Annotated in this window: 51 protein-coding genes, 2 tRNA genes and 1 other RNA gene (2 of these 54 cut by a window edge); 30 read left to right on the top strand and 24 right to left on the bottom strand. The window is 71.9% G+C overall.

Features of this window, described 5'->3' with window-relative positions:
* A protein-coding gene (locus tag FHX73_RS14710; protein WP_145905436.1) for a GNAT family N-acetyltransferase crosses the window boundary here: on the bottom strand, positions 1-66 show its 5' portion. Its footprint begins 1,146 nt before the window's first position; only the first 66 of its 1,212 coding nucleotides appear in the window; its start codon is at positions 64-66; its stop codon lies beyond the left edge, outside the window.
* Positions 67-212: 146 nt separating this feature from the next.
* Here FHX73_RS14710 and FHX73_RS14705 point away from each other — a divergent pair, with 146 nt between their 5' ends.
* The 3 genes from FHX73_RS14705 to FHX73_RS14695 all read left to right on the top strand — a co-directional run bounded on the left by FHX73_RS14705 (position 213) and on the right by FHX73_RS14695 (position 3,309).
* The gene (locus FHX73_RS14705; protein WP_145905435.1) at positions 213-1,157 is read left to right on the top strand and encodes a metallophosphoesterase; all 945 of its coding nucleotides are present in this window, start codon (positions 213-215) and stop codon (positions 1,155-1,157) included.
* Between the two features lie 75 nt (positions 1,158-1,232).
* A tRNA-Pro gene (locus tag FHX73_RS14700) sits at positions 1,233-1,306 on the top strand.
* A gap of 344 nt (positions 1,307-1,650) precedes the next feature.
* Positions 1,651-3,309, top strand: coding sequence for an alkaline phosphatase family protein (locus FHX73_RS14695; RefSeq protein ID WP_170304921.1), 1,659 nt, complete (start codon positions 1,651-1,653; stop codon positions 3,307-3,309).
* Between the two features lie 13 nt (positions 3,310-3,322).
* Here the strand turns inward: FHX73_RS14695 and FHX73_RS47175 are convergent, their stop codons facing one another.
* Positions 3,323-6,085: a helix-turn-helix transcriptional regulator gene (locus tag FHX73_RS47175; RefSeq protein WP_145905434.1), complete on the bottom strand. Its 2,763-nt coding sequence runs from the start codon at positions 6,083-6,085 to the stop codon at positions 3,323-3,325.
* Between the two features lie 100 nt (positions 6,086-6,185).
* Here FHX73_RS47175 and FHX73_RS14685 point away from each other — a divergent pair, with 100 nt between their 5' ends.
* From FHX73_RS14685 to FHX73_RS14675, 3 genes are all read left to right on the top strand, one after another.
* Positions 6,186-6,554 (top strand): nuclear transport factor 2 family protein, encoded by a 369-nt coding sequence (locus FHX73_RS14685; RefSeq protein ID WP_211786198.1) that lies wholly within the window; start codon positions 6,186-6,188, stop codon positions 6,552-6,554.
* A gap of 98 nt (positions 6,555-6,652) precedes the next feature.
* Positions 6,653-8,074 carry an MFS transporter gene (locus FHX73_RS14680; protein ID WP_246213534.1) on the top strand — a complete coding sequence of 474 codons (1,422 nt, stop codon included), beginning with the start codon at positions 6,653-6,655 and terminating at the stop codon, positions 8,072-8,074.
* Between the two features lie 45 nt (positions 8,075-8,119).
* Positions 8,120-9,931: a S9 family peptidase gene (locus tag FHX73_RS14675; RefSeq protein ID WP_145905433.1), complete on the top strand. Its 1,812-nt coding sequence runs from the start codon at positions 8,120-8,122 to the stop codon at positions 9,929-9,931.
* On the opposite strand, the gene FHX73_RS14670 is transcribed toward FHX73_RS14675, so the two are convergent.
* From FHX73_RS14670 to ffs, 10 genes are all read right to left on the bottom strand, one after another.
* The gene (locus FHX73_RS14670; protein ID WP_145905432.1) at positions 9,921-10,724 is read right to left on the bottom strand and encodes an SURF1 family protein; all 804 of its coding nucleotides are present in this window, start codon (positions 10,722-10,724) and stop codon (positions 9,921-9,923) included. The two genes, FHX73_RS14675 and FHX73_RS14670, sit on opposite strands and share 11 nt — an antisense overlap.
* Positions 10,725-10,855: 131 nt before the next feature.
* Positions 10,856-12,100, bottom strand: a complete 1,245-nt coding sequence (locus FHX73_RS14665) for a hypothetical protein (protein ID WP_145905431.1) — start codon at positions 12,098-12,100, stop codon at positions 10,856-10,858.
* Positions 12,093-12,644: a SigE family RNA polymerase sigma factor gene (locus FHX73_RS14660; protein ID WP_145905430.1), complete on the bottom strand. Its 552-nt coding sequence runs from the start codon at positions 12,642-12,644 to the stop codon at positions 12,093-12,095. Before FHX73_RS14660 ends, FHX73_RS14665 begins: the two co-directional genes overlap by 8 nt.
* 183 nt (positions 12,645-12,827) lie before the next feature.
* A complete protein-coding gene (locus FHX73_RS14655) occupies positions 12,828-13,898 on the bottom strand; it encodes an aspartate-semialdehyde dehydrogenase (RefSeq protein ID WP_145905429.1) in 1,071 nt (356 codons plus the stop codon).
* Positions 13,895-15,175 (bottom strand): aspartate kinase, encoded by a 1,281-nt coding sequence (locus tag FHX73_RS14650; RefSeq protein WP_145905428.1) that lies wholly within the window; start codon positions 15,173-15,175, stop codon positions 13,895-13,897. The genes FHX73_RS14655 and FHX73_RS14650 overlap by 4 nt, the downstream gene beginning before the upstream one ends.
* A 365-nt stretch (positions 15,176-15,540) precedes the next feature.
* Positions 15,541-16,200, bottom strand: coding sequence for a DUF5063 domain-containing protein (locus tag FHX73_RS14645; protein WP_145908282.1), 660 nt, complete (start codon positions 16,198-16,200; stop codon positions 15,541-15,543).
* Position 16,201: 1 nt separating this feature from the next.
* The gene (gene recR, locus FHX73_RS14640; protein ID WP_145905427.1) at positions 16,202-16,801 is read right to left on the bottom strand and encodes a recombination mediator RecR; all 600 of its coding nucleotides are present in this window, start codon (positions 16,799-16,801) and stop codon (positions 16,202-16,204) included.
* Between the two features lie 162 nt (positions 16,802-16,963).
* On the bottom strand, positions 16,964-17,305 hold the full coding sequence (locus tag FHX73_RS14635) for a YbaB/EbfC family nucleoid-associated protein (protein WP_145905426.1): 342 nt from the start codon (positions 17,303-17,305) through the stop codon (positions 16,964-16,966).
* 74 nt (positions 17,306-17,379) lie between these two features.
* Positions 17,380-19,641 (bottom strand): DNA polymerase III subunit gamma and tau, encoded by a 2,262-nt coding sequence (locus FHX73_RS14630; protein WP_145905425.1) that lies wholly within the window; start codon positions 19,639-19,641, stop codon positions 17,380-17,382.
* 47 nt (positions 19,642-19,688) lie between these two features.
* An RNA gene (gene ffs / locus FHX73_RS14625) (signal recognition particle sRNA small type) lies at positions 19,689-19,787 on the bottom strand.
* Positions 19,788-19,917: 130 nt separating this feature from the next.
* On the opposite strand from ffs, the gene FHX73_RS14620 reads away from it, so the two are divergent.
* Positions 19,918-20,005: transfer RNA gene (locus tag FHX73_RS14620), tRNA-Ser, on the top strand.
* A 330-nt stretch (positions 20,006-20,335) separates the two neighbouring features.
* On the top strand, positions 20,336-21,613 hold the full coding sequence (locus FHX73_RS14615) for an MBT domain-containing protein (protein ID WP_246213532.1): 1,278 nt from the start codon (positions 20,336-20,338) through the stop codon (positions 21,611-21,613).
* Positions 21,614-21,703: 90 nt separating this feature from the next.
* Here FHX73_RS14615 and FHX73_RS14610 read toward each other — a convergent pair whose 3' ends face one another.
* The 3 genes from FHX73_RS14610 to FHX73_RS14600 all read right to left on the bottom strand — a co-directional run bounded on the left by FHX73_RS14610 (position 21,704) and on the right by FHX73_RS14600 (position 24,207).
* Positions 21,704-22,948, bottom strand: a complete 1,245-nt coding sequence (locus FHX73_RS14610) for a tyrosine-type recombinase/integrase (protein WP_145905424.1) — start codon at positions 22,946-22,948, stop codon at positions 21,704-21,706.
* 10 nt (positions 22,949-22,958) lie between these two features.
* Positions 22,959-23,261 carry a helix-turn-helix domain-containing protein gene (locus tag FHX73_RS14605; RefSeq protein ID WP_145905423.1) on the bottom strand — a complete coding sequence of 101 codons (303 nt, stop codon included), beginning with the start codon at positions 23,259-23,261 and terminating at the stop codon, positions 22,959-22,961.
* Between the two features lie 241 nt (positions 23,262-23,502).
* Complete coding sequence (locus FHX73_RS14600) at positions 23,503-24,207, bottom strand: helix-turn-helix domain-containing protein (protein WP_170304920.1); 705 nt, start codon at positions 24,205-24,207, stop codon at positions 23,503-23,505.
* Positions 24,208-24,487: 280 nt separating this feature from the next.
* Between FHX73_RS14600 and FHX73_RS14595 the strand changes: the two genes are divergently transcribed.
* The 12 genes from FHX73_RS14595 to FHX73_RS14540 all read left to right on the top strand — a co-directional run bounded on the left by FHX73_RS14595 (position 24,488) and on the right by FHX73_RS14540 (position 37,113).
* Positions 24,488-26,281: a DnaB-like helicase N-terminal domain-containing protein gene (locus FHX73_RS14595; RefSeq protein WP_145905421.1), complete on the top strand. Its 1,794-nt coding sequence runs from the start codon at positions 24,488-24,490 to the stop codon at positions 26,279-26,281.
* Between the two features lie 228 nt (positions 26,282-26,509).
* The gene (locus tag FHX73_RS46200; RefSeq protein WP_246213531.1) at positions 26,510-27,298 is read left to right on the top strand and encodes a DUF2637 domain-containing protein; all 789 of its coding nucleotides are present in this window, start codon (positions 26,510-26,512) and stop codon (positions 27,296-27,298) included.
* Between the two features lie 349 nt (positions 27,299-27,647).
* Complete coding sequence (gene mobC, locus FHX73_RS14585) at positions 27,648-28,292, top strand: plasmid mobilization relaxosome protein MobC (protein ID WP_145905420.1); 645 nt, start codon at positions 27,648-27,650, stop codon at positions 28,290-28,292.
* A gap of 4 nt (positions 28,293-28,296) precedes the next feature.
* The gene (locus tag FHX73_RS14580; RefSeq protein WP_145905419.1) at positions 28,297-30,039 is read left to right on the top strand and encodes a relaxase/mobilization nuclease domain-containing protein; all 1,743 of its coding nucleotides are present in this window, start codon (positions 28,297-28,299) and stop codon (positions 30,037-30,039) included.
* Between the two features lie 103 nt (positions 30,040-30,142).
* Positions 30,143-30,481 carry a hypothetical protein gene (locus FHX73_RS14575; RefSeq protein ID WP_145905418.1) on the top strand — a complete coding sequence of 113 codons (339 nt, stop codon included), beginning with the start codon at positions 30,143-30,145 and terminating at the stop codon, positions 30,479-30,481.
* A gap of 166 nt (positions 30,482-30,647) precedes the next feature.
* Positions 30,648-31,964: a helix-turn-helix domain-containing protein gene (locus FHX73_RS14570; protein WP_246213530.1), complete on the top strand. Its 1,317-nt coding sequence runs from the start codon at positions 30,648-30,650 to the stop codon at positions 31,962-31,964.
* Positions 31,965-32,068: 104 nt separating this feature from the next.
* Positions 32,069-32,272, top strand: coding sequence for a hypothetical protein (locus tag FHX73_RS14565; protein WP_145905417.1), 204 nt, complete (start codon positions 32,069-32,071; stop codon positions 32,270-32,272).
* 58 nt (positions 32,273-32,330) lie between these two features.
* On the top strand, positions 32,331-33,071 hold the full coding sequence (locus tag FHX73_RS14560) for an LbetaH domain-containing protein (RefSeq protein ID WP_170304919.1): 741 nt from the start codon (positions 32,331-32,333) through the stop codon (positions 33,069-33,071).
* Between the two features lie 2 nt (positions 33,072-33,073).
* The gene (locus tag FHX73_RS14555; protein ID WP_145905415.1) at positions 33,074-34,381 is read left to right on the top strand and encodes a UDP-N-acetylglucosamine 1-carboxyvinyltransferase; all 1,308 of its coding nucleotides are present in this window, start codon (positions 33,074-33,076) and stop codon (positions 34,379-34,381) included.
* Positions 34,378-35,424: a serine hydrolase domain-containing protein gene (locus FHX73_RS14550; protein WP_246213529.1), complete on the top strand. Its 1,047-nt coding sequence runs from the start codon at positions 34,378-34,380 to the stop codon at positions 35,422-35,424. The genes FHX73_RS14555 and FHX73_RS14550 overlap by 4 nt, the downstream gene beginning before the upstream one ends.
* An 11-nt stretch (positions 35,425-35,435) precedes the next feature.
* Positions 35,436-36,470 (top strand): UDP-N-acetylmuramate dehydrogenase, encoded by a 1,035-nt coding sequence (locus tag FHX73_RS14545; RefSeq protein ID WP_170304918.1) that lies wholly within the window; start codon positions 35,436-35,438, stop codon positions 36,468-36,470.
* Positions 36,471-36,549: 79 nt separating this feature from the next.
* Positions 36,550-37,113: a peptide deformylase gene (locus FHX73_RS14540; protein ID WP_145905413.1), complete on the top strand. Its 564-nt coding sequence runs from the start codon at positions 36,550-36,552 to the stop codon at positions 37,111-37,113.
* Between the two features lie 154 nt (positions 37,114-37,267).
* Here FHX73_RS14540 and FHX73_RS14535 read toward each other — a convergent pair whose 3' ends face one another.
* From FHX73_RS14535 to FHX73_RS14525, 3 genes are all read right to left on the bottom strand, one after another.
* Positions 37,268-37,771 (bottom strand): hypothetical protein, encoded by a 504-nt coding sequence (locus tag FHX73_RS14535; protein ID WP_145905412.1) that lies wholly within the window; start codon positions 37,769-37,771, stop codon positions 37,268-37,270.
* Positions 37,772-37,773: 2 nt separating this feature from the next.
* Positions 37,774-38,697, bottom strand: coding sequence for a DUF6192 family protein (locus FHX73_RS14530; protein WP_246213834.1), 924 nt, complete (start codon positions 38,695-38,697; stop codon positions 37,774-37,776).
* Positions 38,698-40,100: 1,403 nt separating this feature from the next.
* Positions 40,101-41,261, bottom strand: a complete 1,161-nt coding sequence (locus FHX73_RS14525) for a serine hydrolase domain-containing protein (protein ID WP_145905410.1) — start codon at positions 41,259-41,261, stop codon at positions 40,101-40,103.
* A 298-nt stretch (positions 41,262-41,559) separates the two neighbouring features.
* On the opposite strand from FHX73_RS14525, the gene FHX73_RS14520 reads away from it, so the two are divergent.
* Positions 41,560-42,366: an SURF1 family cytochrome oxidase biogenesis protein gene (locus FHX73_RS14520; RefSeq protein WP_145905409.1), complete on the top strand. Its 807-nt coding sequence runs from the start codon at positions 41,560-41,562 to the stop codon at positions 42,364-42,366.
* 89 nt (positions 42,367-42,455) lie between these two features.
* Here FHX73_RS14520 and FHX73_RS14515 read toward each other — a convergent pair whose 3' ends face one another.
* Together FHX73_RS14515 and FHX73_RS14510 are read right to left on the bottom strand one after the other, a co-directional pair.
* Positions 42,456-43,319, bottom strand: a complete 864-nt coding sequence (locus tag FHX73_RS14515) for a haloalkane dehalogenase (protein WP_145905408.1) — start codon at positions 43,317-43,319, stop codon at positions 42,456-42,458.
* 28 nt (positions 43,320-43,347) lie between these two features.
* Positions 43,348-44,163: an SDR family oxidoreductase gene (locus tag FHX73_RS14510; RefSeq protein WP_145905407.1), complete on the bottom strand. Its 816-nt coding sequence runs from the start codon at positions 44,161-44,163 to the stop codon at positions 43,348-43,350.
* A gap of 81 nt (positions 44,164-44,244) precedes the next feature.
* Between FHX73_RS14510 and FHX73_RS14505 the strand changes: the two genes are divergently transcribed.
* From FHX73_RS14505 to FHX73_RS14490, 4 genes are all read left to right on the top strand, one after another.
* Positions 44,245-44,823, top strand: coding sequence for a TetR/AcrR family transcriptional regulator (locus tag FHX73_RS14505; protein WP_145905406.1), 579 nt, complete (start codon positions 44,245-44,247; stop codon positions 44,821-44,823).
* 109 nt (positions 44,824-44,932) lie between these two features.
* Complete coding sequence (locus tag FHX73_RS14500) at positions 44,933-45,460, top strand: EF-hand domain-containing protein (RefSeq protein ID WP_281292680.1); 528 nt, start codon at positions 44,933-44,935, stop codon at positions 45,458-45,460.
* A gap of 288 nt (positions 45,461-45,748) precedes the next feature.
* A complete protein-coding gene (locus FHX73_RS14495) occupies positions 45,749-46,855 on the top strand; it encodes a winged helix DNA-binding domain-containing protein (RefSeq protein WP_145905405.1) in 1,107 nt (368 codons plus the stop codon).
* Between the two features lie 134 nt (positions 46,856-46,989).
* Positions 46,990-48,531 carry an FAD-dependent monooxygenase gene (locus FHX73_RS14490; protein ID WP_145905404.1) on the top strand — a complete coding sequence of 514 codons (1,542 nt, stop codon included), beginning with the start codon at positions 46,990-46,992 and terminating at the stop codon, positions 48,529-48,531.
* A 41-nt stretch (positions 48,532-48,572) separates the two neighbouring features.
* Here FHX73_RS14490 and FHX73_RS14485 read toward each other — a convergent pair whose 3' ends face one another.
* From FHX73_RS14485 to FHX73_RS14475, 3 genes are all read right to left on the bottom strand, one after another.
* Positions 48,573-49,826 (bottom strand): serine hydrolase domain-containing protein, encoded by a 1,254-nt coding sequence (locus FHX73_RS14485; protein WP_145905403.1) that lies wholly within the window; start codon positions 49,824-49,826, stop codon positions 48,573-48,575.
* Positions 49,827-49,996: 170 nt separating this feature from the next.
* Positions 49,997-51,103, bottom strand: a complete 1,107-nt coding sequence (locus FHX73_RS14480; RefSeq protein ID WP_145905402.1) for a sensor histidine kinase — start codon at positions 51,101-51,103, stop codon at positions 49,997-49,999.
* Positions 51,096-51,827, bottom strand: coding sequence for a response regulator transcription factor (locus tag FHX73_RS14475; RefSeq protein WP_145905401.1), 732 nt, complete (start codon positions 51,825-51,827; stop codon positions 51,096-51,098). Before FHX73_RS14475 ends, FHX73_RS14480 begins: the two co-directional genes overlap by 8 nt.
* 209 nt (positions 51,828-52,036) lie before the next feature.
* Here FHX73_RS14475 and FHX73_RS14470 point away from each other — a divergent pair, with 209 nt between their 5' ends.
* From FHX73_RS14470 to FHX73_RS14460, 3 genes are all read left to right on the top strand, one after another.
* Complete coding sequence (locus tag FHX73_RS14470; protein ID WP_145905400.1) at positions 52,037-53,305, top strand: ATP-binding protein; 1,269 nt, start codon at positions 52,037-52,039, stop codon at positions 53,303-53,305.
* A 92-nt stretch (positions 53,306-53,397) separates the two neighbouring features.
* Positions 53,398-53,970, top strand: coding sequence for an SMI1/KNR4 family protein (locus FHX73_RS14465; RefSeq protein ID WP_145905399.1), 573 nt, complete (start codon positions 53,398-53,400; stop codon positions 53,968-53,970).
* A gap of 249 nt (positions 53,971-54,219) precedes the next feature.
* Positions 54,220-55,353 (top strand): metallophosphoesterase, encoded by a 1,134-nt coding sequence (locus tag FHX73_RS14460; protein ID WP_246213528.1) that lies wholly within the window; start codon positions 54,220-54,222, stop codon positions 55,351-55,353.
* A gap of 167 nt (positions 55,354-55,520) precedes the next feature.
* Here the strand turns inward: FHX73_RS14460 and FHX73_RS14455 are convergent, their stop codons facing one another.
* Positions 55,521-56,378: an SDR family oxidoreductase gene (locus FHX73_RS14455; RefSeq protein ID WP_145905398.1), complete on the bottom strand. Its 858-nt coding sequence runs from the start codon at positions 56,376-56,378 to the stop codon at positions 55,521-55,523.
* Positions 56,379-56,469: 91 nt separating this feature from the next.
* Here FHX73_RS14455 and FHX73_RS14450 point away from each other — a divergent pair, with 91 nt between their 5' ends.
* Together FHX73_RS14450 and FHX73_RS14445 are read left to right on the top strand one after the other, a co-directional pair.
* Complete coding sequence (locus FHX73_RS14450) at positions 56,470-56,952, top strand: MarR family winged helix-turn-helix transcriptional regulator (protein ID WP_145905397.1); 483 nt, start codon at positions 56,470-56,472, stop codon at positions 56,950-56,952.
* Between the two features lie 75 nt (positions 56,953-57,027).
* A protein-coding gene (locus FHX73_RS14445) for a histidine kinase (RefSeq protein WP_145905396.1) crosses the window boundary here: on the top strand, positions 57,028-57,112 show its 5' portion. The gene runs 2,048 nt beyond the window's last position; the window shows 85 of its 2,133 coding nt (coding positions 1-85); its start codon is at positions 57,028-57,030; its stop codon lies beyond the right edge, outside the window.

The following is a 57,112-nucleotide window of genomic DNA, read 5'->3' as shown; positions in this document are numbered from 1 at the left end:
GAACGCGTCGCACAGGGTGCTCAGGAAGGTGTCGAGGTCGGCCTCGGTGGTGGAGCGGATCTGCATCGACGCCTCGCGGGGTGGTGTCCTGACGGTCCGTGAGAACGTATTCCCGTCGGCTCAGGTGCGTCAACGAACGAGTCCGGTTCGTCCGGTGGTCCGCCGTCCGGGCCCGGTTCACCCGGAGCGGACCGGTCTGCGACCATGGACCGATGCGAAAGCTGTACTCCGTTCCGCTCGCCGTCGCCGCCACCGGCGCCGCCACGCTCGCCTACTCCGCCGGGTACGAGGTCCGCGCATTCCGGCTCCGCCGGGTGGACGTCCCCGTGCTGCCACAGGGCGCCCGACCGCTACGGGTACTGCAGGTCTCCGACATCCACATGGTGACCGGCCAGCACAAGAAGCAGCGCTGGCTGCGCAGCCTCGCCGGGCTGCGCCCGGACCTGGTGGTCAACACCGGCGACAACCTCTCCGACCCGCTCGGCGTGCCCGCCACCCTGGACGCGCTCGGCCCGCTGATGGAGTTCCCCGGCGTCTACGTCTTCGGGTCCAACGACTACTACGGCCCCGCCCGGAAGAGCCCCACCCGCTACCTGAAGGCCCTGGCCTCCGGGAACCACGGCCTGAACAACGCCGACGGCACCGGCCGGGCCGGCATCACCGGCGCCGTCCACAACCCGTGGGAGAAGCTGCGCGACGGCTTCGACGCCGCCGGCTGGCTGGACCTGACCAACACCCGCGGCCGGCTCACCCTGGACGGCCTGGACATCGAGTTCACCGGACTGGACGACCCGCACATCCGCCGCGACCGCTACGCCGCGGTGGCCGGCGGCCCGTCCGCCGACGCCGACCTGTCGATCGGCGTGGTGCACGCGCCCTACCTGCGCAGCCTGGACGCCTTCACCGCCGACGGCTACCCGCTGATCCTGGCCGGCCACACCCACGGCGGCCAGCTCTGCGTCCCCTTCTACGGCGCCCTGGTCACCAACTGCGACCTGGACGCCAAGCGGGTCAAGGGCCTGTCCACCCACCGCGCCGGCGGCAACCTGTCCCACCTGCACGTCTCCGCCGGCTGCGGCACCAACCGCTACACCCCGATCCGCTTCGCCTGCCCCCCCGAGGCCACCCTGATGACCCTGACACCCCGCCCCCGATAACCGGATTTCGTCTCCCGAGCAGCATGGGATAGAGTTCTACTCGTCGCCAGGGAGACCGAGCGACAAACGCAGGACCGGGGTATAGCGCAGCTTGGTAGCGCGCTTCGTTCGGGACGAAGAGGCCGTGGGTTCAAATCCCGCTACCCCGACCCAGTAAGACCAGCTCAGAGCCGGTCTCCCGCAAGGGAGACCGGCTCTGACTGGTTTTCAGGCATGTCCGGGGGAAGTCTGGGAGAAGCCCCGGGGCGCGGGCGGGCAGCGGGCCGTGCGGACGGGCCGGCCGCGTGCCGGGCCGGCAGCGGTTCGGGCTGGTCAGGGCGCCGCCGCGGCAGATCTGACGGGCCGGCCCCTGAGCGGCCGTCAAGGTACCCGCCCGTAGCGCGGCGACGGTTCGTGGCACGTTCACGGCGGGGACGCCCCTCGTACATCGCCGGCCACTACTCATGACCCGAGCCGATCGCCGCTCGCACACCGTGAGTTCAGGAGTCTCCCCGTGAACCGACGCTCCGTCCGTGTTGCCGCCGTGCTCAGCGCCTCAGTCGCGCTGGCCGCCGGATCGCTCAGCCAGGCCTACGCCGCCGGCAACGACCTCGCCGCCCGCCAGCACGGCGCTGCCAAGCACGTGCTGCTGATCTCGGTGGACGGCCTCCACCAGTCGGACCTGAGCTGGTACGTCGCCCAGCACCCGCAGTCCGCGCTGGCCAAGCTGGTGAACGGCGGGGTCCAGTACACCGACGCCCGGACCACCACCCCCTCGGACTCCTTCCCCGGCATGGTCGCGCAGGCCACCGGCGGCGGCCCGGGCACCACCGGCGTCTACTACGACGACACGTACAACGCCGCGCTGCTGCCCGCCGGCACCACCGACTGCAAGGGCGCCAAGCCCGGCGTCGAGGTGGACCTGACCGAGGACCTGGACAAGAACAAGGCCTCGATCGACGCCGGCCAGGGCCTGGCCGGGCTGCCCGGCTCGATCCTGCAGATGACCGGCAAGCCGCAGACCCTGCTCAACCCGAGCGCCCTGCCGGTGGACCCGACCACCTGCAAGCCGGTCTACCCGCACTCCTACCTGCAGGTGAACACCATCTTCGAGGTGGCCAAGCAGGCCGGCCTGCACACCGCCTGGTCGGACAAGCACGCCGCCTACGACATCCTGAACGGCCCCTCCGGCACCGGCATCGACGACCTGTTCACCCCGGAGATCAACTCCGACGCGAACGGCTACCCGGCCGGCAACGACTGGACCACCGACAACAAGGCCACCCAGCAGTACGACGGCTACAAGGTGCAGGCGGTCCTCAACGAGATCGACGGCTACGACCACGGCCGCGCCCACAAGACCGGCACCCCGGCGATCTTCGGCCTGAACTTCCAGAGCGTCTCCACCGCCCAGAAGCTGCCGAACTCCGACGGCCTGCCCGGCGGCTACACCAGCAAGAACGTGCCCAGCCCGCTGCTCGGCAAGGCGCTGGACTACGTCAACGCCCAGGTCGGCGCGCTCACCGCCGAGCTGCGCAAGGAGCACCTGGACAAGAGCACCACGGTGATCCTCTCCGCCAAGCACGGCCAGTCGCCGACCGACCCGCAGGCGCTCACCCGGATCGACGACGGCCCGCTGCTGGACGGCCTGAACGCCGCCTGGAAGCAGGCCCACCCGGGCGCCGGCGACCTGGTCGCCCACTCGGTGGACGACGACGGCGTGCTGCTCTGGCTGAACGACCGCTCGGCCGCCGCCACCGCCTTCGCCAAGAACTACCTGCTGGCCCAGAACGGCACCGGCAACGACGTCAACGGCGCCCCCAAGGCCTTCACCGCCTCCGGCCTGACCAAGGTCTACGCGGGCGAGCAGGCGGCCGACTACTTCGGCGTGAAGCCGGGCGACCCGCGGGTGCCGGACGTCTTCGGCATCTCGCAGTACGGCGTGGTGTACACCGGCGGCAAGGGCAAGGTCGCCGAGCACGGCGGCGCGCACGCCGACGACCTGGACGTGCCGCTGGTGGTCGCCGGCGCCGGCACCCCGGACCACGTGCGCGACTCGGCCCCGGTGCAGACCAAGCAGATCGCGCCGACCATCCTGAAGCTGCTCGGCCTGAACCCGCAGGACCTGCAGGCGGTGCGCACCGAGCACACCAAGGTGCTGCCGGTCCGCTGAACCTGACGCTCGATCAGTCGGCGATCAGCGCACCGAGTTCGCCGCGCGAGGCGATGCCCAGCTTCGGGTAGGCCTTGTAGAGGTGGTGGCCGACGGTGCGGGGGCTGAGGAAGAGCTGGGCGGCGATCTCCCGGTTCGACAGCCCCCGCGCCGCCAGCCGGACGATCTGCTCCTCCTGCGGGGTCAGCCCGGCCAGCGGGCCGGCCGGCGCCGCCTGCGGGGCGGCCGAACCGGCCGCGCCCAGCTCGGTGCGGGCCCGCTCGGCCCAGGGCGCGGCGCCGAGCCGCTCGAACACCTCCAGCGCGGTGCGCAGTCGGGCCCGGGCCTCGGTCTTGCGCTTGCCGCGCCGCAGCCACTCGCCGAACAGCAGGCTGGTGCGGGCGAGTTCGAACGGCCGGTCGGCCGTCTCGTGCAGCTCCAGTGCCGCCAGGTAGCCGGACTCGGCCAACTCGGCGGGGCCGAGCAGGGCCTGGCAGCGCAGCACCAGCGCCCTGGCCCACCCGGGATCGCCGATCCGGGCCGACCAGGCCGCGAACTCCTCGAAGGCCGGCTCGGCCCGCTCCGGGGCGCCCAGCCGCACGGCCGCCTCGACCAGGTCGGGCACGGTGCGCACCGCCGAGACGTGGTGCCGGTACGGGCCCGTCGCGTGCCCGGCCAGCCGCTCCACCACCTCCGCCGCCCGGCCCTGCCCCAAGTCGTGCACGGCCAGCGCCCACTGGGTCCAGGAGGTGCCGGCGGCCGGGGCGCCCCAGGCGGTGGCCGCGTCCCCGAGCGCCTCGGCGGTGCGGCTCGCGACCGTCTCGCCGTCACCCCGGATGGCCGCCAAGTAGGCCTCCATGGCGCAGAGTTGACTGACCCACTGGGACTGCCCCAGGTCCCGGGCCAGGGTCAGGCCCTCGGCGGCGGCCAACTCGGCGTCGCGGTGGCGGCCGTGGAACAGCTCGGCCTCACCGCGGAAGAAGAGCAGCGTGGGCAGCAGCCCGAGCGCGCCCGCCGCCCGCGACTCGGCGATCAACTCCTCGGCCAGCTGGAAGGTTTCGACGTCCCGCCCGGCCACCAGCGCGGCACCGGCCAGCTGCACCAGGTCGCGCGGGCTGTCCGCCCCGGCCGCCCGGGCCCGGCGGGCGGCCGACAGCAGCGGCTCCGCGGCCGGCCCCGCCGGCGGCCGCCCGAAGGCCGGGCCGACCAGCCCGAGCAGCTGCGCGACCAGTGGCACCAAGGCCTCGCCGTCCGGCAGTTCGACCGCACCGAGGCGGCGCAGCACCTCGCGCACCGCCTCGTCGCCCAGGTACCAGGCGGTGTGGAAGGCCTGCAGCAGACCGCGCACGGCGACCGACGGCTCGATGTCCCGGTCGACCGCGGTGAGCAGCAGCCGGTGCGCCTCCGGGTAGTCACCGCGCCAGAAGGCGACGGTGCCGCGCACCCAGTCCAGCACGGCCAGCACGTGCTCGTCGCCGCCCCCGGCCGACTCGGCGGCGGCCAACTCGGCCGCCCGCTCGGCCAGTCGGCGGGCCCGGTCGGCCTCGGCCGCGTCCAGCGCCGCCTCCGCCGCCAGGGTCAGGCAGCGCACCGCCACCGCCGGGTCAGGCGAGAGCCGGGCGGCCCGCTCGAAAGCCGCCGCCGCACCGGAGTGCCCGGCCTTGGCGGCGGCCCGGCGGCCGGCCCGCTCCAGCGCGGCGGCCAGCGCCGCGTCCTGCCCGGTGGCCGCGAGCGCCAGGTGCCAGCTGCCCCGGTCCTCCTCCCCCGCCGCCAGCAGCTCCTTGCCAATGGCCTGATGGATCGTCAACTTTTCGTCCAGCTCGGCTGATTCGAGCAGCGCGGTGCGCAGCAGCGGGTGCCGCAGGCGCAGCCGGGCACCGTCCGGCGAGCGGCTCAGCAGACCGGCCGACTCGGCCGGCGCCAGGTCGGCCGCCCCCGCGCCGAGCGCCTCGGCGGCCCGCAGCACGGTGGCCAGCTCGCCCTGCTCCTCGGCCGCGGCCACCAGCAGCAGCGCCCGGGTCGGGCCGGGCAGCCGGGCCACCTGGCCGAGGAAGGCCTGCCGCAACCGGTCGGTGAGCGCCACCGGGCCGTCCCCCGGCGCCAGGCCGGCGGCCACCGCGGCGGGCAGTTCGGTCAGCGCCAGCGGATTGCCCCGGGCCTCGGCCAGCACCCGGTAGCGCAGACCCGCCCCCTCCCCCTGCGTGCCACCGGCCACCGCGGTCAGCAACTCGGCCGCGGCGGACGGCTCCAGCGGGCCCAGCCGCAGCTCGGGCAGGCCGGGCGCGGCGAAACCGCCCTCGCCGTCCCGGGCCGCGAAGAGCAGCACCACACCCTCCCGATCCAGCCGGCGGGCGGCCAGCAGCAGCGCGTCCGCCGAGGCGCGGTCCAGCCACTGGGCGTCGTCCACCAGGCAGAGCAGCGGCTGCTCGGCGGCGAGTTCGGCCAGCAGACCGAGCGTGCCCAGCGCGCTGACCAGCCGCTCCCCGGCCCCCGCCGCCTCCGCCAGCCCGAACGCCGCCTCCAGCGCCCGCCGCTGCGGCGCGGGCAGCGCGGGCAGCCGGTCCAGCGCGGGGGCCAGCAGCAGGTGCAGGCCGGCGAACGGCAGGTCGGCCTCGAACTCCACCCCCGTCGCCCGGATCACCCGGAACCCCTCGGCCCGCTCGGCCGCGAGGTCCAGCAGCGCGCTCTTGCCGATCCCCGGCTCGCCGCGCAGCACCAGCACCCCGCTGCGCCCCTCCCGCGCCGCCGCCAGCAACGCGTCGACGGATGCCTGCTCCCCTGCCCGCCCGTACAGCATGCCCGCAGCCTACCGATGGCTGACTGATTCGGCGTTCGCGCATCCGGCCTACCTTTTTGACCAGCGGAAACGCCGCGAACCACACGAAGGGGAAACCGACATGACGAACATTCAGCAGCTGGCCGACCAGTACCTCGCCACCTGGAACGAGACCGACCCGGCCGCCCGCCGCAAGCTGATCGACACCTCCTGGGCCGCCGACCTGAGCTACACCGACCCGCTGGTCGAGGTGACCGGCCGGGACGCGCTGGACGCCACCATCGGCGCCGTCCAGCAGCAGTTCCCCGGCCTGGTCTTCACCCTCGGCGAGACCGGGGTGGACGGCCACCACCAGCAGGCCCGGTTCACCTGGAACCTCGGCCCGGCCGACGGCGAGGCCCTGGTGGTCGGCTTCGACGTGGTGACCAGCGACGCCGAGGGCCGGATCGCCACCGTGCTCGGCTTCCTGGACAAGGTGCCGACCGCCTGAAGACCCCCGTGGGCGCCGGCCACCCCCGGCCGGCGCCCCCGCTCCCGCTCCCGCCCTCGCCCTCGCCCTCGCCCGCCCGAACGAACCCGGAGAAGACAGTGACCACCACGCTCACCCGCCCGCTCCCCACCGCCCCCGACACCGCGCCCGGCCACCGCGGCCTGCTCCCGGTGGTGCTCACCGCGACGTTCATGACCACGCTGGACTTCTTCATCGTCAACGTCGCCATACCCTCGCTGCAGACCGAACTACGGGCCGGCCCGAGCGCCGTGCAATGGGTGGTGGCCGGCTTCGGGCTGGCGCTGGCCGCCGGGCTGGTCACCGCCGGCCGACTCGGCGACCGGTTCGGCAGACGGGCGATGTTCGCCCTCGGACTGCTGCTCTTCACCGTCACCTCGGCCGCCTGCGGCCTCGCCCCCAGCGCCGGCGTACTGATCGGCGCCCGGGTGCTGCAGGGCCTGGCGGCGGCACTGACCGGCCCGCAGGTGCTGGCCATCCTGCGCACCAACTACACCGGACCGGCCCAGGCCAAAGCATTCGGCGCCTTCGCGATGACCATGGGCATCGGCGCGGTGCTCGGCCAGCTGATCGGCGGCCTGCTGATCCAGGCCGACCTGTTCGGGCTCGGCTGGCGCAGCTGCTTCCTGATCAACCTGCCGGTCGGCCTGGCCACCCTGGCCCTGGTCAAGCGCTGCGTACCGGAGTCGCGGGCACCCCAGCGTCAGCGGCTCGACCTGCCCGGCACCGCGCTGATCACCGCCGCCGTCACCACCCTGGTGCTCCCGCTGATCCAGGGCCAGGCGCAGGGCTGGCCGCTGTGGACCTGGCTCTGCCTGGCCGGCTCCGCCGTGCTCTTCGGGCTCCTCGTGCTGCACCAGCACCGGTACGCCACCGACCCGGTGGTCGACCTGCGGCTGTTCCGGGAGCGCAGCTTCGGGCTGGGCATCGCCGCCCAGCTGGTCTTCAACCTCGGCCAGGCCTCCTTCTTCCTGGTGCTCGCCGTCTACCTGCAGCAGGGCCACGGCCTGGACGCGCTCGGCTCCGGCCTGCTCTTCACCGCGATCGGCGGCGGCTACCTGATCACCTCCACCGTGGCGCCCCGGGTGGCCGCCCGGCTCGGCCGGCACACGATCTCGCTCGGCGCCCTCGGCCTGGCCGCCGGCCTCGCCCTGCTCGCGCTGACCGCCGGGCAGCTGGGCCACACCGACACCGCCTGGTGGCTGGCGCCCGGGCTGTTCGTGGACGGGCTCGGCATGGGCCTGGTGATCGGCCCGCTGACCAGCTCGGTGCTGACCGGGGTGCGCCCGCAGCTGGTCGGCTCGGCGGCCGGGGTGCTCTCCACCGTGCAGCAGGCCGGCGGCGCGCTCGGTGTCGCGGTGATCGGCGGCCTCTTCTACGCCGACGCGCACCGCGGCCTCGGTCCGGCCTTCGAGCGCTCGGCCCTGCTGCTGATGGGGCTGGAGCTGCTGCTCGCGGCGCTCGTCCAGGCGCTGCCCCGCCGTTCACCGCACGCCGGATGAGCCCCTGTTGACCTGCCCGGGGAGACCCGTGCCAAAGTGACTCGGATGAGTAGCGAGAAGAACGACGTGCCCGCCTGGGAGCTGCGCTTCCGGGCGGCACGCGTGTCCCTCCCCGACTGGGCGGACGACGCCCCCGACCGTTCGCTCTACGTGTCGAACACCACCGGCACCTACCAGGTGTACGCCTGGGACCGGGCCACCGACCGCCACCGCAAGGCCACCGACCGGCCGCACGGCACCACCGACGCGGTGCTCTCCCCGGACGGCGAGTGGATCTGGTGGTTCGACGACACCGACGGCGACGAGTACGGCATCTGGCGCCGGCAGCCGTTCACCGGCGGGCCCGACGAGGTGGCCGTGCCCGGTCTCGGCCCGTCCTACGAGGCCGGTCTGGCACTCGGCCGGGACGGCACCGTGGTGGTCGGCCGCTCCACCGACGAGGACGGGACCACCCTGCACCTGCTGCGCCCCGGCGCCGCCGAGGCCGTGGAGATCTACCGGCACGCGGAGTACGGCGGCGTCGGCGACCTCTCGCACGACGGCACGCTGCTCGCCATCGACCACACCGAGCACGGCGACGCGATGCACAACGCGATCCGGGTCGTCGCCACGGCGGACGGCTCCACCGTCGCCGAACTGGACGAGGTCACCGGCTGCGCGGAGCCGCGCGGCCTGGCCTGCCTGGGCTTCGCCCCGGTCCCCGGGGACAGCCGGCTGCTGCTCGCCCACCAGCGCCGCGGACGCTGGGAGCCGATCCTCTGGGACCCGCTGACCGGCGCCGAGACCGAGCTGGTGCTGCGCACCGAGGACGGCCGCCCGCTGCCCGGCGACGTCTCCGCCCAGTGGCGCCCCGGCGCCCGGGCGCTGCTGGTGGAGCACGAGTACGAGGCCCGCAGCGAGCTGTTCAGCTACGACCTGGCGAGCGGCGAACTGACCCGGGTGACGACCCCGCGCGGCACCGTGGTCGGCGCCTCGCCGCGCCCCGACGGCACCGTCGAGTACCTGTGGTCCTCGGCCGCCGAGCCCTCGGTGGTCCGCTCCACCACCGGCGACGTGGTGCTCCGGGCGCCCGGCGCGGTGCCGCCGGGCTCGGTGCCGGTGCAGGACGTCTGGGTGGACGGCCCGGGCGGCCCGGTGCACGCGCTGGTCCAGCGCCCGGTCGGCGACGGCCCGTTCCCCACCGTCTTCGAGGTGCACGGCGGCCCGACCCACCACGACACCGACTCCTTCGCCGCCGGCCCGGCCGCCTGGCTGGACCACGGCTTCGCGGTGGTCCGGGTCAACTACCGCGGCTCCACCGGCTACGGCCAGGCCTGGACCGACGCGCTGCACGAGCGGGTCGGCCTGATCGAGCTGGAGGACATCGGCGCCGTCCGGGACTGGGCGGTGCGCAGCGGCCTGGCCGACCCGGCGCGGCTGGTGCTCTCCGGCGGCTCCTGGGGCGGCTACCTGACCCTGCTCGGGCTCGGCGTGCAGCCGGACTCCTGGTCGCTCGGCGTGGCCGCGGTCCCGGTGGCCGACTACCTGACCGCCTACGCGGACGAGATGGAGGCGCTGCGCTCGCTGGACCGCACGCTCTTCGGCGGCACCCCGGACGAGGTCCCGGAGCGCTGGGCCGCCTCCTCGCCGCTGAGCTACGTGGAGCGGGTCAAGGCGCCGGTCTACATCAGCGCCGGGGTGAACGACCCGCGCTGCCCGATCCGCCAGATCGAGAACTACGTGGACAAGCTCACCGACCTGGGCCTGCCGCACGAGGTCTACCGGTACGACGCCGGGCACGGCTCGCTGGTGGTGGACGAGCGGATCAAGCAGCTGCGGCTGGAGCTGGACTTCGTCAAGCGCCACCTCAAGGTGTAGCGGGCTCCGGCTGGTCCAGGACCGGGTCGAGCCCGAGCGCCAGGTCCTGGGCCGCCTCGGCCTCCCGGCGGGCCAGCCGGAACCACATGAAGCCGACGAAGCCCGCGAAGACGAACCACTCCAGGGTGTAGCCGAGGTTCTGGAAGGCGCGGGCGGTCAGGCCGTCCCCGCCGGCCGGCTGCGCGGTCGGCACCGCGGTCAGTCCGGCCGACACCCCGTCGGCGGCCACCCAGCCGTCGTAGGTCGGGTAGGGCAGCAGGTTGACCAGGGTGGCCGGGCTGATCATGCCGAGCTGCCCGGTCGGCAGCCCGCCGTCCACCGCGCCGCTGGTGTCGGTGGTCTCCGGCGCCTGCAGCCGGCCGTCCACGGTCACCTGGCCGGTGGGCGGCGCGGGCAGCTGGGCGCCCGGGGACCCGGGCAGCCAGCCGCGCACCACCGCCACGGCCGGACCGCCGGCGGCGGTGCGCAGCGGGGTCAGCAGGTAGTAGCCCTGGCGCCCGTCCACCGTGCGGTTGGGCACGGCCAGCTGCCGGCCCGCGTCGTAGCTGCCGGTGACGCTGACCGGCTTGCCCACGGTGACCGTGCTGACCTTGCTGTCCGGGGTGGTCAGCACGCCGGACAGCGGGGTGGCCGCGGCGCCCGGGGCGGGGCCGGCCGCGGTGGCGCGGTGCGGCGTGACGCGGTCCTCGAACCGGCCGAGCTGCCAGGTGCCCAACCAGAGGCAGACCGCGATCGCGGCCAGCGCGAGCACGGTGCCGCCGAGCCAGCGCGGAGTCAGGAGGAACCGGTACACACCCACCACGGTAACCACCCTTACCACCGGCTCCGGGCCGGGGTCCCCTCCCGGCCCGGCGCGGGGGTCGGGGACACCGGCCGTCAGGACGGGTGCGGGCCCCGGTTGTCAGGACGGGTGCGGGCCCCCGGCTACTGCGCGCTCCCCCGGTAGAGGGTGCCGCCGCCGCACACGCCGGTGACCAGGGTGCTGGCGGCGTCCGGCGCGACGCCGAGCGGGCGCAGCGCGACCGACAGGGTGCCGGGGGTGGCGGCGGTGGACGGCGCCTGGGTGGGCGCGGTCGGCGGGGGCGGGGCGGGCGAGCCGGTGGCCGCCGGGCTGGCCCCGCCGTCGGCGGCGGTGGCCGGGGAGGCCGCGGCCACGGCCGCACCGCCCTGCTGGGCGGCCGCGCCGCTGCCGGCGGGGCCGGCCGCCGCGCTGGCGGCGCCACCGGTCGGGGCGGGCGCGGTGGTCGGGCTCTGGCCGCCGGACTGCTGGCCGCCGCTCGGGCAGGCCGCGTCCGGCACCCAGGCGAACGGCAGCTGGTAGCCGGCCCCGGCGGCCAGCAGCAGCCCGCCGGCCGGGAAGGGGGTGGCCGCGGGCAGTCCGCCCGCCGGGTCGCCGGCGGTGTGGTCGAGCACCCGCACCGTGCCCGTCCCGCCGCTGAGCTGGCCGCTCAGCGTGCCGGGGTCGCCGAGCAGGCAGGGGTGGCCGGAGACGTTGTTGACGCTGAAGTTGCCGTAGACCCGCCCGGCGGCGTCGGGCAGGCCGACCGTCACGGCGCCGGTGCCGAGGTCGCCGCGCTGGCAGGCGGGCGCCGCGCTGCTGGGCCCGGTGGCGGCGGTGGGCGAGGTGCTGGGCGCTCCGGCACTGGCCGAGGGGCTGGCCGGGGCGCTGGTCGGGGCGGGCACCGCTGAGGCGGTCTCGGGCACCGGCAGCGGCACCACCGGTCTGCCGCTGCGGGCGGCGGAGCCGGCGGTGGCCGATCCGCTGCCGGCGCTGGTCGGGCTGCTGCCGGCCGCCGAGCCGTCGGAGAGCTGGAGCGCGCCGAGCCCGTTCAGGGTCGGCACGGCGACCGCGGAGAGCACCACGATCAGCGCCGCACCGGTCCAGGCCTGCCGGTAGCGGGCCCGCCGGGCGGGGACGGCGCGGCGGATCCGGGCGAGCGCGTCCGGGGCGGGCTGGATGCCCTCCACCGAGCGGTGCAGCAGCGCCCGGACGACCTGCTCCTGGGGTTCCTCGCTCGCAGCCGCGTCGGCAGCCGCGCTCGGCGCGGGAGCTGACGGGTCGACGGCCGCCGACGGGTGGTCAGGCCCCGGCACGCGCTCGGCAGCCGACGGATCGTCGGACGGCGGCGCGTGCGCGCCCTCGGAATGGCCGAACCGGTCGTCAGTCATTGCCGTTCTCCATCAGCACCCGAAGGGCCGCCAGGCCGCGCGAGCCGTAGGCCTTGACCGCACCCACCGAGACGCCCAGCAGCTCCGCCACCTGGGCCTCCGTCAGGTCGGCGTAGTAACGCAGCACCAGCACCTCGCGCTGACGCCGCTGCAGGCTGCGCAGCGCCGTCTTCAGCTGGTCCCGTTCCAGGGCATCGTAGGCACCCTCTTCTGCACTGGCCATGTCAGGCATCGGCTTGGGCAGCAGGCGCAGCCCGAGGATCCGCCGTCGCAGCGTGCTCCGGGACAGGTTCACCACAGTCTGCCGCAGGTAGGCGAGGATCTTCTCCGGTTCGCGGACCCGGCGGCGGGCCGCGTGCACCCGGATGAACGCCTCCTGGACCACGTCCTCGCAGCTGGACTGGTCGTCGAGGAGCAGCGCCGCGAGCCGGAGCAGCGAACGGTAGTGCGCCTGGTAGGTATCGGTCAGCAGGTCGACGCTCGCACCGGCCGTCTCGGCCGCCGCCGTCACCTCCGACTCAACGGGTCGCCGCACGGGATCCAACCGCGCCCCGGCCCGCCGAGCCGGGCGCGCCCGGGTCGGTCTTGCTGCCGCGCCTACCAGTGCCAGGTCTGTCACGCCCGTTGGACACTCGATCCCCCCTCAGGGTTGCCCTACCTGGGGGACATTCTTCCGCACGCGCCGCAGCCCCCTCCAGCGGATGGGGGCTCCGGGGGCGGAGCGGGCTCAGCCGGTGAGTTCCGCGGCCACCAGTTCGGCGATCTGAGCGGTGTTCAGCGCCGCTCCCTTGCGCAGGTTGTCGCCGCAGAGGAAGAGGTCCAGCGCGTTCGGGTCGTCGAGCGAGTGGCGGATCCGGCCGACCCAGGTCGGGTCGGTGCCCACCACGTCGTTCGGGGTCGGGAACTCGCCCTTCTCCGGGTCGTCGTAGAGCACCACGCCGGGCGCCTGGGCCAGGATCTCCTGGGCCCGCTGCCGGCTGACCTCCCGTTCGAAGACCGCGTGCACGGCCAGCGAGTGGGTGGTGACCACCGGGATCCGCACGCAGGTGGCGGAGACCCGCAGGTTCGGCAGCCCGAGGATCTTGCGGCTCTCGTCGCGCACCTTGAGCTCCTCGGAGGACCAGCCGTCCGCCTTGAGCGAGCCGGCCCAGGGCACCGCGTTGAGCGCCAGCGGCGCCGGGAACGGACCGGTGTCGCCGATCACCCGGCGCAGGTCGCCGGCCTGCTCGCCGACAGCGGTGCCGGCCACCCGCGCGGTCTGCTCGCGCAGTGCGTCGATGCCGGCCTGCCCCGCGCCGGAGGCCGCCTGGTAGGAGGCGACCACCAGTTCGCGCAGCCCGAACTCGGAGTGCAGCGCGCCGATGGCGACGATCATCGACAGCGTGGTGCAGTTCGGGTTGGCGATGATCCCGCGCGGCCGCAGCCGGGCGGCCGCCGCGTTCACCTCGGGCACCACCAGCGGCACGTCGTCGTCCATCCGGAAGGCGCCGGAGTTGTCGATGACGATCGCGCCCTTGGCCGCCGCGATCGGCGCCCACTGCGCGGAGACCTCGTCCGGGACGTCGAACATCGCGATGTCGATGCCCTCGAAGGCCTCCTCGTCGAGCGCCACCACGGTGGTCTCGCGGCCGCGCACGGTGAGCGTGCGGCCGGCCGACCGGGGCGAGGCGATCAGCCGGACCTCGCCCCAGACGTCCTGCCGGGCGGAGAGCAGCGAGAGCATCACGCCGCCCACCGCCCCGGTGGCTCCGACCACGGCCAGGTTCGGCTTCCCGCCCCCGGCCGTGGTGGTGGTCATCGTCCGGTCCCGCCGTAGACGACGGCCTCGTCGCTGTCGCTGTCGAGCCCGAAGGCGCTGTGCACGGCCCGGACCGCCTCCGGCACGTCGTCGGCGCGGGTGACCACCGAGATCCGGATCTCCGAGGTGGAGATCAGCTCGATGTTCACGCCGGCCTCGGAGAGCGCCTCGAAGAAGGTCGCGGTGACGCCCGGGTTGGACTTCATGCCGGCGCCGACCAGAGAGATCTTGCCGATCGCGTCGTCGTAGCGCAGCGACTCGTAGCCGATGCCGTCCTTCACCCGGCCGAGCGCGTCGATCGCCTTCTGGCCCTCGGTCTTCGGCAGCGTGAAGGAGATGTCGGTCAGGCCGGTGGCGGCGGCGGAGACGTTCTGCACCACCATGTCGATGTTGACCTCGGCGTCCGCGATGGCGCGGAAGATCCGGGCCGCCTCGCCCGGCTTGTCGGGGACGCCGACGACCGTGACCTTCGCCTCGGACGTGTCGTGGGCGACTCCGGAGATGATGGCCTGCTCCATCTCGCCCCCTTCGGGCTTGTTCGGGTTGGTGTTGCTGACGATGGTCCCCGGCAGTCCGGAGAAGGACGATCGTACGTGGATCGGGATGCTGTAGCGCCGGGCGTACTCCACACAGCGGTCCAGCAGCACCTTGGACCCCGAGGATGCCAGCTCCAGCATGTCCTCGTAGGCGATCCAGTCGATCTTGCGCGCCTTCTTGACCACCCGGGGGTCGGCGGTGAAGACGCCGTCCACGTCGGTGTAGATCTCGCAGACCTCGGCCTTCAGGGCCGCGGCCAAGGCCACCGCGGTGGTGTCCGAACCGCCGCGGCCGAGCGTGGTGATGTCCTTGCTCACCTGCGAGACGCCCTGGAACCCGGCGACGATCGCGATGTTGCCCTCGTCCAGCGCGGAGCGGATCCGGCCGGGCGTGACGTCGATGATGCGCGCCTTGTTGTGGACCTGGTCGGTGATCACACCGGCCTGGCTGCCCGTGAAGGACTGCGCCTCGTGCCCGAGGGATTTGATCGCCATCGCCAGCAGGGCCATGGAGATCCGCTCGCCAGCGGTCAGCAGCATGTCGAACTCACGGCCGGCAGGAATGGGGGAAACCTGCTCGGCGAGTTCGATGAGCTCGTCCGTCGTGTCGCCCATCGCCGACACCACGACGACGACCTCATGGCCGTCCTTCTTGGCGTCGACAATTCGGCGTGCCACGCGCTTGATGCCCTCGGCATCCGCAACGGATGAGCCGCCGTACTTCTGCACGACAAGGCCCACGTGCGCTCCTCGACTGAGTCGTTTTCGGGGGGTGGTGCCCGGCGCGGGGTGGCGCCGTCCGGTCCCCCCAGACCCCCTGACCGGGGGTACTGCGGTCGTCGTCAGTCTACCGAGCAGCCGTCACCCGGCCGGTCCTTTCCATATGATGAGACCGTAATTTCACGTTCTGAACGCACCCCGGACGGGTCGACCGGCAGGTCTGCGGGGGTGCCGCGAACCGCCGAAAGAATTTCACGCCACCGGCTGGGACGGCTGGAAATACACGGGCGGAGATTTTTACGAGAATTTCTCGCCGGGGGCGTTTGGGAGGGGGGTGGGGCAGGTGCGCCGCACCGGACTCCTGAGCCCCGACCTCTGCCTCCGGATCAGATGCCGAGCTCGGCCGCCATCAGATCGCCCGCCTGCTGCTCCAGCTGCTCGTCGGTGAGGCCGTCGTCGTCGATGTCCGCACCGTCCGGCACCGCGCCGATCGGGCTGTCCATCCGGACGTGGGCGATCAGCGACTGCAGCGCCCGCAGCACCGCCGTGCAGGTCGAGCCCCAGGTGGAGAGGTAGGAGTACTGCCACCACCAGAGCGCCTCGCTGATCCGGCCCTCGTCGTAGTGGGTCAGCCCGTGGCGCAGGTCGCTCACCACGCCGGCCAGGTCGTCGGAGATCCGGAAGGCGTTCGGGCGCTCCGGCGGGCCGTACGGGTCGAAGACCTCGTGGTAGACGTCGATCGGGGCGAGCAGCTCGGCCAAGTGCTCGCGCAGCTCGGCGCCGTCCGGCTCCGGACCGGCGTCCGGCTCGAAGCGGTCCTCCGGGACCACGTCCTCCACCGCGCCCAGCCGGCCGCCGGCCAGCAGCAGCTGGGACACCTCCAGCAACAACAGGGAGATCGCACTGCCCGGCTCGTCGCCCTTGGCGATCTCGGTGACGGCCACCACGAAGCTCTTCACCGAATCCGCGATCTGCACCGCGAAGTCGTCCGGCTCGGGCAGGTGGGCCGCGTCGCGCGCGGCCGGATCGGCAAAAATCCCGGACATCTCAGACATCGAGCAGTCGTCTCCCTTCGAAGGCCCGGCCGAGGGTGACCTCGTCGGCGTACTCCAAGTCCCCGCCGACGGGCAGTCCGCTCGCCAGCCGAGTCACCTTCAGGCCCATCGGCTTGCAGAGCCGGGCCAGGTAGGTGGCGGTCGCCTCCCCCTCCAGGTTGGGGTCTGTGGCCAGGATCAGCTCGCCGACGGTGCCGTCGGCGAGCCGGGCCAGCAGTTCGCGGATCCGCAGGTCGTCCGGGCCGACGCCCTCGATCGGGCTGATCGCGCCGCCCAGCACGTGGTAGCGGCCGCGGAACTCGCGGGTCCGCTCGATCGCCACCACGTCCTTCGGCTCCTCGACCACGCAGATCACCGTCAGGTCGCGGCGCGGGTCCAGGCAGACCCGGCACTGCTCGGCCTCGGCGACGTTCCCGCAGGTCGCGCAGAACCGGACGCGCTCCTTGACCTCCAGCAGCGCGTGCGCGAGACGGCGCACGTCCACCGGGTCGGACTGCAGCACGTGGAAGGCGATCCGCTGGGCGCTCTTCGGACCGACCCCGGGCAGCCTGCCCAGCTCGTCGATCAGGTCCTGCACCACGCCTTCGTACACCGCTGCGCCTTCCTTCCGGCTGGTTCGTCCTCATCATCCAACGAACGGGGCGCCGGGCACAGCGCCCGGCGCCCTGAAGTCGTCAAACGTTCAGGCTTGATCTACTGCTGTTCAGACTCGCCCGGGCCGCGGACCCGCGGCAACGGGCACCGGGCCGGCTGCTCAGAAGGGCAGGCCGGGGATGGCGCCGCCGCCCAGGCCCTGGGTCAGCGGGCCCATCCGCTCGGCCGCCATCTTCTGCGCCTCGCCGACGGCGTCCCGCACCGCGGCCAGCACCAGGTCGGCCAGGGTCTCGGTGTCCTCCGGGTCGACGGCCTGCGGGGAGATGGTCAGCGCGGTCAGCTCGCCGTTGCCGGTCACCGTCGCCTCGACCAGGCCGCCGCCCGCCGAACCGGTCAGTCGGGCCTCGGCCAGCTCCTGCTGCGCCTGCGCGAGGTCCTGCTGCATCTTCTGGGCCTGCTTCAGCAGGGCCTGCATGTTGGGCTGGCCGCCACCAGGGAACACTGCGCCACTCTCCGTCTCGTCACAGCTCGCGTCACCGTGCGGACGCGCTGGGTCGAGCCTACGTCCCCCGCCGGTCAGTTCCCGTGCTGGATCTCCTCCAGCACGGTCGCGCCCAGTTCACGCACGATCAGCTCCTCGGCCGCACCCTGCTGTTGAGCGGGCGGCGGGGCGGCGAGGTCGGCACCGCCGTAGTCCTCGTAGTCCTCCGGCGGGTAGTCCTCCGGGTAGGGCTCGGGCTGCGCGGACGGGGGCGGGGACTGCGGCGACGGCTGGGCGGCCGGGGCCGACGGCTGCTGGTACGCCGGGGGTGCGGCGGGAGCCGACTGCTGCGCGGGCGGCTGCGGGGCCTGGGCGTGCGGCGGCGCGGACTGGGCGGGCTGGGTGGGCTGCGCGGGGGCGGGTGCGCCTGGTGCGCCGAAGCCACCCTGGCTGGTCTGGTGGCCGCCCACCGCGGTGGCCGTGGGCTGCTGCGGGCGGGCCGGGGGCGCGCCCCAGCCGCCGTTGCCGCCACCGCCACCGCCACCGCCGGACGGGGCGGCGGGCGCGGAGGCCCCGGCACCGGACGGGTCGACGATGCACTCGACCCGCCAGTCCACGCCCAGCGCGTCGCTGATCGCCTGGCGGAGCACGTCGTCGCTGTTGCTGGAGACGAAGCTGTCGCGGGCACCCGCGTTGATGAACGAGACCTGCAGGGTGCTGCCGTCGAAGCCGGCCACCTGGCCGTTCTGGCTCAGCAGGATCCAGGTGAAGCGGCGGCGGTTCTTCACCGCCTCCAGCACCTGCGGCCACATCTGACGCACCTGGGCGGCGCCCTGCTGGCTCTGCGGGCCGGGCTGGACGGCCTGCGCGGGCTGCGGGGGCTGGGGGGCCGGCGCGGGCGGGGTGGCGGCCACCGCCGGGGCTGCTGCGGGGGCCGGCTGGGCAGGCGCGGCCGCGCCGCCCGGGAAGCTGCGCGGGATCGGCCAGGCGCCCGGGGCCGGGCCGGCCGGAGCCGCGGGCGGCGGCGGGGCCACCGGCTGCTGCTGGTGCTGCACCGGGACGGCCTGCACCGGCGGCTGCGCCACGGGCACCTGAGGCGCCGTCGGCTGAGGGGCCGTCGGCATCGTGGACATCGTGGGCACGGCCATCGTCGGCATCGGCTGGACCGCCGACCCCTCAGCAGGCTGACCGCCCGTCACCACCGGTCGGCGCTCCAGCTTGTCCACCCGGGCCATCAGCGAGAGCTCGTCCTGGTACGCGCCCGGCAGCATCACCCGGGCGCAGATCAGCTCCAGCTGCAGCCGGGGCGCCGCATTGCCGCGCATCTCGGTCAGCCCGGTGTTGACGATGTCGGCGGCCCGGCTGAGCTCCGCCGGGCCGAACCGCTCGGCCTGCGCCTGCATCACCTCGACCCGGTCGGCCGGCGCGTCGATCAGACCCTTCTCCCCGGCCTCCGGCACTGTGGCCAGGATCACCAGGTCGCGCAGCCGCTCCAGCAGGTCGGTGACGAACCGCCGCGGGTCGTGGCCACCCTCGACCACCCGGTCGATCACCTGGAAGACCGTCGCCCCGTCCTGCGCGGCGAAGGCGTCCACCACCTCGTCCAGCAGCGCCGAGTCCGTGTAGCCGAGCAGCGCGGTGGCCATCTGGTAGGTGACGCCCTGCTCGCCGGCGCCGGCCAGCAGCTGGTCCATCACCGACATCGAGTCACGCACCGAGCCCGCGCCGGCCCGCACCACCAGCGGGAAGACCGTGTCCTCCACCTGGATCCGCTCGCGCCCGCAGACCTCCGTCAGGTAGTCCCGCAGCGTCCCCGGCGGCACCAGCCGGAACGGGTAGTGGTGGGTGCGGGACCGGATCGTCCCGATCACCTTCTCCGGCTCGGTGGTGGCGAAGATGAACTTGAGGTGCTCCGGCGGCTCCTCCACCACCTTGAGCAGCGCGTTGAACCCGGCCGAGGTCACCATGTGCGCCTCGTCCAGGATGAAGATCTTGTACCGGCTGTGCACCGGGGCGAAGAACGCCCGCTCGCGCAGCTCACGCGCGTCGTCCACACCACCGTGCGAGGCCGCGTCGATCTCGATCACGTCGATCGAGCCGGGCCCGCCGGTCGCCAGGTCGCGGCAGCTCTGGCACTCACCGCAGGGCGTCGGCGTCGGCCCCTGCTCGCAGTTGAGGCAGCGGGCCAGGATCCGGGCACTCGTCGTCTTCCCGCACCCCCGCGGACCGCTGAACAGGTACGCGTGGTTGACCCGGTTGTTGCGCAGGGCCTGCTGGAGCGGAGCGGTCACGTGCTCCTGCCCGATGACCTCGGCGAAAGTCTCGGGACGGTAGCGGCGGTACAGGGCTAGGGACACGCCCTCGACGATATCGGGACAGACCGACAAACGGAGCCGCCCCCGGAAACGACAGGACCCCCCGTGCACCCGTCAGAGCCCTCCTACCCTTGCTGCCTTCCGGCCCTGGGGGGGTTCAGAGAGATAACGCCACACGAGGGGCTGTCCACAAGAGTAGCGGATCCCACCCCGTGCCCCGCACCCCCACCCCACCTCCGATCCCGAGCCACCCCCACCCTCATCACCTGCGAGATAGCTGTTCGCGAGCACCCCTCAACATGGGCTAAGCTCTCCCACGGAGGATTCGCCTAGAGGCCTAGGGCGCACGCTTGGAAAGCGTGTTGGGGGCAACCCCTCACGAGTTCGAATCTCGTATCCTCCGCCATGGCTGACCAGCCATAACGATGGCCCCGACCGCCTAGCGGTCGGGGCCATCGTCGTTCCGTGGTCTCAGTTTTGGTCTCAGTCGCCGACCGGACCCGCCACTCAGTCCATGACCACACCACGCCGGCCACGACGAGTCGGGCAAGGTCACCTCGGGCTCGGCCTCACCGCCCTCGCCTGTACCGGAAGGCAAGGACAAGCTGGTCGGCCGAGGCGGACACCAACCTGCCGTCGAGGCCCGACCGACTCCAGCAAGCTCACGATCAAGGTTCCAGCGTTCAATCGGTCGAAATTGTCGGTGCGATGTGGAGTACAGATCTAGCATCTGTACATGACCTCGGATGACGCCGCCCAGCCGTGCCCGATGCCCAACGCCCATCGCCGACTGATGGATTGCCACGCCCAGTGGCACCGCCTGCATGAGGTCTACTTCGACCCGCACGAGTTCAGGTTGACCTTGAACTCCCTGGTCCCGAATCTGCGGAATGTTACCTGGCTGCTCCAGAAGCAGAAAGCTCAACTCGCCGGCTTCGAAGAGTGGTACCCACGATTTCAGCAGAATTCGGGTAGCAGCGAGATCATGCGATGGGTAGTTAAGTCGCGCAACCGCATAACGAAAGAGGCTGACCTCGAGCTTCTTAGCGAGCTGCAGGTCATCTGGCATCAGGATTGGCTTAAGCGCACAATCGGCACCTCGTCAAAGTATCCGCCCAGGATGTCGATCCGAGAGATCGTGAGCGAGGTCATGCGAATCTACCGGCCTCCCTTCGGGACTATGACCGTAAAGCGGCGGTGGGTCGACAGGGCGCTGCCCACCTGGGAGCTCCTGGATGCGACAAGCGAGGCGTACTCGCGACTTGAAGGGCTGCTAGCCGAAGGCCACTCAGTGGCTGGTGTGCCCGTGTGCGATCTGGAGGCCCACGACCGGGAGTGCGTAACCTCGGCCCTTCGAGCATCAGGTACAAGGCTGCGTTGCATGCTAGACGCCAAGGATGATCTTGAGGCCAACTTTGACCTGGTGGACGGCGTCGAGATCGAGTCCACCTCCTTGACCATCGAACGTGATGAGGATTTGCTCGCAGAATCAGTCGAGCGCTACGGCGGCAGGCTCATACTGCCAGCCGGCGACCCCATCAGCGCAGTACCGGGGTTCATGGCGAGCGCTCGACTGCTCATGGAGAAGGATGGCCAGCACGCGACCTTCACATTCCTGTACCGCGGGGACGCGCTGCTCCACATGGGCGGGCTCATCTTCGACAGTCAGAGCTCGAAAATCCTCGCATTCGAAAAACTTGCCAGTGAGATGAAAGCGGCGAATGCTGACGGCATACTTGTGATCGCGGAGTCGTGGTTCGCTCTTCCCACCGAGAGGGAGAGAGAGCTGGAGACTATATTCTTCCCCGCGCGCGATCGACTGGATCGCAAGGAAGCGCTGACGGTGTATGCGGCCACACGCGATGGGCGCACAGCTGGGATGATTTCCATGGTCATGCGTGACGATGCTGGGCGGGCGATCTGCGCCGAGCCGGTCGAGATGGACGACCCGGTCGCCAACACGCTGGCTCCCATCCTCAGGATGTGGGCCGAGATGGACTCGACGACAGACTGACTGCCAGCCAGGACCCCAACAGGATGAGCGAGTGCCGCCCTGCCTCGGTTGCGTCTGCAACCAAGGCAGGGCGGCACTGTCATCTGCGCCTCATGATCCGCCACCAGCGGCGGTGTAGCCATGCTCTACCGCCTCACCCCACAGGGCCTCGCCTATCTTCTTGCCGACGTCGTTCAGCATCGGCTCGGTGACGTGCTGGTAGCGCTGGGCCATCGAGGTCGAGGACCAGCCCATGATCGCCATCACGATCCGCTCCGGCACGCCGAGCAGGAGCAGGACGGTCGAGGCGGTGTGGCGGGCGTCATGGAGGCGGCCGTCGCGGATGCCGGCCTCGCGCAGGAGCCGCTTCCAGTGGTGGTAGTCGGTGCTGGGGTTGAGCGGCTCGCCGGTCTCCGAGGTGAAGACGTAGCCCTTGTCCGTCCAAAGGTCGCGCGCGAGGGCCCGCTCGCGGTCCTGCTCCTCCTTGTGTTGGCGGAGGATCACGACGAGCTGCTCGGGCAGCGGCACCGCGCGGCGACCGGCACGGGACTTGGTGTCCTTGGTCTCGCGCCGGACCAGCTCCTTCTGCGGGCAGAAGCCGGGCTTGCGTCCGCAGCGGTCGCCGCAGCCGTGCCGGTACTTGGGCCGCAGCCGACCGCGCCGGACCCAGGCGACGCCTCGGGTGAAGTCGACGTCCTTCCACTGGAGCCCGAGTACCTCGCCCTGCCGCAGGCCCAGGGCGAGCGCGAAGATCCAGCGGGCGGAGTTGCGGCGCTGGCGCGCCGTGTCCATCAGCGCCTGGACCTCCTCGATCTCGAAGGGCTCGACCTCCTCCTCTTCGAGCTTCGGGGCCTTGGCGACGGTGGCCACGTTGCGGGTGAGGTGACCGCGCCGCAGGGCCTCGCCGAGGGCGACCCGGACGGTGCGGTGGGCCTGGTGAGCAGTGCCGGCGGCGCTGCCGGCGTCCTGCATCTTCCGGTAGAAGCGTTCCAGGTGCTCGGGCTCCAGCTTCTCCAGGCGGTGGGCGCCGAGGCCGGGGACGAGGTGCACGCGGACGGCGACCTCGTAGCCGTCGTACGTGTTCTCGCTGACCGTGCCGGGGACGATCTCGGTGATCCAGTGGGTCAGCCACTTGCCGACGGTCCACTTCTGGCCGGCCTTGGGCACGGTGCCGTCGTCGCGCAGCTTCTCCAGCTTGCGGACCTTGGCCGTGACCTCGGGGCGGGTCTTGGCACTGACGTGGCGCCGGTCGGGAGTGCCGTCGTCCTTGACGCCGACCGTGACGCGGCCGTGCCAGCGCCCGTCGCTGCCCTCGTAGATCGAGGAGTCGCCGTTGGGCTTGCGGGTGTTCGCCATCGGTTCCCCCTCAGGCCGCGAGCGCCGCGGTCGAACTGGCGGCTTGCGTACGGCCGGCCACGTACTCCTTGAGCGCCTCGGCAGGCACACGGCGGAGGCGGCCGATCGTCACGGACGGCACCTCGCCCGACGCCACGAGGGCGTACATCGTGGTGCGGCCGACACCGAGGCGGCGGGCGGCTTCCTCGACCGTGAGGGCGACGAGCGTGGGATCCGGAGCCGCATCGCAGTTCACGACGAGGGCGAGCAGGCTCTGCTCGGGCAGGCCAAGAGCCTCCGAGAGGCGGGCAAGGGTAAGGGCGGGCTGAGGCATGGGACTCCTCGTCAACCGCATGGGGCTGGCACCCCGGGCGGCCTGATCGTGTGATGGGTGGTCATGGCGGCGCGATCCCTCACCCAGGCGCGCTAACACCTGGAGCAAGACGCGGACGGGTCTGGCGGTCCGTCACGCGTGCCGCGTGGTTCGGGTAAGTCAGGTCAGACAGCAGCTCCCGCGTGCTTACTGCTCGCTGAACGGCCTCATAGGGCAAGGAGCTTGCACTCGCCCCCGGACTCTAGATTTCCTCATCCGCAGCAGGCTGACTGCCGGACGCTTCGGGAGTCTCCTCGGAGACGTGCCCCCAGTCGTCGTGATGGCTGAGGTCGAGGTGGGCAAGTTCTGGCGGCAGGGTCGGCGGAGTGATGCCCTTCTCGCGCATCGTCCCTCTTCGGTCCTGGATTTCCTGCGAGTAGTCGCCGATGATCTCGTCGAACTGATTGACCAGCTTGACGTTGGCCTCGCGGGTTGCCGCGTCACGGGCCGTGGCGACTTTGCGGCGGTACTCCTCCGAGCTGCTGATCGTCTTCTGCAGGCCATAGAGCGTCTGGTTGTAGTAGCGGATCTCGTCGAACCGCAGCTCCAGGTCGTTGGTCGGCTCGTGGTCGAGCGGCTGCTCACCGCAAACCCACTGGAGCGCCTCGCCGGTGGAGCACATCAAGCCTGGGAGTAGTTCGATCTCCCCCACCTCGCCCAGGGGGACGAGGAAGACGACCGGGGGAACACCGAGGACCTTGGCGAGGACCAGCACCTCAGCGACGTCGACGCTGGAACGCCGGCCGTTCTCAAGGTTGGCGATGACGTTCCGCGCGATCGGGTAGCCCAGCTTCGCGCAGGCCGCAGCGACGTCCTGCGCGCTCATCCCCCGTTCCTCGCGGAAGCGCCGGACCGCCTCGGCGACGCGGCCGGTCACGCCGGCCTGCCAGTCCTTGGGGTTCGTCATGGCAGCAAGATAGCGAGCCGACACAGATGAAGTCAACATTCGGCACAGATGCCGTGTCATAGCGACACAGCATCTGTCTTGACGGAACACATCTGGTGTGTGTTTACTCTGCGTACGTTGACGGACTCAGGCCAGCACGATCGGCCGCGCGAGCCCGGAAACGAGCGCGGCCCCCGGTGTTAGCGCACCGAGGGCCGTAAGGCTCCCTATCTGACCACCCATCAAGACGATCAACCGCCGTGCGGCCTGCCAGGGCCTGATGCACAGCGGGAGGGAATCCATGTCCCAGCCTACGGGCCCGGCGTACGGGCCGTCGAGCTCCGGTGCGGCCGACGCCGTCTTCGACGACGAGCACGCGGTGTTCCCGAAGGGGACACCGCCGAACGACCTGGACGCCGAAAGGGCGGTCATCGGCGCCTGCATGGCATTGGGCGCGCCGGCGATCGACGCCGCGCGCGCCACCCTCGACGCCGGCGACTTCTACCGGCCCGCCCACGAGACCATCTGGCGCGCAATCCTCGACCTCACCTTCGAGGGGGCCCCGACCGCTGCGGTGGCCGTCGCCGACCGGCTGCGAGGCACCGGTGTCCTGGACCGCGTGGGCGGCGTGGACTACCTGGTCCGGATCGCGGCCGAGGCGCCGCCGTCGGCGAACAACGCCGACTACTACGCGGTCATCGTGCGACGCGAGTCGGATCTGCGGAAGCTGCACGCCACAGGCATCCGGACCGTCCAGCAGGCCCTGCTGCCCGGCGCCCAGCCGGACGAGATCCGCAGCGCGCTCGACGCCGAGGTCCGCGAGGGACGCGAGCGGGCGCTGGCCTCCGGAAACAGCCGCCTGTCGCGCTTCATGGTGGACGGCTGGGCCTTCGTCACCAAGACCGGGGCTGACAAGGAGCCGCTGTGGGGCACCCGCGGGGAGACCGCGTGGGCGGCCGGCGAGAGCCTGATGATCGTCGGTGCTCCCGGCGTCGGCAAGACCACGATCGCCCACCAGGTGATCTTCGCCCGGATCGGCCTGGTCGACTCGGCGCTCGGGATGCCCGTCGCCGAGAGCAAGCGCGTCCTGTACCTGGCGATGGACCGGCCCCAGCAGATCGCCCGAGCCATGGCCCGCCTGGTCCGGCCCGAGCACGAGAAGCTGGTCCGCGAGCGGCTCCTCATCTGGGAAGGCCCGCTCCCGAGCAGCCTGGACAAGGAACCCAGCCTCCTCGCTGAGATGGCCACCGCGCACGGGGCCGACACCATCGTCATCGACAGCCTCAAGGACGCGGTCAGCACCCTCGTCGACGACAGCCTCGCCATTGCCTACAACAGCGCCCGAAACCGGGCTCTGCGCGAGGGCGTCCAGGTGATGGAACTGCATCACCAGCGGAAGGCCACCGCCGACGCCCCGCGCGGCCAGCGCCCCGCCCTCGACCGCGTCTACGGCTCCACCTGGCTGACTTCCGGAGCCGGCAGCGTGCTGTTCATTGCCGGTGAGGCCGGCGACCCCGTCGTCAACCTCCACCACCTCAAGACCGTCACCGGGGAGATCGGCCCGCTCACCGTCGTCCACGACCATGAGGCGGGCACCAGCGCCGTCGAGGAGACCATCGACATCGCCGAGCTCCTGCGCGCGACACCGGACGGCGTGACCGCCAAGCAGTTGGCGACCGCAATGACCGGCGACAAGAAGCCGGAGGCTGCAGCCATCGGACGAGCCCGCCGACGGCTGAACACCCAGGTCAAGTCCGGGCTCGCCGAGGTGGAGAAGGGCTCCGCCGGCGGCATCGGCGGCGGCAAGGAGGATCGCTACTTCACCACCGCCCGCCACATCACCGCGAGCGCCCCGCCGACCGCCGTCGAGCAGCCCGCGATCCCGCTGACCGTCGTACCGGCCGCACCGCTCGCCAGTACCGCACCGACGCTCCCCGAGCCGCTACTGACCGATGCCGAGAGCCTCCGGGTCACGGCTGCGACGGCCGCGTCACCGGGAACAGGGCGTTTTCGCGAGCGTTCACGCACCCCCACCACCGCGACCGTTGTACAACCCGTTGTCGCGCCGGACGCTCCCAGGAAGAACCGCAGGTAGGAGCGTTTTCGCGACCGTTTTCGCCGTTGTCGCACCCGAGCGTTTTCGCGCGGACCCCCCTTTAGAAGGGGGTTCGCGTAAACGCCCCGGCGCTGAGCACGTGCCCGCAGAGACCCGCAGCCTCCGACAGCAGCGCCTGTGGCCCGTGGCCGCCGCCGCGGCCAGCGACTCCAGCAGCAGACGGCGATCCCCTGACCACATCTTCACGGCAAGGACTGCACCCCCTTCATGCCCAGCACCACGCCGGCCGCCCGGCCCACCGGCTTCGGCGCCTTCGCCTACCGCACCGTCACCCTGGTGATGGCCGTGACCGCCGGCCTCGCCTTCGCCTTCTCCTTCGGCAACGTCTGGGCCCTCGCCCGCCGTCTCGCCATCCCGGCTCCCGTCGCCCCGCTGATCGCACCGATGGTCGACCTGTCTGTCGTCGGCCTCATGGTCGCCCGCAACCACCTCTCCGCCACTGGCACCGACACCGCCGAGCTGCGCTCCGCGAACCGCCTGATGCACCTGTGCGGCCTGCTCACCATCGCGCTCAACACCGCCGAACCAGTCCTCGCCCGGCACTACGGACGTGCCCTCCTCGACGCCGTGGCCCCCGTGCTCCTCCTCGGCTGGAGCACCGTGGGCCCGAAGCTCCTGCACCTGCTCCACGCGCCCGCCCCCGACACGGCAACCGAACGCGCCCGCGCCGAGCACGCCGAGGGCGAACCCAACGACGATCGGGCTGCCGCGCCGCAGCCGGTACCCGAGGCTGACGCTTCGGCAGAGGCCGAGCCCGACGAGGACGTTCCGCCCGTGCGGCGGGAGCCGGTGGTCGGGGGCAAGCGCACCGGTCGCAGGCCTGGAGCCAGCATGGAGGAGCTCGCCGCCCTCACCCGCCCGGCCGTGGCCGAGCAGGGCGCCACCCACGCCGTGGTCAAGCAGGCCGTCCGCGACGCCGGCAAGACGATCTCCAGCGACCGACTCGGCGAACTGGTGCACCTCCTCAAGGCCGAACAGGAGGAAGCCGCAGCCTGACCCGGACCACGGACTTCCGGAACCCCCGCACCGCACCGGTGCGGGTTCCGGAAGCCCCCCGGCGCCCGCCACCTACACCGCATCTCCGGCACTGCCGAGCCGCGTCTCCGCGGACCATCACCCCCACAACCGCCGCCTTCGGCAGCCCCTCACGACAGCAAATCCGGAGACCCCTGTGCCCACCCCGCACGAGCACCACGAACCCACCCACACCCTGCCGAAGGAGAGCCGCAAGCGCGGTATTCTGACCGGCCTATGGCATCGCGCCTTCGGTAACTCGACTCCTGGCGGAGCCAGTTGTACCCATTCTCCGACACTTCGCGCGGGTCAGGGGTCATCCGCCCCAGGGGTGGCGGATGAGGCCCGGCGCGAGGGCGCGCCGGACCAGGCAAAGGCCCTCGGCCCGGACGAACTCAACGCGCTGCAACTCGACATCCTCACCCGCGTCCGCGCCGACCAGCCCCACACCGAGCCGACCACCGACGCCGAAGACGAGACCGCCCGCGCCGCGTTCCTGCACGAGAGCACCGCCGCCCTCGACGTCCCGCAACTGCCCGCCCCTTCCGGTGCCCAGCCGATGCCCAAGGGCAAGATCCGGAAGCACACCGGAACCCGCCGCAAGGCGAAGGTCGGACCGGTCGGCTACACCCCACAGGAGCACGCCGAGCTGCTCGACGCCGCCGACCGCCACGGCTATGGGAAGACGATCTCCGGATACGTCGGCGACATCTCGCTGGCCTTCATCCGGGGCGAGTTCACCGTCGACCTGCCCCTGCACACCGAGCGCCTCGCCCTCCAGCAGTTCCGCGCCGGCGTCCTCCACCAGATCAACCGGATCGGCAACAACATCAACCAGCTCGTCCATGTGCTCCACCGCGACGACCGCGTCGAACCCGACATCGGCGAGCGCCTGGAACGCCTCGAACGGCTGCTGACCGCCATCGCCCGAGCACTGCTCATCCCCACCGACTCAACCACCTCGAAGGAGGCGTGAGCACGTGATCCCCTCCATCAAGGCCCCCGGCAGCAACACCCGCGGCCTGCTCGCCTACCTCTACGGGCCCGGCCGCCACGACGAGCACCTCGACCCGCACATCGTCGCCTCCTTCAGCCCGCTCGGCCTGCCCGACCCCGGCCGCGACCCGCACGCCACCCTCACCCAGCTCGGCCGGATCCTCGACGAGCCGGTCAACCTGCGCAACAGCGGCTTCGGCAAGAAGGTCACCGACCACGTCTGGCACTGCCCCGTGCGCACCGCACCCGGCGACCGCTACCTCTCCGACGCCGAGTGGGGCGAGATCGCCCGCCGCATCGTCCACGCCGCCGGCATCGCCCCCGACGGCGATCCGCACGGCTGCCGCTGGATCGCCGTGCGCCACGCCGACGACCACATCCACATCCTCGCCACCACCGTCCGCCAGGACGGCCGTCGCCCCAAGCAACACAACAGCGGCAAGAACGCCCAGGCCGAAGCCCGCGAGATCGAGAAGGAACTCGGCCTCCACCAGGTCCAGCCCGGCGACCACACCGGCGAGCGAGCCCCGAGCCAGGCCGAGATGCACAAGGCCGACCGCCTCGGCTGGCAGCAGACCAGCCGCGCCTGGCTGCAGGACCGCATCCGCGACGCCATCCCCCACGCCACCAACGTCGAGGAACTCCTCGCCTACCTCCAGGCCGACGGCGTCGAGGTCAAGCTCCGCCGCCTCCCCTCCGGCGACCTCCAGGGCTACTCTGTCGGCCGCCCCGGCGACACCAACGCCAAGGGCGAGCAGATCTTCCACCCCGCCAGCAAGATCTCCCCTGACCTCTCCCTGCCCAAGCTCCGAGCCCGCCTGGCCGCCGGCACCCCCGAAGAGCACCCCACCGCACGGCGCAACCGGCCTGCCACCAGCTGGCAGCGCACCACCACCGCCCTCGACGCCCTCCACCAGCACCTCGCCGACGAGACCACCAGCGACGGCGACAGCGGAGACGGCGCGCTCGCCCAGGCGCAGATCACCGCGCTGGGCGACATCCTCAACGCCACCACCCAGCAGGCCCCCGCCGCACTGCGCGCCGAACTGCGAGCCGCCACCCGCGCGTTCACCCGCGCCCAGCGCTCCCAGGTCCGCGCCGACCACCGGGCCACCGCCACCCTGCGCCGGGCCGCCCGCGACATCATCCGCACCAGCGACAGCCCCGACGCCGCCGCGCTGGCCACCATGCTCGCCGCCCTCGTCTGGGCCGCGATCCTCGCCAGCCGCTGGCACCAGGCCCGAGGCCACGCACAGCAGGCCCAAGCCGCCCGCACCGCAGTCCAGCACCTGCGGGACGCCTACGACCAGGCCGCCGCCCAGCACCTCGCCGCCCTCGCCCACCGCCAGCCGCCGACGGAGGTCACCAGCACCATCGCCGGAGACGTCCGCTCCGCCGTCCCCGACCACGCCGCCCGCATCCTCGCCGACCCCAACTGGCCGGCACTGGCCACCGTCCTGGCCGACGCCAAGGCCCTCGGCCACCACCCCCGCCGCCTCCTTCAGGAGGCCGCCGCCCGCCGCGAACTCACCACTGCCCGCCTGCCCGCCCAGGTCCTCCTCACCCGCATCCAGCACACCAGCCGCGACCCCGCACCCAACCCCGCCGCCGAAGCCGCCCTCCTCCGCTCGTCCTTCGCCGCCGCAAGGCGGCAGCCCACCGCCGACCAGGCCGCACCGGCCCCGGCCCCGGCCCCGAGCACCGCACCCCAGCACCGCCGCCGCTGATGCGTGATGTCGGTTCGATGTCTTCTCCGGTGGCCGGGAACCACCCGGCCACCGGACGCCTTGTAGAGCTGGCAGCCAGCACCCCGACGTCGAAGGGCACTGCATGACCGACTACGACCACGACTTCTACTCCCCGATCCCCGACCGCCGCCAACCGACCATCCGCGCCGTCCGCTACCCCGACCCGCTCGACGCCCGCGGAATCCCGATCACCTGCTCCCGCTGCGGCGCCCGCCGCGACTGGCTCCTGCTCAACGTCCGCGACCAAGTGTTCGTCCGCTGCCGCTGTGCCAACGAGTGGCACGAGCCCGACCTCACCCGCGCCTTTATCGACCTCCACTTCACCGCCCCCGAGGACGAGTGGCAACGGTGGGACGACTACGAGACCGGCATGCGGGCCCTCGCCTTCGACGGGCTCCTTGCTGGCACCACCTGGGACTGATCAGAAAGGCCCCCACCTGGCGGGCCTCAGGAACTCCTAGGCCATACCGAACGCCGGCTCGACGGCCCGGCGAACAGCGGCCTCGGTCCGAAACCACTGCACCGCGCCCGCGAGCACCGGTACCGTAGCCCTCTGTAATGCTTCCAATACAGCAGCGGGGGCCAGCGTGGGGAGCAGCGGCATCACGTTCGGCAAGTTCATCGCGCTCCGCCGCGCCGAGATGGAGTGGACCCAGCTCCGTCTCGCGGCCGAGCTCGACCGCAGCGAGGTCTGGATGTCGCTGGTGGAGCGCGACTTGCAGCAGGTGAAGGACCTGACCTTGCTGCGCCGCCTCGCGGCGGTGCTGGGCTGCGAGCTCGGCGAGCTGATGGCCTTACCGCAACCGGCTGCGGACCGGCCGAGGTCCCGCCCCCGCAAGGCCACCTCCGCTACGCTGACGAGCACTTCCGCTGCCGAGGAGGACGATGTGCGACGCCGCCCGTTCCTGACCCTGGCGGCTGCCGCCCTGTTCGCTCCGGTCGCCGGCCAGCAGGCCGCGCATGCCGAGACGGCGTCTCCCTTGGCCGGCCTGGAAGACCTGCTGCTCTACGGGCCGGGCCGGATCCCAGCTCCTCGGCGCGAGCCGACCCAGGAGGCGGTCGCTGCATCGCTCCTGACGTCGCGCCAGGAGTTCAAGGCGGCCAAGTACGACGCACTCGCCGAAGCCCTGCCGGTGCGGATCACCGCCGCCCAGATGGTCGGCACGCAGGAGGAGCGCGCCCGCAACGTCGCCCAGCTCTACAACCTCGCGGCGCGACTGTGCATCAAGGTCGGCGACAACAACCTGGTGGCCATCACCGCAGACCGCGCGCTGACCTCCGCCCGCGCGGGCGGCAACCCGCTGGTGGTCGCCGAGTCCCAGCGGATGGTTTCCAGCTCGTGGCGCCGCCAAGGCGGCCTGGCCAGGGCGACCGACATCGTGGTGGTTGCGGCTGAGGACCTCCTCGCTGACAACACCGTGCCCGAGACCGCCCGCCTGGCCACCCGCGGCGAGCTGTACGCCACCGCCGCCTACACCGCCGCGAAGACCGGGGACCGCTCCTACGCGCACGCCCTGATCCGCGAGGCAGCTGACAGCGCTGCCGCAGCCAGCCGTAAGTCGGGCTTGGTGGACGGGATCCAAGGCGTAGCCCTGCACGAACTGTCGGTGCACTACGAGCTCGGCGACGCCGGCCGGGCGATCGAGCTGGCTGCCACCATCGACCCAGCCTCGCTGCCGACTGCCGAACGGCAGGCCCGCTTCTTCATCGACGTGGCCCGCGCGTTCGACCAGTGGGGCAAGCCCGAGCAGTGCTACCGGGCCCTGCTCGCCGCCGAGCAGGCTGCCCCGCAGGAACTCCGGCGGGGCGCCGTCCGCGACCTCGCCACCAACCTGCTGCGGCACGACCGCAAGCTGCCCGGCATCCGGGATTTCGCCACCCGCGCGGGCGTGCAGACCATCTGACCCGTAGTCGGGTTACGGCCCGTACTCCCGCTACGGATCCGGCCTTCGGTACCGCGGTTCACTGGGAATCTCCCCAACCGCCCCCTGATGCCGAAGGCTCTTGCATGCCCACGCACAGCACCGCCTTGCCCTCCGCCGGCCCCCGCCACGCCGCGCCGGACCGCGACCGGCTCGGCACCTTCCTGACTGCCTGCTGGGCAGCCCTGCACCTGCCCGTGCTCGCGCTGCTCGGCCTCACGGTCCACAACCACCCCGCCGCGGCCAGCGATCAACTCCCGGCCACCGCCCCGGACCTGCCCGTCTCGTAGGCCCGCGGGCCACCAGTCTCCCTTCTTCCACTCGCTCGCCCGAGAGGAGATGCAGCCCATGAACCGGCTGACCGACGCGCCCACCATCAACACCGAGTTGGAGCGCATCGACTACCGCACCACACCCGCCTACTACTTCGACACCGAGCACATCACCGACCCGCTCGTACTGCACCTGTTGACCTGCTGCCCGACCGTGTTCGGCCTCAAGAAGGCCATCACCGACCTGATGGCCGGTCACCTGGACGTCCCGCTGCCGGAACCGACCGGGGTCATCGAACCCGGCGCCACCGTCCGCGGCCAGGTGGTCGTGGCGCCCGGAGCGGTCATCGCCGAGGGCGCGTTCGTCACCGGCCCCGTGCTGGTCTGCCCCGGCGCGGTCATCGAGGCCGGCGCCCGGGTCCGCGACAACACCGTCATCGGCCCCGGCTGCCGGATCGGCTTCGGCGCCGAGGTCACCCGCAGCCTGCTGACCGGTGGGGTGTTCATGAAGCACACCAGCTTCGTCGGAGACTCCGTGCTCGGCCTGGGCGTCAACATCGGCGCGTTCGTCTCCACCACGGGCCTGCGGGTCACCTCCGGTCCGGTCACCGAACCGGCCACTGAGGAGGTCTGTGCCCACCTCGACGGACACCGCATCGCCACCGGCCAGACCAAGTTCGGCGCGGTGATCGGCGACGGCGTGATCGTCCCGGCCGGCACCGTGCTCCAGCCCGCCACCCTGATCGGCGCGCACACCCTGCTCTACCCCAAGACCCAGGTCGGGGGCTTCTTCCCCGCCGGAAGCCAGGGAAGGTGACCATGACCACCACCACCGACACCACCGCCGACGAGCGGGCCGTGCGGATCACCGGCGGCAACCGCCTGGTCGGCACCACCACCGTGCAGGGCAGCAAGAACATCGCCCTGCACCTGTACGCCGCCGCGATCCTGGCCGACGACCCGCTGACCCTGGTCGGCGCCCCCGAGATCCTGGACACCCTCGTGGTCGCCGACATCCTGCACCGCACCGGCACCCGCGCCACCGCGACCGGCACCGAGTTCGGCACCCAGCCGGCCGACTCCTACTTCCCCGTCATCCCGGACGACCTCGGGAGGCGCATCCGCACCACCGCCGTGATGGGTGCGGCCCTGCTGGCCCGCTCGGGCAAGGTCACCTTCCCCACCCCGGGCGGGGACGCCTTCTGCGTACGCCACATCGACCGGCATCTGGCAGCGATGGAGGCGGCTGGTGCGAAAGTCGAGGTCGCCGACGGCCGGGTGCAGGCTCGTTTCACCGGCAAGCGGCTGCCGTTCGTCACCGATGCCGAGACCCGTGCCTGGGGGCCGAGCCTGGGCGCGACGGTCACCGCGATGCTGCTGGCCGCCCGCACCCCGGGCACCTCCGCGATCCTCAACCCCAGCGTCGAGCCCGAGGTCACCCACACCGCCGCCCTGCTGTCCCAGGCCGGCGTCGGCATCGAGTGGCGTGGGCGGAACGCCCTGAACGTCACTGGCACCGACCGTCTCCGGGGCGGGGTGTTCACCGTGCCACCGGACCGGCTGGAGGCGGCCACCCTGGCTCTGGCCGCCGCCATCACCGGCGGCGGTGTCCACCTGGACGGCTTCCCCGCCGCCGCGTTCCCCGACGGCCTGGTCTCGGTGTTCGCCGACGCCGGCATCCAACTCGACCCGCTGGACGGCGGAACGGCCGTCAGCGTCCCCGCCGGACCGCGCCCAGTGCAGATGGCCACCGGCCCGCACCCCGGCTTCCCCACCGACGTGCAGCCCCAGCTGACCGCCTTCCTCACCCAGGCCAAGGGCACCTCGCGCATCGACGAGCGGATCTACACCCAGCGCGACACCCACCTGCCCGCCCTCGCCGCGTTCGGCGCCGTTGTCAACGCGAGCGGCTCGGTGATCACCGTCCGGGGCCGGTCCGCGCTCAAGGCCGCCAACGTGGCCGGCGACGACATCCGGGCGGCGACCGCTCTGGTGATCGCCGCCCTGGCCGCCGAGGGCACCTCTACGATCCGAGGGATGTACCACCTGCGGCGCGGATACGGCAGCCTGCTGCCGAAGTTGGCCGCGCTCGGAGCCGACATGACGATCAATCAGGAGAAGCCGTGACCCTCACCATGCCGTGGCAGCCGAACGCACTCGCCGACCTCAGCGAGTGCCTGGACCTGATCACCGCCGACGGCACCGTGCCCGGCGGCGTCATCGCCCACGGCACCTTCGACAGCGAACCCAGCTACCTGACCTCCGGCATCGTCGCCCCCGAGTGCGGCGACGCCCGGCCCAGCCCGGACACGGTGTACGACGTGGCGTCGCTGACGAAGGTACTGGCCACCTGGCTGCTGGTCGGCACCTCCCTGATGGGCGGCGGCTTCACCCTGGACACCCCGGTCCGCGAACTACTGACCGGCATCCCGGCCGAGGCGCCTGGCGGCCGAGTGACGGTTAGCCAGATCCTGGCCCACACCTCCGGCCTGCGGGCCGACACCCGACTCGACCAGTACCGCAACCGCACCGAGCCGCTCGCCGAACTGATCTTCAGCGAAGACCTGATCGCCGAACCCGGCGCCGGACACCGCTACATCAACCGCGGCTTCATCCTCCTCGGCCTGGCCCTTGCTCACTACCGCTGCCGGCGTCTGGACGAGCTGGCGGCCGAGCTCTGGCAGCAGCTCGGCATGACGAGCACGACCTACGGGCCGGTGCCCCGCTCCGCCCAGGTCGCCCCGACCGAGCAGCGACTGTCCGGCGGGCCCCGCCTGTGGGGGATGCCGCACGACGACAACGCAGCGCTGCTCGGCGGCGTCGCCGGCCACGCCGGGGTGTTCACCACCCCGGCCGACCTTGCCGCCTTCGCCACCCACTTGCTGTCCTCGTATTCCAGCGACGGGCCCCTGGGCCGCTGGCTCACCGCCAGCATGCAGCCGCAGGCCGAAATCGAGCCGGGCCTCGACCGTGGCCTGGCCTGGATTCTCGCCGACGACGATCAGGTGGCCTACCACCACGGCTTCACCGGCACCAGCCTCTACCTCTCCCCGGCCACCGGCCGCTACCTGGCCATCTGCACCAACGCCGTCTACCAGCACCAGGACAACCGCACCCGCCTCGCCCCGTTGCGGGCCCTTGCGCTCAAGGCGATCACCGACGAACCCTAGGAGGGCCAGCCGTGCCCAGCACCACGCTCGCGTCCCTGACCACCCTGCGGCTCGGCGGCCCCGCTGAGCACGTCCTGACGATCTCCACCCCCGCCGACTGGGCCGACGCCGTCAGGGCCATCAGGCACACCAACGAACAGGCACCCGTGGTGCTGGGCCACGGCAGCAACGTCATCGCCTCCGACGCCGGCCACCCCGGCACCGTCGTCGTCATGAACACCCGAGGCATCACCGCCACCCGCGTCGACGACACCACGGTCAACGTCACCGTCCAGGCCGGACACCCGCTCACCGAGCTGACCGCCTGGGCCGCCGCCGAACACCTGGCCGGGATCGAGTGCCTGGCCGGCATACCCGGCACCGTCGGTGCCGCACCCGTCCAGAACGCCGGAGCCTACGGCCAGCAGATCTCCGACACCCTCGACCACCTGACGGTGTGGGACTGGGAGACGGACCGCATGCGGACCCTGCCCGCCGAGGCCTGCCAACTGCAGCACCGCAACAGCCTCTTCAAGACCAACCCCGGCCGCTGGACCATCCTCGCCGTGACGTTCCACCTCATCCGCTCACCGGCCGCCCCGGTGGTCTACCAGCCCCTAGCCGACGAACTCGGCGTCCACATCGGCACCCGTCCGCCCGTCGCCGAGGCGACGTCCGCCGTCCTCGCCAACCGCCACCGCCGCGGACTCCTTCTTGACGCCCACGGCCCCGACGCCCGCCAGGCCGGATCGGTCTTCCTCAACCCGCCCGTCACCACCACACAGGCCGCCCACTGGTCCACCGCCGGCTGCCCTGTCCACGCCGACAGCGACGGCCAGCTCCGGGCCAGCGCCGGCTGGCTGCTGGAGCACGTCGGCTACAGCCCCGGGCACCAAGTCGCGGACGGCATCCGCTGCTCGGGCCAGCGGGCCCTCACGCTCACCGCCCACGACGAGGCGACGGCGACCGGCTTCGCGCAGGCCCTCGGCGAGCTCTCGGCACGGGTGGAGAGCACGACCAGCATCAGGCTTCACCCCGAACCGGTGCTGGTCGGCATCTGGCAGTAGCGACCAGAGCGGCCCGGTACCGTCTGGAATGGCGGTTCCGGGCCCGGCCCGAACGCGACACGACCCAAGGGGAGTTCAGGTGATCCAGGTGCGGCCCAGCGAGCAGATGCGTGACCTCGGCGTCGTCCAGGAGGGCGAGCCCGTACTCGCCGAGCCCGCCCAAGCGTTCGACCTGCCCACCGAGCGCGAGGCCGCCGAGGAGGTCATCGAGAAACTGTTCGACGCGATGGAGCGCATTGGCCAGATCCATCCCTTCGCCAAGGGCATGGGCATCGCGGCACCGCAGATCGGCATCGGCCGGGCCGCCGCCGTCGTCCAGCCCGCTTCCCCGGACGCTCCGGCGATCGTCCTGCTGAACCCGCGGATCACCGACCGCTCCGACGAGGCGGACGAGCAGTTCGAGGGTTGCCTGTCGTTCTTCGACGTTCGCGCCTTGGTCCCCCGGCCGCTGCGGATCACCGTGGAGACCACCACCCTGGACGGCCAGGTGGCCGCCGCCACCTACGAACGCGGCCTCGCCCGCCTGATCCACCACGAGATCGATCACCTCGACGGCCTGCTCTACACCGCACGCATGGCCGCCGGCGTCGAGCCCATCCCTGTCGAGCAGTACCGGCAGACCGGCCACGGCTGGGCCTACTAGAGCAGTACCGGACCGCTGATGTCGCGGTGCTACACCTAGGCCTTCAGCCTACTGGCGCCATGTGATCAGCTTGCGGTGGCACTCGTCCGCGGGGACGCTCTTCGTTAGCGGGTCGGGCCCACCTTTGCCGTGGGCCCGGCTCGTGCCCTCGGGTTCAACGCCGTCCAGCGCTACCCGACGTCTTCCGGCCCTTTGCCGATGCCGTAGACGCCTCGGAGCTCCCCTGCGCGGCTTCGCCTGCGGCCTGTGCTGAGAATCCTGCCTCCTCCAAGAACTTCATTGCCGCGAAGATGTCGTCGCACGTCTTGAGCAGGACCATGATCGACAGGTCGCTCTTTGCGTCTGCTGGCAGATTTGCCAGTGCGCACTTGTAGACGCGCTCAACCGACTTGTAAAGGCTATGCAGCCGAATTGACGCGTACAGCTTGTTCATGTCGACGTTGTTCGTCGCCGCATAGTGGCTGTGGACCAGGACGAACCCGGTCTTCTTGTTCGCGCACTGGTGGTCCCGGATCCACGCCTTGCCCCGTTCGAACTGGGCCGGCGTGTTTCGACCCATGGCCTCCTCCCGGGGAAGGCCTACGTCACCGGCCTCGGCCACCCTGTCCCATATGTCCTCTCCACTGTCGTGCGCCGCTTGGCGGCGCGTGGTCGCCATGGCTAGTCACCTTCTTCGTCCTCCAGCAGGCTCGCCAATGCCTTGTCCATGTCGGTGCGGCCCGTCGTGATGGCGCTCTCGCACCAGTCGAGGAGCATCCGCGCCTTGTGGACGTTGTCGAGCACCGCAGCCTTCGTGTCCTCGTTGTAGTCCTGAGCGTGAATCTCGGGGATGATCCGCTGCAGAGAGACGAAGAACGACGCGAAGCTCCCGATCAGTCGCAGGATCTCCATTGGCGACTCCTGGTACCTCAACGCGGGTGCCACCGTCTCCGCTGCGCTCTCCTCGACCTCTTCTGCGTCCTCAGCTGGCGCGAGCCCAGCTTCTTCCTCCATCTCGCGATCCACCTGACGCCAGTGTTCGTACTGTGCCTCTCGCAGTAGGTGCCGTGCATGCTGGTCAGAAACAAGCCTGCTACGGACCTCTGGACGTCCCAGCAGCTCTGTTACAGCTGCCGCCGCGTCCTCATCTCGGTGAAGCAGCCGTCGAGTGTGTGCGAGGCGCTCTTCCTTGTTCGTGGGGGTACCAGGCGTCGTACGAGCGATTCGTTCGGCTTCATTCACGGTCCAGCGATGTTCACCGGTGATCGGGTCCAGAGGGTCCTTGCGGATCAGGATGTACCGACTTCGGACTGCGGCGAGGCGCTCGTGGACAGACCAGCACACATCGCTCCTGCGCTTATCGGTCGGCCACTGGCCTGCCACGTAGTAGTACGAATGCAGGGTGCTCACGTTCGCACCGATCTGGTGCGCAAGCAGCTCTATGACCTCACCGACCTCTCCATGCCCGCGGGAGTGCCCTTCCAGCGCATCTACCACCAGGTCTCCTAGCGCGAACTGGATGCCGGACTTCTGGCTGATCAGCTTCCGGCCCTTGCGAACGTACTTCTCCCATTCGGCCTTCGTGTAGCCGCTGGGGTGAGTCATCGTTGCCACGAGGTACCTCCTCACTCGTGCGCCAAGCAGTACCGGCCAGTCATGTTCGCCGTCGCCCAGGTTGCAGGAAGCAACTACCCTGACGGCTGTCTGCGACCAATACCAACGTACGCCCCTCAACGCCCGCCATGACCGCGCCAAGGGGAACTTGGCGCCCTTTGCAGGCCGCCCGCCGTCCATGCCCGCCTACCCGCGCTTACGGGAGCAGCAGATGGCTGCCGTGAGGTGAGCTCAGGCATGGGTTTGCAAACGTCACCTGGCGAGCAGGATTGCTGCGGCCCTGTGTTGCACAGTTCTCGCGAGAGGTACTTGTTGAAGCCGTCACGCGGTACGTCACGGTCCAGCAGTCCGCCCGTTCGAGCACGCGAGGAGAATCTTCGGCGCGTCCTCGCGAGGACACCCACCGAGCAGCGGCGACTCGCCGACGGACGCGACACGGAAGACGTTCTCATCGGCATGGTCCGGGAGTGGGACCAGATCCGAGGCGGCAGCGTCCACTGCGACATCACTGGCAGTCGGTGGGCTCATATGTCCGACGACTCCTGGGTCATCGGCGACTTCCGTCCGTTCGGTGTGAGTACAGACATGTGCGCGGTAGGCGATCACGCGGTCGCGCGGACATTCGCGTCCGGCTACCAGAAGGTGATCTACAGCAGCGCGCCGCCCGTGGCCTACTGGAGTGCCGTCACCACGCTTGAGGACGTCATACCCGTCATGCTCGCAGTCCTCGACCGCGAGCTGACCGGCGCCGTCGCATGCCTCGACTGGTACCTCCAGACACCGTGCCACGCCAGACTCTGCCCGCACCACCCGGACGGCGACGACCGCCCAATTTGCGGCTCGACAAGCTGCGCAGACGCGGCGCCGGACAGCCCCTGCGACTGCCTTTGCCGAGGTGAGAACCACGGTCTCGGCAAGGCCGCGCTACCTGCAAAACCCGAGGCGCCCGACTGGTCCACTGCTCCGGCACCCTTGTGGCGGCCAGGCTCCGGGACCGTCGAGGTAGATCCGGTGCACCGCCAATTCGCTGGGCGAAGTCCGTTCAGCCGCCACGGCGGTCGCGTACGCGCCCCGTCAGTGGCATGGACCGGCCTCGTGGGGGACTCTTCGACGGACCGCAGCTGAGCCTTCCGTCTGGTCTCAGTTTTGGTCTCATTCACCCCCGTCCGGCCAGGTTCGGCCGCCGCCCAGCGATTCACACCGCTGCAGGTCAGGACAGGCGTGAACCCCGGCGGACCCTGTTCGGGAGAATTGGAAAGCGTGTTGGGGGCAACCCCTCACGAGTTCGAATCTCGTATCCTCCGCCTCTGCCCGCCAGGGCAGTCGAAGGCCCCGACCGGGTTCCGGTCGGGGCCTTCGTCATGTCGTGGTCTCGGTTCTCGGGGAGGCGTGGGTCAGCCGCACAGGGCTGCGTCGACGGCGTCCTCGGCCGGTTGCAGGTCCGCCATGCTGGTGGGGTCGACGGTCATCGCGACGCTGGCGGCGCGTCCGTCTTCGGTGGCGGCGCTCCAGGTTCCGTAGCCGGGGATGCTGCCGTCGTGCCACCAGACGGTCTTGTGGCACGGCAGTTGTGTCCTCATGATTCCCAGTCCGTAGTCGTAGCCGGGCACGCCGGTGGGGACGGTGGTGCGCATCTGGTCGAGCTCGGGGCCGCTGAGGAGGTGGCCCTCCTTCATGAGTTCGGAGAAGAAGCGGGTGAGGTCGGAGCTGGTGGAGACCATCGCGCCCGCCGACCAGGCCGCGGAGGGGTCGATCTCGGTGACATCGCGCAGCGGGCCGTCCGGGCCGTCCTGGTGGTAGCCGTGGGGGTGCGGGCCTCGAAGGGTGGTCTCGGCGGGGGCGGGGAGGTAGGTGTGGCGCAGGCCGATCTTCTTGGCGATGCGCTTGTCGAGCTCCTCGGCAAGGGGCCGTCCGGTGACCTTCTCCACGAGCATCCCGGCCACCAGGTAGTTCGTGTTGCTGTACCCCCAACGCGTTCCCGGGGCGAAGACGGCTCCGTGCCGCAGCGCGATGTCCAGGGTGTCGCGGGGAGAGAGGTAGCGGCGCTGGAGGATGTCGTCGGTGACGTCGTCCTCGTAGTCGGGAAGTCCGCTGGTGTGCTGCAGGAGCTGACGCACCGTGATGTGGCGCCCGTCGATCCCCTGCCCGCGCAGGAGGCCGGGCAGGTAGGTCTCGACCGGGTCGTCGAGGCGGATCCTGCCCTCGCCGGCCAGTTGCAGCACGACCACCGCGGTGAACGTCTTGGTGACGCTGCCGATCCGCACCTCGCCGTCCCGGGGCACCTTCGCACCGGTGGCCAGGTCCCCGACGCCCGCGGCATAGGTGCGGGTGCGGCCGGCCTGGTCACGGACGGCGGCCAGAACGCCGGGCACGTGACCGGGGCTCACCATCGCGTTCAGGCGCTGCTGGAAGGAGTCCGGCCCGGTGGCCCTCGGGGCGGCGACGGCGGACGGGGCGAGCGCGCCGAGGGCGAGGGCCCCGATGGCCGCGGTGACGGCAGCGTGGGTCGTCCTGCGCCGCAGGGCGCGGAACCGGAGCGGCGTGCGAGAGTTCATGGATTGTCGCCTCTGATGGTGTGTGCGGTTCTGGGGTTCGCGGGGGTTTCCCGGCGCGGTCAGTGCCCGGAGAGGTTGCGGCGGGTGCGCTCGACGTACTGGTGGAGGCCGGTCGCTCCGGGCCCGACCGATCCTGGATCACGGCGCCCCGTGCGCACCTCCCGAGCGGGAGGGAAACCGCGCTCCCCCGACCGGGGGAGGATTTCCGGGGGTGCGGGAGGCCATACTCGGCGTCCATGACCTGGAGAACCCGGCCGGTGCGTGGTGGACAGCTGAACGGAGATACCGTCACCCGGTGATGATCCGTGTGCTTCTGAGCCGGCGTTGGGTGGTCCTGACCCTCGTCTTCTTCGCGATCATCCCGGCGATGGTCCTGCTCGGCCGGTGGCAGTACCACCGCTACGAGGCGACCAACCGGCAGAACACGGCGACCAACGCCGCGATGCAGGCGCCGCCGGTCGCGATGGACACCGTCTCGCACCCCGGCGGCAGCGTGCCCGCCGCACAGACGTACCGCTCGGTCACCGCGACCGGGCACTACGACCCGGCGCACGAGTTCGTGGTCCGCCAGCGCACCGCGGCCGACGGTGAGACGGTCGGCTACTACGTGATCACCCCGCTGGTCACCGACCGGGGCGACCTGGTGCTGGTCAACCGCGGCTGGATCGCCTCGGGAGCGGACGCCACCACCTACCCGACGGTGCCGCCGGCTCCCTCCGGCGAGCTGACCGTGACCGGCAGGCTGCGGCCCGACGAGACCTTCCGCCGCGAGATCGGCGACCTGCCGGACCGGATGTTCATGCGGATCAACAGCGGCGACCAGACTGTGCGGCTGAAGCAGCCGGTGGTCGCGGGCTACCTGGAACTGGTCTCCACCGACCCCACTCCGCCGGCCGCCGACCAGGCCGAGCCGGTGCCCGGCCCGAACGTGACCGCCACCGGCGACGACGCGGTGGTCGGCAAGGGCGTCCACCTGCCGTACGCGATCCAGTGGTGGCTGTTCGCCGCGCTGATCCCGACCGGCTGGATCGTCCTGCTGCGCCGCGACATCCGTGACGCCCGCGAGAAGCAAGCCGCCGCCGAAGCCGCCGCCGATGAGAGGTGAGAGGTGAGAGGACGGTGCTGCCGCATCGATGACGGCCCGCACGGCGGTACCCGGTCGCCGTCGAGATCCCGAACGGCGGAGCCGGCGGCTCAGCGGAGCCCGTGCCGGTCCGCCCAGTCGGTGACGGCTCCGGCGATCGCGAGGGGCTGGTCCTCCGGGGTGTGGTGACCGGCGACCCCGCCGTGGCGGGCGATCTCGAGACCGGCGATGTGCTCCGCGCACCAGTCGACGATCGCCGGGCCCATCATGACTCCGGGACCGGGCTCGAAGACCATGAGCAGTTTGGGCACGTCGGCGCTGGTCGCCAGCCACTCGTCGTACGCCTGGATCCTCGCCACGACATCGGCGGGTTCGCCGCCGAGCGGCATGGAGCGCGGCCACTGCAGCAACGGGCGGCGGCTCTCCCTGGTCGGGTACGGGCTGCGGTAGACGGCCAGATCGGCCGGGTCGAGCGGGGCGGCGACGCTGCGGGGCAGGGCCTGCTCGATGAAGGCGTTGTCGTCGAGGATCATCGCCTCGCCCAGCTGCGGTGTCTTGATCGCCCGGAACAGCGCGCGGCCGCCCTCGGGGAACTCCTCCCAGGTCATCGGCTTGACGATGGTCTCGGTGAACGCGACACCGCGCACGCGGTCGGGGTGCCTGGCGGCCCAGTCGAAGGCGAGGGCGCCACCCCAGTCGTGTCCGACCAGCACCGCGTTCTCGAGGCCGAGTGCGTCGAACCAGGCGTCCAGGTAGCGGGCTTGATCGGCGAACGTGTAGGCGAGGTCGGGTTTGCCCGACTCGCCCATGCCGATCAGGTCCGGGGCCAGCAGGCGGCCCGGTCCACCCATGGCCGGGAGGACGTCGCGCCACAGGTGGGAGGAGGTGGGGTTGCCGTGCAGGAAGACGATGGGCGCGCCGGCGCCACGCTCCCGGTAGGACATGACCGAGTCGAGTACGGGCTGAACGGGCATGGCAGCTGGTCCTGTCAGGTGGTGGGGTTCAGCGGAAGGCCGGGGCGGTGCGGGCGGCCCAGTCGGCGAAGGTCCGCGGCGCCCGGCCGAGGACGCGCTCGACGGCGGGGCTGACCTGCTGTTCGGCGGGTAGCGGCCGGCCGAGGATGGCGAGGGTGCCCTCCACGACCGGTTCGGGCATGAAGGCCAGCATCTGCGCGCGGGCTTGGGCGCGGGTCTGCTCGATGAACCGCACCGGAGTGCCCAGGGCGCCGCCGATCGCCTCGGCCCGCTCCCGCGGGGTGACCGCAGCCGGTCCGGTGAGGTCGTACGTGCTGCCCGCGTGGCCGCTCCCGCGCAGGACCGCGGCCGCGACCTCGGCGACGTCCGCCGGGTCGACGGTGGGCAACCCGACGTCGCCGAACGGCGCGATGGCCGTGCGCTGCGTGCGGATCGTCTCGGCCCACGCGAAGGCGTTGGAGTTCAGCCCACCGGACCGCAGGATCGTCCACTCCAGGCCCGAGCGGCGCACCGCCTCCTCGAAAGCCGCGGGGTGGCGGTAGACCTCGGGCCGTGTCCCGACGCCCTGGGAGGAGAGCAAGACGACCCGCCGCACCCCGCCCGCCCTGGCGAGGTCGAGGATGCCCTGCGGGTCCTCGCCCGCGACGAGCAGGAACAGCGCCTCGGCCCCGTCGAAGGCGGTGCGCAGGCTCCGGGGCTCCGCGAGGTCGGCCGGCAGGTGCCGCACGCCGTCGGGCAGCGGTGCCGGGCGCCGGGAGACGGCGGTCACCTGCTCGCCGGCCTCGATGAGGATCCGCACGAGCTCCTGGCCGACGTTCCCGGTCGCACCCGTCACAACGATCATGAGAACTCCCCCAAATAAGTTAGTTGGCTGACTGAGAAGAACCGTAGCGAACGACACCCGCGCACGTCTACAGTCAGTCAGGTGACTCACTCAGAAAAGGCCCGCCGATCGTCGGGCAAGCGGGAGCGGCTGGCGGCGGCCGCGGCCAAGGTGCTGCACGAACAGGGCGTCGAACAGACCACGCTCGCCGACATCGCCCGAGCGGCCGACGTCCCGGTCGGCAACGTCTACTACTACTTCAAGACCAAGAACGAGCTGGTCGAGGCCGCCATCGCCGCCCACGCCCAGAACCTCCGGGCCGTGATCGGCGAGCTCGACGCACTCCCCACCCCCCAGGACAGGCTGAAGGCGCTCCTGAACGGCTGGGTCGAGCAGCGCGAGCTCACCGCCCGGTACGGCTGCCCCACCGGAACCCTGGCCTCGGAGCTCGACAAGCGGGCCGACGGCCTCGACCAGGCGATCGCCGAGGTCATGCAGATCCTCATCGACTGGGCCGCGCACCAGTTCCAGGCGATGGGACGCGACGACTCCCGCGAACTCGCCCTCGCCCTGGTCGCCGCCTACCAGGGGATCTCCCTGCTCACCAACACCCTCCGCGACCCCGAGCTGATGACCGCCGAAGGGCGGCGCCTGGAACGCTGGATCGACTCACTCACCTGACGCACCATCAGGAGGTCACCCGGGCGGGTGGCGACCCCGCACCGCTCGACCCCCGTCCTCGGCTACCGTACCCACGGAAGATCACCTAGAGAGATCGAGAGGGTACGCAGTGTCAGAATCGAAGCGCCGCATCTTCGCCATGCTGGACGCGGACGGCGACGGCGTCATCTCCCAGGCCGAGTACTTCGCCAGGGTCGACCGGGTGGCCGCCGCCCTCGGGCGGGAGGACCGGGACCCGCTCGTCGAGGCGGCGCGGGCCGCGCACGAGGACGTGTGGTGGCAGATGGACGCCGATCGCGACCTGGGCGTCACCTTCGAGGAGTACGCCGCGTGGGCGGGCCACGACGCGTTCGAGGAGTCCTGCCGGCCGGCGCTCCGCTCGCTGTTCGACCTCGCCGATGCCGACGGGGACGGGCGCCTGGACCGGGGCGAGTTCACCCGCCTGCGTGCGGCGATGGGCAACGCGGAAGTCGACGCGGACACGGCGTTCGACGCCCTCGACGCCGACCGCGACGGGCTCGTCGAGCGCGATGACTACCTGCTGGGCATCCGGGACTTCCTGACCACCGGACGCTCCCCGATGGCCGACGTCTACGGCACCGGCCGGCCGCTGTCGACAACCCCCTCCCCCCGCTGACGGGCGGCGGTGGCCGTGCGCGGCGCCACCGCGACGGCCACCGCCTCCTCGTCGTCCAGCAGCAGCAGCGACGGCGGTCGGGCGCCGGCGATAGAGGACAGAATGTGTCCGCTGGTGCCGGTAGCGTTCCTTCCGTGAGCGAGACGATCGCCCCCTCTCGGACAGACGTCCCCCAGACCGACCTTGACGACCTGTCCGCTCGTCCCGCCGCCGTCCGCCAGCCGGCCGAGCCGCTCGTCGCCGGCGTGCGGGTCCGAGCACCCGAGACCCACCCCGAGAAGGCAGGACATGACGCTGCTGCGCGCCAGAGCCCTCAACCGCGCCACCCTCGAACGCCAGTTGCTGCTGCGCCGCTGGGAACTGACCGTGCCGCAGGCCCTGGAGCGGTTGGTCGGACTCCAGGCGCAGACACCGCACACCTGGTACGTCGGCTTGTGGACCCGCCTGGCCGACTACCGACCCGAGCCCACCGCTGACCTGCTCCGCGAAGCCGGCGTGGTGCGGATGGCGCTGATGCGCTCGACCATCCACCTGGTGACCGCCGCCGACTGCCTGTGGCTGCGGCCCCTGGTGGAACCGGTCATCGAGCGCAGCACGGCGGGATCCTTCGGCCGCGACCTGGTCGGGCTGGACCGCACGGACCTGGCCGCCGCCGGCCGCGAGCTGCTCGGCGACGAGCCGCTGACCTTCAGCGAGTTGGGCCGGGCGCTGGCCGAGCGGTGGCCGGACCGTGACCCGGCCGCACTGGCGCAGGCGGTCCGCGCGTCCGTACCCCTCGTCCAGGTCCCGCCGCGCGGGCTGTGGGGCCGCAGCGGGCGGGCCGCCCACACCCCGGTGGAGGCCTGGCTCGGACGCCCCGTCGACACCGCGGCCGACGTGCGGCAGTTGGTGCTGCGCCACCTGGCCGCGTTCGGGCCCGCGACCGTCCGCGACGTCCAGCAGTGGTCCGGGCTGACCCGGCTGGCCGAGGTCATCGACGGACTCCGACCGCAGCTCATGGTCTTCCGTGACGAACAGGGCCGCGAGCTCTACGACCTGCCCGACGCGCCGCGCCCGCACCCGGACACCCCCGCCCCGGTGCGCTTCCTCTACGACTTCGACAACCTGCTGCTCTCCCACGCCGACCGCAGCCGCGTCCTGACGGTGAGCTTCGCCGACCAGGGCTTCGCCGGGACCATGGAGATGCCCCGCGCAGTGCTCGTCGACGGCTTCGTCGCGGCGACCTGGAAGGTGGTCGCGAAGCGCGGGGAGGCGACGCTGACGGTGCGTCCGTTCCGGAGGCTGACGGCCGCCGAGCGGGAGGAGATCGTCGCCGAAGGCACCCGGCTGCTCGCCTTCGCGGCGGCGAAGGCGACGGCCCGGGACATCGTGTTCGAGGCACCGCAACCGGGGTGACGGCCAGTTCCCGGGGTCGACCCGCTGTTTCCGGCGCGGGGGCATCGGTAGGCTGCTCGCCGATCGGGCCGGCATGCGCCGTAGTTGACCACTGGTCCGGTGATTCTCCGTCGGCACGAACCTGAGGACTGCTGGTGAGCGACCCGATCGTCGTCGTAGGTGCGGGCCCGGTGGGGCTGACCGTTGCGCTGGAGTTGGCCCGGCGGGGGGTGCCGGTGCGGATCGTGGACCGGCTGGCCGAGCCGACGACGCAGTCGCGCGCCATCGTCGTGCACGCGCGCAGCCTGGAGCTGTTCGAGCGGCTGGGCCTGGTGGACCGGCTGATCGGGGCCGGGGTGCGGACCACCGCGATGGAGATGCACGCGGACGGCGAGGTGGTGGCCAGGATCGCCCTCGACCTGGTGGACAGCCCGTTCCCGTTCTCGGTGACCATCGCGCAGACCGAGACCGAGCGGATCCTCACCGAGGCGCTCGCCGAGCACGGTGTCACCGTCGAGCGCGAGGTGACCCTGACGGGCCTGACCCAGGACGAGCACGCCGTCCGCCTGGTGCTGGAGCACGCCGACGGGCGCGAGGAGACCGTGAGCACCGGCTGGCTGGTGGGCGCCGACGGCGCGCACAGCCAGGCGCGCAAGCTGGTCGGCAGCGCGCTGGCCGGCGAGTTCAAGGGCGAGCGGTTCCTGATGGGCGACGTGGACGCCGACCACGACCTCGACCCGCACAGCATGTACACCTTCTTCGCGCCGCACGACGGCCCCCTGCTGGTCTTCCCCATGGAGGGCGACCGGCTGCGGCTGATCGCGAACATCGCCCCGGACGACGAGCGCACCGCGACCCGGGAGTGGCTGCAGCAGGTGGTGGACGAGCGGGCCGGGCGGCCGATCCGGATCCGGGACTCGCGCTGGCTCACCGTCTTCGAGGTGCACCACGCCCAGGTGCCCGAGTACCGGGTCGGCCGGGTGCTGCTGGCCGGCGATGCGGCGCACGTCCACAGCCCGGCCGGGGCCCAGGGCATGAACACCGGGATCCAGGACGCCCACAACCTGGCGTGGAAGCTCGCCCTGGTCCACGCCGGCCAGGCCGGCCCGGCCCTGCTGGACAGCTACCACGCGGAGCGCCACCCGGTCGGCGCCGAGGTGATCCGGTTCGCGAACGCGCTCACCCGGGTCGGCACGCTCGTCAACCCGATCGCGCAGAAGCTGCGCAACAAGGGGGTGCACCTGCTCACCGGTCTCGCCCCGGTCCGCCACGCGATGGCCGACCGCACCGAGGAGACCGCGATCGCGTACCGGAAGAGCCCGATCGTGGTCCAGCGCCGGGGTCGCGGCGAGCTGCACGCCGGCGACCACCTCCCGGCGGCCGGCCCGGAGCTGCGGGCGGCGCTCGCCGGAGCGTCCGAGCACGTGCTGCTCACCGTGGCGGGCGGCGCCCCGGCCGCCGCACCGGCGCCGGCGGCCGATGTGACGGTCCGACAGCTGCTGCTCACGACCACCCCCGACACCGTCCCGACCGGCTACGACGCGGTCTTCGCGGACCCCGACGGCCGAACCGCCGCCCGCTACGGCCTCCCGAACGGCGGGCGGATCATGATCCGCCCCGACGGCTACATCGCCGCGATCACCCCGCTCGACGAGGACGCGCCGCTCCACGCCTACCAGGCGCTGCTGGGGGCATAGCACCGCCGACGGGCTGTCCGCGGACTGCTCCCGCCACCGCCTCAGCCACCGCCTCCGGCGCCGGACGAAGCCCCGGTGACGGCCTGCATCTCCTGCTCGGTGATCTCTTGCAGCGGCAGGCCGTCACAGTTGCCGAGGACCACGCCGACCCAGCCGGTGTACGGGTAGATGTTCCAGTTGGCGCTGACCCCGGGGTTGCCACCGCCGCGCCCGAACACCCACTGGTCGCCGAGGATGTGGACCGGCAGGTCGTAGGCCCCGAACGAGGAACCGCCGTGGGGGATCTTGGCCCCGGTGAGCAACTCGGCCCAGGGCCGGGCCAGCAGCGTGCCGTCGCCCAGCGCGCGCGTGAACCGGACCAGGTCCGGCGCGGTGGCGAAGCCGCCGTCCCCGGGGGCGTCGATGAAGCTGCGGCCCGGGTTCTTGCCGAGGACGTCCGGGGACGGGCTGCTCCTGTCCAGGTTGCGGACCGCGTCGACCTGGCTGCCGTCGGCCAGCGTCATGTACGGGTGCGCGATGTGCTCGTCGGTGAGCCACTGCGGCCTGGTGCGGAACGCCGAGCCGGTCATGCCGCAGCGCCCGAAGACGTTCTCCTGCACGTAGTCCCAGTACGTCTCGCCGCTCACGGCCTCCACGATCAACGCGGGGATGCCGATGTCGGCACCGGAGTGGCCGGTGCCGGTGCCGGTGCCCGGGGCTGCCACCAGCTTGGCCTGCCGGACCCACTGCTCGTAGTAGTCGTGCACCTCCTGCCGGCTCTGGAAGACGCGCCGCACGTCCTCCTCCGGGGTCTCCAACCCGGAGGTGCCGGAGAGCAGGTGGTGGATGGTCACCTGGTCGGCGACGTCCTCGGCGTAGCCCTTCAGGTGGGTGCCCACCGTGTCCGACAGGCTCAACTTGCCCTGCTGCGCCAGTTGCAGGACGGCCACCGCGCCGAACGGCTTGCCCGCCGAGCTGAGGCTGAACGCGATGCCTTCGTGGTTGCGGATGCCCTTCTCCCGGTCGGCCATGCCGTAGCTGCGGGACAGCACCGTCCGACCCTGGTGCGACAACAGCACCACGCCGGAGAACTTGCCCTCGGCGGCCAGCTTCGCCACGTACTGGTCGTAGGCTCCGCCGGGACGGGTGGCCGGTGGGATGTCGGAGTCCGGGCTGTCGGAGCCGGTGGGAGCCGGGTCGGCGCGACCGGGCAGGGCGGCCGCCGACGTGGCGGCCGCGGCCACGCCGGCGGCCGCCAACCCGCCCCACCCGAGCAGCCGCCGACGGTTGATAGCGCGTACGGAATCCGGGTCCATGGTCTCGGTCCTTCCTGATCGACAAATCGACCGGTGCGGGTGCGCGTCCATCGGCGACCGCTGTCGGCAACCGATCGCCCCACCCGTGTGGTCCTCGTGCCTCCACTGAAGACGGCAGCCTGTTGCGGTGGCGTATGCGTTCTTCCGTACGTCCGCGATACGCCGCAGGCCTAGGAACCGCTCGGTGACGATTCGTGCGGCGTGCCGGGGAGTCGGATCGTGACGATGAGGCCGCCGGTCGGGCGGGACGCGAGATCGATGGTCCCGTCGTGCGCTCGGACGATGCTGTGCACGATGGCCAACCCGAGGCCGACGCCGACGTGTTCGTCGGTGCGCGCGCGTTCCGTTCCGCGTCGGAACGGTTCGGTGAGGGTCGGTAGGAGTTCCGCCGGGATGACCCGTTGGCCGGTGTTCTCGACCCGCAACACGCTCGCGCCGGGCTGCGCTTCGACGTGGACCGTCACGCTGCCGCCGGAGGGGATGTTGTGGACGATGGCGTTCTGGACGAGGTTCGTCACCATCCGCAGGATGAGCGCCGCGGAGCCGAGGGTCTGCGCCTTCCCGCCGGTGACGTCGAGCGTGATCCGGCGCCTCTCGGCGAGGGGGAGCAGCGTTTCGGCGGCCTCTTCGGCGATGAGGGACAGGTCGACGGGCTCGCGGGTGAAGCTCTTGCGGTCGGCGCGGCTGAGCAGCAGGAGGGCCTCGGTGAGGTCGATCGCCCGCGTGTTGACGGTGCGGAGGCGTTCGATGAGTTCGCCCTGGTCCCGGGTGGGGTCGGTGCGGGCGAGGTCGAGGAGCGTCTTCGAGATCGTCAGCGGCGTGCGCAGTTCGTGGGAGGCGTTCGCGGCGAACCGCTGCTGTTCGGCGACGTGGGATTCGAGTTGGTGGAGCATCAAGTCGAACACGTCGGCGAGTTCGCGGAATTCGTCCCGGGGACCCGGCATGCGGACCCGGTGGGACAGTGATCCGCTCGCGGCCGCCCGCGCCGCGTCCGCGATCCGGGTGAGCGGTGCGAGCATCCGGCCGGCGAGGATCCAACCGCCCAACAGGCCGAACACCAGCAGGAAGGCCAGCGCTCCGGCCGCGGCGGGAGCGAACACGCGCACGAGGACGTGGCGGTTGGGGGCCACCCCGAGGAGGCCCTGGGGGCTGTCGGGTACGTAGCGCAGCAGGAACGCCCACACCACGGCCAGCAGGATGGTGCCGGCGACCAGGAGGAACCCGGCGTAGCTGATGGCGAGTTTCAGGCGGGTGCTGAGCCCCGGGCGCCTATGCACGCGTGCTGCCGGGGTGGGCGGTGTCCGTGCCGGTGCCTATGCCGGTGTCGCTGCCGGTGTCGCTGCCGGTGTCGATCCGGTAGCCGACGCCGGGCACCGTGGCGACGAGCCGTGGTTCGCCGAGTCGTTTGCGCAGGCCGGAGATGGTGATGCGGACGGCGTTGGTGAAGGGGTCGGCGTTGGCGTCCCAGGCGCGCTCCAGGAGTTCTTCGGCGCTGACGACACCGCCTCCGGCGGCGACGAGCACCTCCAGCACCGCGAACTGCTTGCGGGTGAGCGCGACGTGGCGGCCGTCGCGGAAGACCTGCCGGCGGAACGGATCCAGCCGCAGGTCCGCGATCTCGCTGACCGGGGGCCGGGCGTGCGCGCGCCTGCGGTCCAACGCCCGCAGCCGCATGACGAGTTCTCGGAGCTCGAACGGCTTGGTGAGGTAGTCGTCGGCGCCGAGCTCGAACCCGGACGCCTTGTCGTCGATCCGGTCGGCAGCGGTGAGCATGAGGATCGGGATGCCGCTGCCGGAGGCGACGATCCATCGGGCGATCTCGTCGCCGGTGGGGCCGGGGATGTCACGGTCGAGGACCGCGAGGTCGTAGGAGTTGACGCTGAGCAGCTCCAGGGCGCAGTCGCCGTCGCCGGCGATGTCGGCGGCGATCGCTTCCAGCCGGAGACCGTCCCGGACGGCCTCCGCCAGGTAGGGCTCGTCCTCCACGATCAACACGCGCATGCCCAGAGCTTAGGCAGTACGGCATATCGCCGACATATGCGTCCGCACCCGGCTCGGGACGAGTCGAAATACCTCCGAGGGATCCGAGGGAGGGGCACGCCGGCTGATGCGGACCGGGTGGATCGGGTCGTTCCGCTTCAGGCGGGCAGGGACCCCGCAGGCGGGACGATGATGGAAGTCCCAGGGGGCGCGAGGTTCGAGAGTGGCGTATGGCTGTGTGGCACGTCCGGGACTTCACGCCGGACGACCTTGAGGCGGTGGTCCGGCTCGACGCGGAGAGCGCCACCACGGACCAGGCCGCCGTCTTCCGCCTGTCCGACGTCGTCGCCGCGTTGCAGGCGCGGGACCCGAGCGTCGTCGCGGTGGCCGACGGGCACCTCGTGGGTGCGGCGGTGGGCCGGGTCGACGGGGACCGGGCGTGGGTGCTGCGCATCGCGCTGCACCCGGCCTGGCGGAACCTGGGCCTGGGCACCGCGCTGCTGTCCGCGCTGGAGCACCGGTTGCGGGGCGCCGGCGCGCGGATCGTCGCGGCGCTGCTGCCCGACGAGGAGACCGGCGCGACCGCACTGGTCAACTCCGGGTTCCGCCCGCGCCGGGGGCTCACGTACTTCGAGAAGTCGGAGGCGGCCAGTGCCCAGGGCGCGGCGGTCCTGGCCACGTTGGGCGCGATCATGCCGGAGGCCCGCCTCTGGGAGCAGCTCACCGGCATGGCCGACGAGAAGCGGCTCATCGAGCGGCGCCTGGTGCTGCCCCTGGCCAATCCCGAGCTGGCGGACGCCCACGGGGTGGAGCCACCGCGCGCCGTCGTGCTGTTCGGGCCACCGGGCACGGGCAAGAGCACGTTCGCCAAGGCCGTGGCCGGTCGGCTCGGCTGGCCGTTCGTCGAGCTCCTCCCCTCCCGGCTCGCGTCGGAGGACGGGCTGGCCACCGGACTCGGCCGCCGGTTCGAGGAGGTGGCGCAGCTCGACAACGTCCTGCTCTTCATCGACGAGGTCGAGGAGGTCGCCGGCACGCGCAGCCTCGCCGCCCCGGAATGGGTCGGTGTGGCCAACGAACTCCTCAAGTCGATCGTCCGGTTCCGCGAGCGCGACGGCCGGCTGCTCGTCTGCGCCACCAACTCGGTGGCCGCCCTCGACCCGGCGTTCCTGCGCCACGGCCGGTTCGACTACGTCCTGCCGGTCGGGCCGCCCGACCTCGGCGCGCGCGACGCCCTGTGGGCCGGCTACACGGCGAAGACCGGCACCGCCGCCGACACGGCAGTCCTCGCCGCGGCGAGCGAGGGCTTCACCCCCGCCGACATCAGGCAGGTCGCCATGGCGGTCGCCCAGAGCGCCTTCGAGCACACCCTCGACACCGGGGAACGCACCGAGCCCGGCACCTCGGACTACCTGGACGCCATCCACCACACCCGTCCGACCGTGTCCGCGGAGATGGCCCGGGAGTTCGCCGACCAGGCGGCCCGCTACGGGCGGGTCTGAGGGGCGGGAACCGGATGCCCATCATTCCGGGCTGAGGCCCGGAGGCAGGGGGTCATGCCATCGACGGGGGTCCGCTTCGGCACCCTGATCGGATGGACTACTTTGCCGGCACCCAGACACCGGCCCACCGTCTGACCGATCCCGCAGAGGCGATCGCGGCCTTGGAGCTCGCAGTGCCGGGCATGACCTCGCTGCGGCTTCCGGCCCGCCAGGCCATCGACTGGCCTGTACTGGAGGCCGAGCTGGGCGTCGCACTGCCGGCCGACTACAAGCTCCTCTGCGAGCTCTACCCGTCCTTCGTCATCGGCGACTTCCTGGGCGTCGGTACTCCAGGGCCGGGCAGGGAGACCGGATGGGTGGAAGGAACGCTCGAAGAGCTTGAGACCATCGCGGAGTGGTGTGCGGAAGCTGACCTGGCCGTCCCGCTCCACCCGTTCCCCGCCCCAGGCGGTCTGCTTCCCTGGGCTGGGTCGCCCCAAGGGGACTTCTTCCTGTGGAGCACCAATCCGGCTGACCCGCAGGAGTGGACGGTGACTGTCGCCTCGCGAAGCTCGGTCTGGTGGCACTACACCGGTGGGGCGGTCCAGTTCCTTGCCGACTTCGTCACAGGCGTACTGGAGCCGTGGGCGTTGCCCCGAGTCCGAGCCGAGGCGGCTGCCTGGTGAGGCGTCAGGCAAGCACCCGCAGCGGCGACGGCAGGTGTGGAGGTGGTGCCGGCCCTCGTGTTCGAAGACCTCGGCGAAGGGGGTCGCGCGGGCTGTGGTTCCGCCCCGTCGTCGGCTGGCGTGGGGTGGGGCGGGATGATGGGGGCAGCAGACGTGAGGGGTGGCGCAGTGACGAGTGGCGAATCCGTCGGGTCGGCGGCGGACACGGCCGTGGCCGAAGGGGCGGGTGGAGGCAGGCGTCCGCGGCGGATGGTGCGGCGGTTGGCCGTGGTTGTCCTGGTGCTCGTGGTGCTGTGTCTGCCGCCTTGGTGGACGTTGTTCGGCGCGGGTGCCGGCTGGCCGTTCCCGGTGTTCCTGGGCGGGACGGTGGTGTTCGCCGGTTGGCTGGTGTGCTTCCCGTTCCTGATGGTCCGGGGCCACCGGCTGGGGGACGACCGGGCCGCGCGGGTCGCGGACACCAGTCTCGGGGTCATGTGGGTGCTGTTCACCTGGTCGGTGTTGGGCGGCGCGGTGGACCTGGTGCTCGGCGGGTTCGGGGTCGGCGGTGCCGATCGGGCCAGGGTGGTGGCGGTGGCCGTGGCCGCGGTGGCCGCCGGGCTGCTGGGGTGGGGGCACTACGAGGCGATGCGGGTGCCCCGGGTGCGGCGGTTGGACGTCCACCTGCCCCGGCTCGGCGGTGGGTTGGACGGGACCCGGGTCGTGGTGCTGGCCGACACCCACTACGGGCCGATCGACCGGGCGGGCTGGTCGGCGCGGGTCGCCGAGGCGGTGAACGCGCTGGACGCGGACGTGGTGGTGCACGCCGGGGACATCGCCGACGGCACCCCGGCCCAGCGCCGGGAGCAGTCCGCGCCGCTCGGGACGATCCGGTCGCGGCTGGCCAAGGTGTACGTCACGGGGAACCACGAGTACGGCGGGGAGGCGCAGGGCTGGTTGGACCGCATGGCGGACCTGGGCTGGGAGCCGCTGCACAACCGCCACGTCGTGGTGGAGCGCGGCGGGGACGCCCTGGTGCTGGCGGGTGTGGACGACGTGACCGCGGAGTCCTCCGGTCTGGCCGGGCACCGCACGGACCTGCTCGGCGCGCTGGCGGGGGCGGACCCGGACCGGCCGGTGCTGCTCGTCGCCCACCAGCCCAAGTACGTTCCGCAGGCGGCGGCCGCCGGCATCGACCTGCAGATCTCGGGGCACACCCACGGCGGCCAGATCTGGCCGTTCAACTTCCTGGTCCGGATCGACCAGCCGGTGGTGCACGGCCTGAGCCGGCACGGGGAGCGGACCCAGCTCTACACCAGCCGGGGTACCGGTTTCTGGGGGCCGCCCTTCCGGGTCTTCGCGCCGAGCGAGATCACCCTGCTGACACTGCGCTCGGGCGGCGCGTAACGCAGGCGGGTCGGGCGCCCGCTCGGGTGACGGCCGGTCAGCGGGGTTCGAGGTTGCGGGTCATGCGTTCGAGGACGGTGACGGCGGTGCGGGCGTCGGCGTCGGTGGCGCCGGGGTTGCCGCGGGCGCCGGGGTTGCCGCGGACCACGTTGAGGACCCGATCGGTGTCATCGGGACGCTCCTCGGTGCGCGTCGAAGGCGGTGGCGTTCTCGGTCGCCCACTGCCGGAAGGTGCGCTCCGGGCGGGCGAGCAGGGTGCGGGTGGTGTCGGCGATGGGGGCGGGGCCGGCGGTGGCGGCCTCCCACAGGGCGAGCAGGGAGCCGGCCGCCGCGGCGGGCATGAACCGGCCCAGCTGCTGCTCGGCCTGCGCGCGGGTGATCGTCTCGACCGGGATCTCGCGGCCGAGCACCTCGGCGAGGACGGCGATCTGCTCGCGGAAGGTGAGGGACTGGCCGCCGGTGAGGGCGAGTGCGCGCCCGCGCAGGGTGGTGCCGGTGAGGGCCTCGACGGCGACGTCGGCGATGTCCTCGGGGTGGATGGGCGCGATGTGCGCGTCCGGGTAGGCGAGTTGGATCGGCTGGTGGTGCACCGTGGCGTGGCACCAGCCGAGGGCGTTGCTGGCGAAGGCGTCGGGGCGCAGGAGGGTGCTCGGCAGGCCGGCGGCGAGCAGGGCGCGCTCGACCAGGAGGCTGTGCGAGGCGAGCGGGTCGGTCTCGGCGTCGGGGCCGAGCACCGAGGCGGAGGAGAGCAGGACGACGTGCTCGACGCCGGCGGCCCGTGCCGCCCCGGTGAAGGCCTCGATGCCCTCGGGCTGCGGGTAGAGGAACACCTGGCGCACGCCGTCGAGCGCGGCCGGCAGGGTCTGCGGCCGGTCGAGCGCGAGCTCGACGGTCTCGACGCCGGCCGGCACGGTCAGGTCGGCCGGGTGGGCGCTGGCGGCGCGGACGGGCAGGCCGACGGCGTGCAGCCGGCGCAGGACGGCCCGGCCGACCTGGCCGCGGGCGCCGGTGATGAGAACGGTCATGGGTGTCCCCCGATGTTTGGATAATCAATGCTCTAAGACATATGCATGCTGACATGCATATAAATTCGCGTCAACACACTATGCTGGGGGCATGACGAAGCACGAGCCGCAGACGGCCGAGGAACTGCTGGACGCCGTGGGCCCGGCCTTCGGCAAACTGCGCCGCACCTCGTTGCTGGAGGTGGCGAACCCCGTCTCGGCCAAGGACCTGAGCCGCACCCTGGTCCTGAACATCGTCCAGGAGCACACCCGGGACTCCGAGAAGGAGATCACCGTCGGCGCCGTGGCCGAGCTGCTCGGCGTCGACCCCTCGGTGGCCAGCCGGATGGTCGGCGACAACATCAAGGCCGGGTACCTGACCCGCGCCGCCTCCCAGCAGGACGGCCGCCGGACCGTGCTGGTGCTCAGCCCCGAGGGCGCCGAGCTGATGGCGCGCTTCCGGCGCCACCAGCGCGAGGCCTTCGACTACATCACCACCGACTGGGCCGAGGACGACCGGCTGGAGTTCGCCCGGCTGATGCTCAAGTACGTGGACTCGCTGGGTCGGCTGAAGGACCGTCGCGCCCAGGGCTGAGCACCGGGCCGGGGTGGCCCGGTCGACCGCTGACTGGTGATCAAGTCCCGCCGCGGCCCCGCGTACCATGCCCGGATGGGGGAGAGCACGCAGGTCCCGACCCGGCTGTCGCGGGCGGTGGTGGTCGCGGTCGCCGGAGCGCTGGCCGCCGCGCACGTAG

The organism is Kitasatospora viridis, from assembly GCF_007829815.1.
GTDB classification, from domain to species: domain Bacteria; phylum Actinomycetota; class Actinomycetes; order Streptomycetales; family Streptomycetaceae; genus Kitasatospora; species Kitasatospora viridis.
The sequence above is the reverse complement of the archived record's forward strand: the minus strand, read 5'-3'. Positions and strand labels throughout refer to the sequence as shown.

Bases quoted from the DNA above. Each gene is read 5' to 3' on its own strand.
- FHX73_RS47175 (WP_145905434.1), bottom strand. From the start codon at position 6,085: ATGCTGTACGGGCGGGCAGGGGAGCAGGCATCCGTCGACGCGTTGCTG.
- FHX73_RS14520 (WP_145905409.1), top strand. From the start codon at position 41,560: ATGATCCGTGTGCTTCTGAGCCGGCGTTGGGTGGTCCTGACCCTCGTC.
- FHX73_RS14465 (WP_145905399.1), top strand. From the start codon at position 53,398: ATGGACTACTTTGCCGGCACCCAGACACCGGCCCACCGTCTGACCGAT.
- FHX73_RS14665 (WP_145905431.1), bottom strand. From the start codon at position 12,100: ATGACTGACGACCGGTTCGGCCATTCCGAGGGCGCGCACGCGCCGCCG.
- FHX73_RS14655 (WP_145905429.1), bottom strand. From the start codon at position 13,898: ATGACCACCACCACGGCCGGGGGCGGGAAGCCGAACCTGGCCGTGGTC.
- FHX73_RS14495 (WP_145905405.1), top strand. From the start codon at position 45,749: ATGACGCTGCTGCGCGCCAGAGCCCTCAACCGCGCCACCCTCGAACGC.
- FHX73_RS14560 (WP_170304919.1), top strand. From the start codon at position 32,331: ATGAACCGGCTGACCGACGCGCCCACCATCAACACCGAGTTGGAGCGC.
- FHX73_RS14515 (WP_145905408.1), bottom strand. From the start codon at position 43,319: ATGCCCGTTCAGCCCGTACTCGACTCGGTCATGTCCTACCGGGAGCGT.
- FHX73_RS14485 (WP_145905403.1), bottom strand. From the start codon at position 49,826: ATGGACCCGGATTCCGTACGCGCTATCAACCGTCGGCGGCTGCTCGGG.
- FHX73_RS14510 (WP_145905407.1), bottom strand. From the start codon at position 44,163: ATGATCGTTGTGACGGGTGCGACCGGGAACGTCGGCCAGGAGCTCGTG.
- FHX73_RS46200 (WP_246213531.1), top strand. From the start codon at position 26,510: ATGCCCAGCACCACGCCGGCCGCCCGGCCCACCGGCTTCGGCGCCTTC.
- FHX73_RS14645 (WP_145908282.1), bottom strand. From the start codon at position 16,200: ATGTCCGGGATTTTTGCCGATCCGGCCGCGCGCGACGCGGCCCACCTG.
- FHX73_RS14460 (WP_246213528.1), top strand. From the start codon at position 54,220: ATGGTGCGGCGGTTGGCCGTGGTTGTCCTGGTGCTCGTGGTGCTGTGT.
- FHX73_RS14535 (WP_145905412.1), bottom strand. From the start codon at position 37,771: ATGGCGACCACGCGCCGCCAAGCGGCGCACGACAGTGGAGAGGACATA.
- FHX73_RS14685 (WP_211786198.1), top strand. From the start codon at position 6,186: ATGACGAACATTCAGCAGCTGGCCGACCAGTACCTCGCCACCTGGAAC.
- FHX73_RS14555 (WP_145905415.1), top strand. From the start codon at position 33,074: ATGACCACCACCACCGACACCACCGCCGACGAGCGGGCCGTGCGGATC.
- FHX73_RS14565 (WP_145905417.1), top strand. From the start codon at position 32,069: ATGCCCACGCACAGCACCGCCTTGCCCTCCGCCGGCCCCCGCCACGCC.
- FHX73_RS14475 (WP_145905401.1), bottom strand. From the start codon at position 51,827: ATGCGCGTGTTGATCGTGGAGGACGAGCCCTACCTGGCGGAGGCCGTC.
- FHX73_RS14615 (WP_246213532.1), top strand. From the start codon at position 20,336: ATGACCTCGGATGACGCCGCCCAGCCGTGCCCGATGCCCAACGCCCAT.
- FHX73_RS14450 (WP_145905397.1), top strand. From the start codon at position 56,470: ATGACGAAGCACGAGCCGCAGACGGCCGAGGAACTGCTGGACGCCGTG.
- FHX73_RS14610 (WP_145905424.1), bottom strand. From the start codon at position 22,948: ATGGCGAACACCCGCAAGCCCAACGGCGACTCCTCGATCTACGAGGGC.
- FHX73_RS14605 (WP_145905423.1), bottom strand. From the start codon at position 23,261: ATGCCTCAGCCCGCCCTTACCCTTGCCCGCCTCTCGGAGGCTCTTGGC.
- FHX73_RS14600 (WP_170304920.1), bottom strand. From the start codon at position 24,207: ATGACGAACCCCAAGGACTGGCAGGCCGGCGTGACCGGCCGCGTCGCC.
- FHX73_RS14470 (WP_145905400.1), top strand. From the start codon at position 52,037: ATGGCTGTGTGGCACGTCCGGGACTTCACGCCGGACGACCTTGAGGCG.
- FHX73_RS14675 (WP_145905433.1), top strand. From the start codon at position 8,120: ATGAGTAGCGAGAAGAACGACGTGCCCGCCTGGGAGCTGCGCTTCCGG.
- FHX73_RS14525 (WP_145905410.1), bottom strand. From the start codon at position 41,261: ATGAACTCTCGCACGCCGCTCCGGTTCCGCGCCCTGCGGCGCAGGACG.
- FHX73_RS14595 (WP_145905421.1), top strand. From the start codon at position 24,488: ATGTCCCAGCCTACGGGCCCGGCGTACGGGCCGTCGAGCTCCGGTGCG.
- FHX73_RS14455 (WP_145905398.1), bottom strand. From the start codon at position 56,378: ATGACCGTTCTCATCACCGGCGCCCGCGGCCAGGTCGGCCGGGCCGTC.
- FHX73_RS14575 (WP_145905418.1), top strand. From the start codon at position 30,143: ATGACCGACTACGACCACGACTTCTACTCCCCGATCCCCGACCGCCGC.
- FHX73_RS14530 (WP_246213834.1), bottom strand. From the start codon at position 38,697: ATGACTCACCCCAGCGGCTACACGAAGGCCGAATGGGAGAAGTACGTT.
- FHX73_RS14705 (WP_145905435.1), top strand. From the start codon at position 213: ATGCGAAAGCTGTACTCCGTTCCGCTCGCCGTCGCCGCCACCGGCGCC.